This window comes from Flavobacterium sp. S87F.05.LMB.W.Kidney.N (assembly GCF_004366435.1).
Classification (GTDB): Bacteria; Bacteroidota; Bacteroidia; order Flavobacteriales; family Flavobacteriaceae; genus Flavobacterium.
On the sequence record NZ_SODX01000003.1, the window covers coordinates 705,176 to 762,846 of the forward strand.

Annotated in this window: 52 protein-coding genes (1 of these 52 cut by a window edge); 20 read left to right on the forward strand and 32 right to left on the reverse strand. The window is 33.5% G+C overall.

Going from position 1 to position 57,671, the window contains the following annotated elements; translation table 11 throughout:
* Positions 1-374 carry the start of an OstA-like protein gene (locus EDB96_RS12230; protein ID WP_082586835.1) on the reverse strand. The gene continues 1,291 nt to the left of window position 1, outside the view, so only the first 374 of its 1,665 coding nucleotides appear in the window; it begins with the start codon at positions 372-374; its stop codon lies off the left edge, out of view.
* 294 nt (positions 375-668) lie between these two features.
* On the opposite strand from EDB96_RS12230, the gene EDB96_RS12235 reads away from it, so the two are divergent.
* Positions 669-2,540 carry an alpha-amylase family protein gene (locus tag EDB96_RS12235; protein ID WP_134141069.1) on the forward strand — a complete coding sequence of 624 codons (1,872 nt, stop codon included), beginning with the start codon at positions 669-671 and terminating at the stop codon, positions 2,538-2,540.
* A gap of 70 nt (positions 2,541-2,610) precedes the next feature.
* On the opposite strand, the gene EDB96_RS12240 is transcribed toward EDB96_RS12235, so the two are convergent.
* From EDB96_RS12240 to rsfS, 8 genes are all read right to left on the reverse strand, one after another.
* Positions 2,611-3,669: a glycoside hydrolase family 130 protein gene (locus EDB96_RS12240; protein ID WP_134141071.1), complete on the reverse strand. Its 1,059-nt coding sequence runs from the start codon at positions 3,667-3,669 to the stop codon at positions 2,611-2,613.
* A 66-nt stretch (positions 3,670-3,735) separates the two neighbouring features.
* Complete coding sequence (locus EDB96_RS12245) at positions 3,736-4,515, reverse strand: superoxide dismutase (protein ID WP_057118565.1); 780 nt, start codon at positions 4,513-4,515, stop codon at positions 3,736-3,738.
* 8 nt (positions 4,516-4,523) lie between these two features.
* Positions 4,524-4,793 carry an acyl-CoA-binding protein gene (locus tag EDB96_RS12250; RefSeq protein ID WP_057118564.1) on the reverse strand — a complete coding sequence of 90 codons (270 nt, stop codon included), beginning with the start codon at positions 4,791-4,793 and terminating at the stop codon, positions 4,524-4,526.
* A complete protein-coding gene (locus tag EDB96_RS12255; RefSeq protein ID WP_134141073.1) occupies positions 4,794-5,447 on the reverse strand; it encodes a phosphatidylserine decarboxylase family protein in 654 nt (217 codons plus the stop codon).
* The gene (locus EDB96_RS12260) at positions 5,437-6,327 is read right to left on the reverse strand and encodes a phosphatidate cytidylyltransferase (RefSeq protein WP_134141075.1); all 891 of its coding nucleotides are present in this window, start codon (positions 6,325-6,327) and stop codon (positions 5,437-5,439) included. The genes EDB96_RS12255 and EDB96_RS12260 overlap by 11 nt, the downstream gene beginning before the upstream one ends.
* A 1-nt stretch (position 6,328) precedes the next feature.
* Positions 6,329-6,934 (reverse strand): lactate utilization protein B/C, encoded by a 606-nt coding sequence (locus EDB96_RS12265; protein WP_134141077.1) that lies wholly within the window; start codon positions 6,932-6,934, stop codon positions 6,329-6,331.
* A gap of 117 nt (positions 6,935-7,051) precedes the next feature.
* Positions 7,052-8,977, reverse strand: a complete 1,926-nt coding sequence (ftsH, locus tag EDB96_RS12270) for an ATP-dependent zinc metalloprotease FtsH (RefSeq protein WP_057118560.1) — start codon at positions 8,975-8,977, stop codon at positions 7,052-7,054.
* A gap of 15 nt (positions 8,978-8,992) precedes the next feature.
* Positions 8,993-9,364, reverse strand: coding sequence for a ribosome silencing factor (rsfS, locus tag EDB96_RS12275; RefSeq protein WP_007809313.1), 372 nt, complete (start codon positions 9,362-9,364; stop codon positions 8,993-8,995).
* Positions 9,365-9,458: 94 nt separating this feature from the next.
* Here rsfS and EDB96_RS12280 point away from each other — a divergent pair, with 94 nt between their 5' ends.
* Positions 9,459-10,187 carry a biotin--[acetyl-CoA-carboxylase] ligase gene (locus EDB96_RS12280; protein ID WP_134141079.1) on the forward strand — a complete coding sequence of 243 codons (729 nt, stop codon included), beginning with the start codon at positions 9,459-9,461 and terminating at the stop codon, positions 10,185-10,187.
* Between the two features lie 209 nt (positions 10,188-10,396).
* On the opposite strand, the gene EDB96_RS12285 is transcribed toward EDB96_RS12280, so the two are convergent.
* Both EDB96_RS12285 and pyrE read right to left on the reverse strand, forming a co-directional pair.
* Complete coding sequence (locus tag EDB96_RS12285) at positions 10,397-10,789, reverse strand: orotate phosphoribosyltransferase (RefSeq protein ID WP_095954711.1); 393 nt, start codon at positions 10,787-10,789, stop codon at positions 10,397-10,399.
* 134 nt (positions 10,790-10,923) lie between these two features.
* On the reverse strand, positions 10,924-11,571 hold the full coding sequence (pyrE, locus tag EDB96_RS12290; RefSeq protein WP_057118557.1) for an orotate phosphoribosyltransferase: 648 nt from the start codon (positions 11,569-11,571) through the stop codon (positions 10,924-10,926).
* A gap of 7 nt (positions 11,572-11,578) precedes the next feature.
* Between pyrE and EDB96_RS12295 the strand changes: the two genes are divergently transcribed.
* Positions 11,579-12,232, forward strand: coding sequence for an NUDIX hydrolase (locus tag EDB96_RS12295; RefSeq protein ID WP_057118556.1), 654 nt, complete (start codon positions 11,579-11,581; stop codon positions 12,230-12,232).
* Positions 12,233-12,368: 136 nt separating this feature from the next.
* Here EDB96_RS12295 and EDB96_RS12300 read toward each other — a convergent pair whose 3' ends face one another.
* Both EDB96_RS12300 and EDB96_RS12305 read right to left on the reverse strand, forming a co-directional pair.
* Positions 12,369-13,109: a DUF6882 domain-containing protein gene (locus tag EDB96_RS12300; protein ID WP_134141081.1), complete on the reverse strand. Its 741-nt coding sequence runs from the start codon at positions 13,107-13,109 to the stop codon at positions 12,369-12,371.
* Positions 13,110-13,472: 363 nt separating this feature from the next.
* Complete coding sequence (locus tag EDB96_RS12305) at positions 13,473-15,200, reverse strand: M14 family metallopeptidase (protein ID WP_134141082.1); 1,728 nt, start codon at positions 15,198-15,200, stop codon at positions 13,473-13,475.
* 228 nt (positions 15,201-15,428) lie between these two features.
* Between EDB96_RS12305 and EDB96_RS12310 the strand changes: the two genes are divergently transcribed.
* Together EDB96_RS12310 and EDB96_RS12315 are read left to right on the forward strand one after the other, a co-directional pair.
* Positions 15,429-16,793: a DEAD/DEAH box helicase gene (locus tag EDB96_RS12310; RefSeq protein WP_134141084.1), complete on the forward strand. Its 1,365-nt coding sequence runs from the start codon at positions 15,429-15,431 to the stop codon at positions 16,791-16,793.
* Positions 16,794-16,984: 191 nt separating this feature from the next.
* Entirely contained in the window at positions 16,985-17,428 is a 444-nt protein-coding gene (locus EDB96_RS12315) for a hypothetical protein (protein WP_057118553.1), read from the forward strand.
* Positions 17,429-17,690: 262 nt separating this feature from the next.
* On the opposite strand, the gene EDB96_RS12320 is transcribed toward EDB96_RS12315, so the two are convergent.
* The 4 genes from EDB96_RS12320 to EDB96_RS12335 all read right to left on the reverse strand — a co-directional run bounded on the left by EDB96_RS12320 (position 17,691) and on the right by EDB96_RS12335 (position 20,765).
* Complete coding sequence (locus tag EDB96_RS12320) at positions 17,691-18,269, reverse strand: PhnA domain-containing protein (RefSeq protein WP_134141085.1); 579 nt, start codon at positions 18,267-18,269, stop codon at positions 17,691-17,693.
* A 162-nt stretch (positions 18,270-18,431) separates the two neighbouring features.
* A complete protein-coding gene (gene coaD / locus EDB96_RS12325; protein ID WP_057118550.1) occupies positions 18,432-18,890 on the reverse strand; it encodes a pantetheine-phosphate adenylyltransferase in 459 nt (152 codons plus the stop codon).
* Between the two features lie 53 nt (positions 18,891-18,943).
* On the reverse strand, positions 18,944-19,636 hold the full coding sequence (locus tag EDB96_RS12330) for a DUF421 domain-containing protein (RefSeq protein ID WP_134141087.1): 693 nt from the start codon (positions 19,634-19,636) through the stop codon (positions 18,944-18,946).
* Between the two features lie 157 nt (positions 19,637-19,793).
* Complete coding sequence (locus EDB96_RS12335; RefSeq protein ID WP_134141089.1) at positions 19,794-20,765, reverse strand: D-alanine--D-alanine ligase; 972 nt, start codon at positions 20,763-20,765, stop codon at positions 19,794-19,796.
* 258 nt (positions 20,766-21,023) lie between these two features.
* Between EDB96_RS12335 and EDB96_RS12340 the strand changes: the two genes are divergently transcribed.
* Both EDB96_RS12340 and EDB96_RS12345 read left to right on the forward strand, forming a co-directional pair.
* Positions 21,024-21,644, forward strand: a complete 621-nt coding sequence (locus tag EDB96_RS12340; protein WP_057118547.1) for a PASTA domain-containing protein — start codon at positions 21,024-21,026, stop codon at positions 21,642-21,644.
* Positions 21,634-22,680 (forward strand): RluA family pseudouridine synthase, encoded by a 1,047-nt coding sequence (locus EDB96_RS12345; protein ID WP_134141091.1) that lies wholly within the window; start codon positions 21,634-21,636, stop codon positions 22,678-22,680. The genes EDB96_RS12340 and EDB96_RS12345 overlap by 11 nt, the downstream gene beginning before the upstream one ends.
* Positions 22,681-22,895: 215 nt before the next feature.
* On the opposite strand, the gene EDB96_RS12350 is transcribed toward EDB96_RS12345, so the two are convergent.
* The 12 genes from EDB96_RS12350 to EDB96_RS12405 all read right to left on the reverse strand — a co-directional run bounded on the left by EDB96_RS12350 (position 22,896) and on the right by EDB96_RS12405 (position 32,557).
* Positions 22,896-23,507, reverse strand: coding sequence for a family 16 glycoside hydrolase (locus EDB96_RS12350; RefSeq protein WP_134141093.1), 612 nt, complete (start codon positions 23,505-23,507; stop codon positions 22,896-22,898).
* Complete coding sequence (locus EDB96_RS12355; RefSeq protein ID WP_134141095.1) at positions 23,508-24,749, reverse strand: ATP-binding cassette domain-containing protein; 1,242 nt, start codon at positions 24,747-24,749, stop codon at positions 23,508-23,510.
* Positions 24,750-24,764: 15 nt separating this feature from the next.
* Positions 24,765-25,616 carry a sulfurtransferase gene (locus EDB96_RS12360; protein WP_134141097.1) on the reverse strand — a complete coding sequence of 284 codons (852 nt, stop codon included), beginning with the start codon at positions 25,614-25,616 and terminating at the stop codon, positions 24,765-24,767.
* 6 nt (positions 25,617-25,622) lie between these two features.
* Entirely contained in the window at positions 25,623-26,453 is an 831-nt protein-coding gene (locus EDB96_RS12365; RefSeq protein WP_166669298.1) for a ThuA domain-containing protein, read from the reverse strand.
* 29 nt (positions 26,454-26,482) lie between these two features.
* Positions 26,483-26,872, reverse strand: a complete 390-nt coding sequence (locus tag EDB96_RS12370) for a DUF1398 domain-containing protein (protein WP_057118542.1) — start codon at positions 26,870-26,872, stop codon at positions 26,483-26,485.
* Between the two features lie 120 nt (positions 26,873-26,992).
* Positions 26,993-27,985, reverse strand: a complete 993-nt coding sequence (locus EDB96_RS12375) for an alpha/beta fold hydrolase (RefSeq protein WP_134141100.1) — start codon at positions 27,983-27,985, stop codon at positions 26,993-26,995.
* Between the two features lie 156 nt (positions 27,986-28,141).
* Positions 28,142-29,005, reverse strand: coding sequence for a mechanosensitive ion channel family protein (locus EDB96_RS12380; protein ID WP_134141102.1), 864 nt, complete (start codon positions 29,003-29,005; stop codon positions 28,142-28,144).
* 89 nt (positions 29,006-29,094) lie between these two features.
* Positions 29,095-29,532 carry an acyl-CoA thioesterase gene (locus tag EDB96_RS12385; RefSeq protein WP_134141103.1) on the reverse strand — a complete coding sequence of 146 codons (438 nt, stop codon included), beginning with the start codon at positions 29,530-29,532 and terminating at the stop codon, positions 29,095-29,097.
* Between the two features lie 127 nt (positions 29,533-29,659).
* Positions 29,660-30,133 carry a DUF1203 domain-containing protein gene (locus EDB96_RS12390; protein WP_134141104.1) on the reverse strand — a complete coding sequence of 158 codons (474 nt, stop codon included), beginning with the start codon at positions 30,131-30,133 and terminating at the stop codon, positions 29,660-29,662.
* Between the two features lie 78 nt (positions 30,134-30,211).
* Positions 30,212-30,673 (reverse strand): SRPBCC family protein, encoded by a 462-nt coding sequence (locus tag EDB96_RS12395; protein WP_134141105.1) that lies wholly within the window; start codon positions 30,671-30,673, stop codon positions 30,212-30,214.
* An 85-nt stretch (positions 30,674-30,758) separates the two neighbouring features.
* The gene (locus EDB96_RS12400) at positions 30,759-31,226 is read right to left on the reverse strand and encodes a hypothetical protein (protein ID WP_134141107.1); all 468 of its coding nucleotides are present in this window, start codon (positions 31,224-31,226) and stop codon (positions 30,759-30,761) included.
* Positions 31,227-31,285: 59 nt separating this feature from the next.
* A complete protein-coding gene (locus EDB96_RS12405; RefSeq protein ID WP_057118535.1) occupies positions 31,286-32,557 on the reverse strand; it encodes a Na+/H+ antiporter in 1,272 nt (423 codons plus the stop codon).
* Between the two features lie 381 nt (positions 32,558-32,938).
* Between EDB96_RS12405 and dnaK the strand changes: the two genes are divergently transcribed.
* The 13 genes from dnaK to EDB96_RS12470 all read left to right on the forward strand — a co-directional run bounded on the left by dnaK (position 32,939) and on the right by EDB96_RS12470 (position 55,980).
* On the forward strand, positions 32,939-34,825 hold the full coding sequence (gene dnaK, locus EDB96_RS12410) for a molecular chaperone DnaK (protein ID WP_057118534.1): 1,887 nt from the start codon (positions 32,939-32,941) through the stop codon (positions 34,823-34,825).
* A gap of 198 nt (positions 34,826-35,023) precedes the next feature.
* A complete protein-coding gene (gene corA / locus EDB96_RS12415; protein WP_057118508.1) occupies positions 35,024-36,097 on the forward strand; it encodes a magnesium/cobalt transporter CorA in 1,074 nt (357 codons plus the stop codon).
* A 67-nt stretch (positions 36,098-36,164) separates the two neighbouring features.
* On the forward strand, positions 36,165-38,258 hold the full coding sequence (gene pta / locus EDB96_RS12420) for a phosphate acetyltransferase (protein ID WP_057118507.1): 2,094 nt from the start codon (positions 36,165-36,167) through the stop codon (positions 38,256-38,258).
* A gap of 102 nt (positions 38,259-38,360) precedes the next feature.
* Positions 38,361-39,545, forward strand: coding sequence for an acetate/propionate family kinase (locus tag EDB96_RS12425; protein ID WP_134141108.1), 1,185 nt, complete (start codon positions 38,361-38,363; stop codon positions 39,543-39,545).
* A gap of 100 nt (positions 39,546-39,645) precedes the next feature.
* The gene (locus EDB96_RS12430; RefSeq protein ID WP_134141109.1) at positions 39,646-42,390 is read left to right on the forward strand and encodes a LuxR C-terminal-related transcriptional regulator; all 2,745 of its coding nucleotides are present in this window, start codon (positions 39,646-39,648) and stop codon (positions 42,388-42,390) included.
* 244 nt (positions 42,391-42,634) lie between these two features.
* Positions 42,635-45,643 carry a SusC/RagA family TonB-linked outer membrane protein gene (locus tag EDB96_RS12435; RefSeq protein WP_134141110.1) on the forward strand — a complete coding sequence of 1,003 codons (3,009 nt, stop codon included), beginning with the start codon at positions 42,635-42,637 and terminating at the stop codon, positions 45,641-45,643.
* A gap of 4 nt (positions 45,644-45,647) precedes the next feature.
* Positions 45,648-47,111 carry a RagB/SusD family nutrient uptake outer membrane protein gene (locus EDB96_RS12440; RefSeq protein ID WP_134141112.1) on the forward strand — a complete coding sequence of 488 codons (1,464 nt, stop codon included), beginning with the start codon at positions 45,648-45,650 and terminating at the stop codon, positions 47,109-47,111.
* A gap of 80 nt (positions 47,112-47,191) precedes the next feature.
* The gene (locus tag EDB96_RS12445; protein ID WP_134141113.1) at positions 47,192-48,565 is read left to right on the forward strand and encodes a glucoamylase family protein; all 1,374 of its coding nucleotides are present in this window, start codon (positions 47,192-47,194) and stop codon (positions 48,563-48,565) included.
* Positions 48,566-48,574: 9 nt separating this feature from the next.
* Positions 48,575-49,288 carry a prolyl oligopeptidase family serine peptidase gene (locus EDB96_RS12450; protein WP_134141114.1) on the forward strand — a complete coding sequence of 238 codons (714 nt, stop codon included), beginning with the start codon at positions 48,575-48,577 and terminating at the stop codon, positions 49,286-49,288.
* A 10-nt stretch (positions 49,289-49,298) separates the two neighbouring features.
* On the forward strand, positions 49,299-51,599 hold the full coding sequence (gene bglX / locus EDB96_RS12455) for a beta-glucosidase BglX (protein WP_134141115.1): 2,301 nt from the start codon (positions 49,299-49,301) through the stop codon (positions 51,597-51,599).
* A gap of 87 nt (positions 51,600-51,686) precedes the next feature.
* Positions 51,687-52,475, forward strand: coding sequence for a glycerophosphodiester phosphodiesterase family protein (locus EDB96_RS12460; protein WP_243839340.1), 789 nt, complete (start codon positions 51,687-51,689; stop codon positions 52,473-52,475).
* Between the two features lie 28 nt (positions 52,476-52,503).
* Positions 52,504-54,423: a discoidin domain-containing protein gene (locus EDB96_RS12465; protein ID WP_134141117.1), complete on the forward strand. Its 1,920-nt coding sequence runs from the start codon at positions 52,504-52,506 to the stop codon at positions 54,421-54,423.
* Positions 54,424-54,588: 165 nt separating this feature from the next.
* Positions 54,589-55,980, forward strand: coding sequence for a M20/M25/M40 family metallo-hydrolase (locus EDB96_RS12470; protein ID WP_134141118.1), 1,392 nt, complete (start codon positions 54,589-54,591; stop codon positions 55,978-55,980).
* 76 nt (positions 55,981-56,056) lie between these two features.
* On the opposite strand, the gene EDB96_RS12475 is transcribed toward EDB96_RS12470, so the two are convergent.
* The 3 genes from EDB96_RS12475 to EDB96_RS12485 form a co-directional block, all read right to left on the reverse strand.
* Positions 56,057-56,362, reverse strand: coding sequence for a hypothetical protein (locus EDB96_RS12475; RefSeq protein WP_134141120.1), 306 nt, complete (start codon positions 56,360-56,362; stop codon positions 56,057-56,059).
* Between the two features lie 4 nt (positions 56,363-56,366).
* The gene (locus EDB96_RS12480; RefSeq protein ID WP_134141121.1) at positions 56,367-56,819 is read right to left on the reverse strand and encodes a hypothetical protein; all 453 of its coding nucleotides are present in this window, start codon (positions 56,817-56,819) and stop codon (positions 56,367-56,369) included.
* Between the two features lie 89 nt (positions 56,820-56,908).
* Positions 56,909-57,583: a YiiX family permuted papain-like enzyme gene (locus tag EDB96_RS12485; RefSeq protein ID WP_134141123.1), complete on the reverse strand. Its 675-nt coding sequence runs from the start codon at positions 57,581-57,583 to the stop codon at positions 56,909-56,911.
* Between the last annotated feature and the right edge of the window lie 88 nt (positions 57,584-57,671).

The following is a 57,671-nucleotide window of genomic DNA, read 5'->3' on the forward strand; positions in this document are numbered from 1 at the left end:
GCATCTGGTGAAGTCAAAACAGCATTTCCTGTTGCGAAAGCTTTTTTTTCATTACCGCTGTATTCTGCATATTTACTGTTTAAGAACAAAGTATCACCCTGCACTAATTGTACATTTCCAAAAGCTTTTAAATAATTCTCTTTTTGAAAAAAATAGGCTTTATTACAAGTTAATACAACGCCGTCATGATTTACTTTTACATTTCCTGTTAGTAAAAGCGCATCTGGAACATTGACCTGATCGACATCAGAAAAATCAGCGTTCTCAATAACGATAGTTTTTGGAGCCTTAGCAGTTTTTTTTGCTTGCGCGAAAGTAAATTGAACGCTTAAAAAAGACAGACAAATAAATATGAAAAAGAGTGATTTCTTCAACTGATTAAATTTTTGTCAAATTTATAAAAAAGGTTACAACCTATGACTGTTATTAGGATTAATTTATAATAAGTCATCAACACTTCAAATGACAAATTCTGCTTCATTTATTTTTTCAACAAAACATACAACTCTCACGTTGTAGTTGCGCTATTCCAACTTCAAAATGATGCAAATTAAAAAGAGTTGGTTCTGAATTTTAAAAAATGAGTTACATTTAGAAAATAGTTTTTAATGCGTTCTATTTAGGAGCTTTAAAATTTAAAGACTATATTTAGTTAGCACAGCAATTATATGATAAGTAAAAGATTAATTACAGCAGGAATTACGTTAACTGTACTATTTTCGGCTTGTAAAACACAAGAATTAAAAATGAGTACAGCAAAAGAAGAAACGGCAGCCGAAAAAAAGGTTGTAGTCTATCAAGTTTTTACACGCCTATTTGGGAATAAAAATAAAACAAATAAACCTTGGGGAACCATAGAAGAAAATGGTGTTGGAAAGTTTAATGACTTTACAGATAAAGTGCTACACGAAATAAAAGATTTAGGAGTTACTTATATTTGGTATACCGGCGTTCCTCATCATGCTCTGGTACGTGATTATACAGCTTACGGAATATCAAATGATGATCCAGAAGTAGTTAAGGGACGTGCAGGATCTCCATATGCCGTTAAGGATTATTATAATGTAAATCCAGATTTGGCCGAAAACCCAGCGAAGCGTTTAGAAGAATTTGAAGCCTTGGTTAAGCGGACACATAATGCAGGTTTGAAAGTAATTATCGATATTGTTCCCAATCATATTGCTCGTAAATACGAAGGAAAATCGAATCCAGCAGGAGTAAAAGATTTTGGTGCCGATGATGATGTGAATGTTGAATACAAACGAGATAATAATTTCTACTATATTCCAAAAGAACATTTTGAAATTCCAGATGGAGATATTCCATTAAATGGAGAAAAACATCCGCTTATTGATGGAAAGTTTGATGAAAATCCGGCTAAATGGACAGGAAACGGATCTCGTAAAATTAAACCAGATCAAAATGACTGGTATGAAACCGTGAAGGTAAATTACGGCGTGCGCCCTGACGGAACTAAAGATTTTCCTGAGCTTCCAGCTGGTTTTGATCAGAAATCGTATAAAGAGCATTTTGCTTTTTGGCAGGATAAAGATGTGCCTGATTCTTGGAAGAAATTCAGAGATATTGCCTTGTATTGGACAGCAAAAGGAGTTGATGGTTTCCGTTATGATATGGCAGAAATGGTTCCGTATGAATTTTGGAGTTATATGAACTCTTCCATTAAAATGAAAAATCCAAATGCATTTTTGCTGGCAGAAGTTTATAACCCTAATGAATACCGCAATTACATCCGTTTAGGAAAAATGGATTATTTATATGATAAAGTAGAGACTTACGATAAATTGAAAGATGTTATTCGAGGAAAATCTTCACCAGATGAATTGACCGAGATTCAAAACAGAATGTCGGATATCGAACATCATATGCTTCATTTCTTGGATAATCATGATGAACAGCGTTTGGCAAGTCCTGATTTTGCAGGAACTCCAGAAAGAGGAAAGCCATTAATGGTTGTTTCGGCAACTATAAGCACTTCGCCGACAATGATTTATTTTGGACAAGAAGTAGGAGAGGCAGGAAATGAAGATGCTGGTTTTGGAAAACCTTCTAGAACGTCTATTTTTGATTATATCGGAGTTCCGAATCATCAGCGTTGGATGAACGACGGAAAATTTGACGGCGGACAGCTTTCTGATTCTGAAAAAAAGCTTCGTGATTTTTACAAACGGTTATTGAATTTTACCATTAACAGCAGCGCTTTGATGGGAAGTTTTGAAGAGATTCAATTTGCAAATCGCCAAAATAATGAAGGTTATGATGCTTTGTTGTATTCTTATGTTCGCTGGTCTGAAAAACAAAAATTGGTTGTAATTACTAATTTCTCTTCTGAGAAAGAAAGTGAATTTGACTTAAAAATTCCTTCAACAGTTATCTCAAAATGGCATCTAAAAGATGGTTCTTATGTGCTTGTAGATAAATTATATTCCGAAAGCAAAACTTACCTTACAGTCAAAAATGGTGAAGGTTCGGCACGAGTTAAAATAAAGCCTTCTGAATCATTTATTTATGAAGTAAACTAAGAAGTAATTAAAAAAAGTGTTTAAAATAAGACCTGCTTAGAACTTATTGAATCTAAGCAGGTTTATTTTTTTAAAGTTCTATTAGAAGTGAAAGGATTTCTTTAATTGAAAACTTAGCTCCGCAGACAAATTCATCTGAAGCGCCATAGTAAACAGTAAGAGTGTCACCATCAGGTTCTACGATATGACCATTTGTAAAAACCACATTGCCAAAAAAGCCGCTTAATTCATAATCTGTTTTAGGAAACATAATAGGAGTTTCTGTTCTCGAAATTACTTTTGAAGGATTTTCTAAATCCATTAAAAAAGCGCCTAGACAGTATTGGTGAAATTCGTTAGCACCATGATAAATTTCCAGCCATCCAAATTCTGTCTTTATTGGTGCTGCGCCAGCGCCGACCCTTTTACTGTCCCAATTGCCTTTTCTGGTTTTAATAATACATTTATGATTTCCCCAATGAAGACCATCGGGAGAAGAAGCAATCCAAATATAATTTCCACCAATATCTACACTGCTCGGACGATGTAAGGCATAGAATAAACCGTTTATTTTTTCTTCGAAAATTGCACAATCTTTATTATGAGGAGGGAATATCATTCCGTGTTTTTGAAAGCTCTTCCAATCTGTTGTAGTCCGTAAACCAACTCCAACACCATTAGAAGATACCGAAGTAAATGTCAGGTAATATTTTCCTTCAATTAAAGAAACGCGGCAATCTTCAATTCCGAAAGTTTCCAGAATTCCTTCACCAACTAAATAGGGATAGTTTTCAGGTTCGTAAAATTGTTTTCCATCATCACTGCATAGCAAGCGTATATGTGATAAAGTAGTTAGGTAATCAATTCCCTGATAATTAATTACACGGGCATCTGTGGCAATAAGTTCGGGGTGATCTTTAAGAATTTCTATAATTTCTATTAAACCTGTTTCTGTAAGTATAGGAAATGAGATAATGTTTTCTGCTTGCGTTGGTCTTTCGGCAACCCTTACTGCAAGCCAGATTTTATTTTGAAATTGAAATACGCCAGGATTAAGTAAACAAGTTATTTCTAATCCTTCTCTGCTTGGTGGTAAATCTGATGGTGAAATTATAGGATTTTCTGCAAAACGCTTGGCAATATCTTTCATAATTTTCGTATAAGTACATAAAAGGTATAAAAAAAAGCTGATACTTAATTCGTACCAGCTTTTTTTCTATACTTTTTTAACCTTTTTGAGTGCTTCAACATAATATTCGTTTACTTTTTCCCAATTAATATGTTCATAAAAAGCATCAATATAACTTCCTTTTCGGTTTTGATAATCTAGATAATAGGCATGTTCCCAAAGATCAATGCCTAAAATAGGCGTTCCTGGAATCAAAGCATTTTTCATTAACGGATTATCTTGATCCTGAGTTGTTGTAATTTGAAGTTTTCCATATCGGTCAACTACTAACCAAACCCATCCAGAACCAAATTGCTTTTCTGACTGCGCTTTAAATTGATTCGTTAGATTGTTGAAAGAACCAAATTCTTTATTAATAGAACCGGCAAGAGTATCTTTCGGAGTTTGCTCTTTTGGAGTTAAAACATTAAAATAAAGCGTATGGTTGTAATATCCTCCAGCATTTTGACGAAGTTTGGCATTATTTAAATCCATCTTTTTCAAAATATCCTCAATAGGCATATTCTCAAATTCTGTAGAAACAATTTCTTTATTAAAATTGTTTGTGTAAGATAAATAATGTTTAGAATAATGAGTTTCTAAAGTCAAAGTTCGAATTGCAGGTGCAAGACCGTCATAATTAAAGGACAGTTTTGTCATTTCAAAAGAACCGGGATCAGCTTTAACATCATTTGGCGAACCAATAGTTATTTTTTCTTCTTTAGTCGGAAGAGGAACCTCAACAACTTCGGTCAGCTTATCTTCTTTGCAGGAAAATAATAGTAAAAATGAAGCTAAAGTGCTAAATAGAACAACGTTTTTCTTCATAATGTTATTTATTTTGATGATAATGAGTTAATGATCTCGATATAATTTTCTTTCGCCTCATCAATTGACATATGACTAATCTGCATCCAGGCATTAGTTTTGAACGCATCTCTCAAATCAAAATTTTCAGATTGATTGTAAACTGCTGTACCAAAAGTTGCCTGTTTGTAAAAAGCGTAAAGTCTTAACTGCACATCTTGCGGCAGTGAAGCCTGAGTCATTGTCATTGCAATTTCTACAGCTTCCGCAAAGCGAATATCTAAATCTTTCTCAGCCATTTATGCTTTCGTAGCAATAATTGTTTTTCCACCAATCGCTTTTTGATTCAATTCAACGTTGATAGGTGTACCTAAAGGTAAAAATAAATCTACTCTTGATCCAAATTTAATGAAACCAGCATCTGTTCCTTGAACAACCTGCATTCCTTCTTTGGCGTAATTTACAATTCTACGAGCCAATGCTCCAGCGATTTGTCTGTATAGAATAGCGCCAAATGTTTCATTTTCGATAACTACAGTAGTTCTTTCGTTTTCTTCACTCGCTTTTGGATGCCATGCAACAAGAAATTTTCCAGGGTGGTATTTGCTAAATTTAATGATACCATCCATCGCGTAACGAGTTACGTGAACATTGATAGGAGACATAAAAATAGAAACCTGTAAACGTTTATCCTTAAAATATTCTCCTTCATAAACTTCTTCGATAACCACAACTTTTCCATCAACAGGAGCAAGGATATGATCGCTGTTCTTAATTGCAATTCTTTTAGGATTTCTAAAAAATTGCAAGATAATGATCAAAACTACAAGCGCTGCAATTTGAACTAGAGTTCTAAGCCAATTGATATCAATAAATTTTTCGGCTAATAAAACCACAACGACTGTAAAAACTACACCTAATAAAATGGACGGGCCTCCTTCTTTATGAAACATAATATAAAATTTGATAAAATAAAAATATAATTGGTGCTACAAATATAACACTATCTAATCGATCTAAAATACCTCCGTGTCCCGGCATTATCGAACCACTGTCTTTTACGCCTGCAATTCTTTTAAATTTGGATTCAATCAAATCTCCAATAGTCCCAAAAATGCTTACAATTAAAGCAATTATCGTCCAGATTAAAATTGATTTATTGCTAAATTCAGGATTGGGCTGAATGTACAGTTTTGAGATTAAAAAACCTGCAAAAGCTGCAAAAACAACACCGCCAAGAAAACCTTCAATAGTTTTTTTTGGGGAAACACGTTCGAACAATTTATGCTTACCGATTGATTTTCCAACTAAATACGCAAAAGTATCATTAGTCCAGATCAAAACAAATAATCCAAGAATAATTTTCGGATTATAGTCATTAGTTCCGAATGAGATTTTAACGATAAAAATAAAAGGAAGTGTAATATACCCAAGCAGATACAAATATTTTGAAGAAGTGCTTATTTTTTGAACTGAATCATAAAATAAGAATATAATACATTTTATAGAAACGACTAATGTAACTGCCAAAAGAATTAAATCCAGCTGTTTGATGTTGGTTTCTAAAGTTATATTAGAATTAAAAGTATCGTTTATAAATTTACTAGTCTGTTTGTTGTAATGACTTATGAGAATTGTTGCCGCATAAATTGACATTCCAAAAAGTATAGAAAATACTTTGTTTAAATTAACGAGATTAGAAAATTCGTAAAGAGTGATAATTAAGAAAATACCAAAAAGTGTAATGAAGCTTTCGGTAGAAAACAATATCGAAGTTAGTAATAAAGCGATATAAACAGCACCAGAAATGGTTCTCTTCAGTGTTTCATTCATCTTAAAGATCTTCTAAAAGCAATAAATAAAGATTCTTGGCAACACTTCCGTATTGCGTAAAGTCTTCTTCTTTGGCTTTTTCGAAATATTTTATGGTAGTGATATTAGTAGGGTAGTCTCTTTCGTATTTACGTTTTATAGCGCTCAATCCGTCGCTTTTCATTGGAAGGATCTGGCTGGTTGTAGCTATAATAACAATATTTGCAGGTAATTCGTTTGGTTTATTTTGTCTAATTTGTTTTGATGAAAATAAAATTGAACCTTCATCAGCAATAAGGTTTTCACAGCTTGCCAATAAAAATTTTGGTTTAGAAGGAGCAATGTAAAATAATTTATTTTCTTCTAATAAACTAAACAAAGCTGGCTCATAACACAAAACTTCACTTTCAAACCAATCATTTTCTTCTAATATGTTTTCAAACTGTTCAGCAACTTCTTCAGTGTTTTCGCAGTACAAGAACTTACCTCCATTTTTTTTGAAATTGAAAATAAATTGCTCGTCTAAAGATAAATGACTGTTCTGTGCAGATGTACCTGCATATTCGCTTTCATTCTCTTCGTCAGAAGCGGCTTCGCTTGAGCCAAATATTTTTTTGAAAAAATTCATTTTTTATATGAAATACTTTACATGTTAATTGAAAACGTTCAAAGATAAAAAAATCTTAATTCAAAAGGGTATTTTGAATTAAGATTTTAAAAAATTATTACGTATTTCGTAAATTATTTATGAAACTACTTCTTCCAAATTTTTGTCAAAAGTTCGTTTTCCAAAAATATTTTCTAGATCATCTTTAAAGATAACTTCTTTTTCAATCAGAATATCAGCTAGTTGATTTAGTTTGTCTTTGTTTTCTTCTAAGATTTGAATCGCTCTCTGGTATTGACCTTCGATTAACTCTGAAATTTCAGCATCAATAATTTTTGCTGTTTCATCAGAATATGGTTTCGAGAAGTTATATTCACTTTGTCCAGTTGAATCATAATAAGTAACATTTCCGATTTTATCGTTCAATCCGTAGATCGTTACCATAGCACGAGCTTGACGCGTTACTTTTTCTAAATCGCTCAAAGCACCAGTTGAAATTCTGTCGAAAGTTACTTTCTCTGCAGCTCTACCACCCATAGTAGCACACATTTCATCTAACATTTGATCTGTTCTAACGATTTGTCTCTCTTCTGGTAAATACCAAGCAGCTCCTAAACTTTGTCCACGAGGTACAATAGTTACCTTAATAAGCGGCGCAGCATGCTCTAGCATCCAGCTTACAGTTGCATGTCCAGCTTCATGAATAGCAATTGCTCTTTTCTCTTCTGGAGTTATAATTTTGTTTTTCTTTTCTAAACCACCGATAATTCTATCAACTGCGTCAAGGAAATCTTGTCTGTCAACAGCAGCTTTGTTGTTACGTGCAGCAATTAAGGCAGCTTCGTTACAAACGTTTGCAATATCTGCACCCGAAAAACCTGGAGTTTGTTTAGCTAAGAAATCTAAATCTAGACCTTCAACTTTTTTGATAGGAGCTAAGTGTACTTTAAAGATTTCAGCTCTTTCGCGAATATCTGGTAAGTCTACAAAAATCTGTCTGTCAAAACGTCCTGCACGCATTAAAGCTTTGTCAAGGACATCAGCTCTATTGGTTGCAGCTAATACAATTACGTTAGAGTTTGTCCCAAAACCATCCATTTCTGTTAGTAATTGGTTCAAAGTGTTTTCTCTTTCGTCATTTCCGCCAGACATATTGCTTTTTCCTCTTGCTCTACCAACAGCATCAATCTCATCGATGAAAATGATAGCAGGAGATTTTTCTTTTGCTTGTTTGAATAAATCACGTACACGTGAAGCTCCAACTCCTACAAACATCTCGACGAAATCAGAACCTGATAAAGAGAAGAAAGGTACCTGAGCCTCACCGGCAACAGCTTTTGCCAATAAAGTTTTACCAGTTCCTGGAGGTCCTACAAGTAGAGCACCTTTTGGAATTTTACCTCCCAGATTGGTATATTTTTCAGGGTTTTTAAGGAATTCAACAATTTCTTGAATTTCTTCTTTAGCACCTTCTAAACCAGCAACATCTTTAAATGTAGTTTTGATATCTGTTTTTTCATCGAATAGTTTGGCTTTAGATTTTCCGATATTGAAAATCTGTCCGCCGCCTCCAGCACCTCCGCCAGACATTTTACGCATGATGAAAATCCATACACCAACAATGATGATGATAGGAAGTAAGCTGATTAAAATATCGCTCCAATTGTTTTTTTGAAGGAAATTAAAATCTTTCAGTTTGCCCTCGCTAACCGCTTTTTCAAGTTTTGTTTGAAATATTTGATCATTACCAATTTCCAGCGTATAGTGCGGACCTTTGTTTGGCTGTTTGAAAATATCTTCAGCAACTTTTTTATTTGACGGGTCTTTAAGAGCCGCAGCATTTAAATATACTTCAGCCTCAGCTTTGTTGTACACAATAACTTTTTCAATCTGGCCTTTTTCTAAAAGCGTGTTGAATTTAGAAGAAGTTAATTGAGCAGGTTCGCTTAAGCTAGATCCTCCGGTAGCAAAACTTATAAATAAAAAAACTAAAAGTATTGCGGTATATATTAACCAAGGACTTATTTTAAATTTATTCGGATTTGGATTATTATCTTTAGCCATTTAATGAAAGTTTCTTTAGTATTTATTTTCGATTGTAGTTATTTTGGCATCACCCCAAAGGCTCTCGATATTGTAATATTCGCGAATATGTTTCTGGAAAACATGTACTACAATGTGTACATAATCCATTAAAACCCATTCTGCATTATCGGTTCCTTCTACGTGCCAAGGTTTATCTTTTAAGTCTTTTGATACTGTTTTTTGAATTGAGTTTACGATGGCGTTAACTTGGGTATTTGAGCTACCGTTGCAAATTACAAAATAGTCGCATACAGCTGTATCTATTTCTCTTAAGTCAAGAATATCGATATCATTTCCTTTTACTTCCTCAATCCCTTTGATTATGTTCGCCAGTAGAACATCATTATTAATCGTCTTTTTCGCCATGAATTATTTTATATGTGAATTTGTAAAGTTACCAAATTTTGTGATTATTTTTGAACCTTAACAAAATATTAAATTAAGTTATCTAAATTATTTAATGAAACTAATCAAACTCGATGCCATAGATTCAACAAATGATTTCCTGAAGGCATTGTCAAGTCAGGATCAACTAGAGAATTTTACGGTGGTAACAGCTGAAAATCAGACAAAAGGCAAAGGACAAATGGGAGGAAAGTGGGAGTCTGAAGCTGGTAAAAACTTAATTATGAGTGTATTGGTAAAGGATTTTCTATTTAATAACGAACAAGTCTTTAATTTAAGTGTCGTTGTTTCATTAGCAGTTACAGAAGTGCTGAAATCGTTAAATATTCCTGATATATGCATAAAATGGCCAAACGACATTCTGTCATACAATAAGAAATTGGTTGGCATACTAATCGAAAACACCATAAAAAGCGATGGCAGGATCGTGTCAGTTGTCGGAATAGGGATGAACGTAAACCAAACTGATTATGCAGATTTGCCAAATGCATCTTCTCTAGCAGTAATTTCAGGTAAATCTTTTGATAAAGAAGAATTAGCAATTTTAATAGTAGAAAAAATAAAGGAGAAAATACAGTCATGGCAGACTTCTGCAAAAGATTTATGGACCGATTATTTTAATTCTTTATTCAAAAAAGGAGTTCCAATGCCTTTCAAAAACCTCAACGATCAAAATTTCATGGGAATCATTCAAGGCGTTTCTTCAATTGGAAAATTGCAGGTTTTATTAGAAGATGATTCTGTTGTAGAATTTGATATAAAGGAGGTTAAAATGCTTTACTAAGTTGCTAAGGTTCTGAGATGCTAAGATTCTAAGTTTTTTTTTGAAAGCGAAGACGCTAAGTTTTATGACTTAAAGAAATATGTTTGAATGAGTAGAATCTGCATGAAATAAAAAACTTTGTGCCTTAGCGCCTTCGTGGCATTCAAAAAAAAGCCCGATAATAAAATCAGGCCTTTCATTTATAATTCACAATTAATAATTAACCATTATTAAAGCTTATTCATATTATTTGCTAGAGTTTCGATGAATTTGCTGATTGGTCCTTTAACCATCATTGCCATCATAGCATTAAACTCTCCTTCAAAAAACAATTGAACTGCACTTTCAGAATCAGAAATGCTGTCAATGTTTGAAGTCAAAGTAAACGGAAGTTTGTCACTTGCTGCACCCAAAACAATTTTGTTTGGAGCCACTTTGTCTTTCATTTTCAATTTGATTTCAGGCATCCCTTTCAATCCAAAAATAAAAGCGTCTTCGCCAGTCACTTCAAATTTAGCGATATTATCCGGCATTAATTTTTCAAAATTCTTAACATCAGTCAATTGATCGAATAAATCTTGAGCTGATTTCTGAACAGTAACTTTTGGACTTTCTAAGTTCATATATTTTTTATTTTTTTGTTTTTACCGCAAAGTGCGCTAAGGTTTTTTTATATGCTTGGTTTATAAGACACTAAGATCGCAAAGTGAGATTAAATTCCCAAAAAAGAGCGAAGCGATTTTTTAGAAAATCTAAATTACTCCTCTTGTCCCCAAGTTGACGGGCTTTCATTCCACTCCAGCAGAGTCGATTGCTGATCTTCAGTGATATATTGCTTTTGAACCGCCAAGTCTAATAAATTTTCGTAGTTGCTCAAAGTGAATAAATCAATATTAGCTTCTTTAAAATTTTCTTCAGCAATGCCAAAACCATATGTAAAAATCGCCGCCATACCTTTAATGTTCGCACCTTCGCTTCTTAAAGCTTCCACAGCCATCAAACTGCTTTTTCCAGTACTAATTAAATCTTCGACAACTACAACATTTTGTCCTTTTTGTAAAAAACCTTCAACTTGGTTTTGTCTTCCGTGTTTTTTAGGTTCCGGACGCACGTATACGAATGGAAGTCCTAAACTTTCGGCAACCAAAATTCCAACTCCAATGGCTCCAGTGGCAACACCAGCGATCACATCGGGTTTTCCAAATTGTTTTTCGATGTTCTTAGCAAACTCATCACGAACATAGTTTCTGATGCTCGGAAATGAAAGAATTAACCTATTATCACAATAAATAGGAGATTTCCAACCAGAAGCCCATGTAAAAGGATTTTCGGGATTCAATTTAATTGCATTTATTTGCAAAAGCAATTCGGCTGTTTTTTCGGCAGTATCTTTATTAAAAATCATAGTACAAATGTATAAAGTTTTTGTAAACGACAAACCACTTTTTTTGACAAATGAAATCTCGAAAGAAACAGATTTCCAATTGTTCTTGTTGGAGAGCATTGATATCGAACAGCTTATCATAAAAATTTTTCAAAATAAAATTCAAAAAGCTATTTTATATCATCCCGACGAAAGTGAAATAATGAAAACCCTTAAAGCCAAAATTCCAGTAAATAAAGCTGGCGGAGGCTTTGTGTACAACAAGAAAGGCGAGGTTCTATTCATTTTTAGAAACGGAAAATGGGATTTACCAAAGGGCGGAATCGAGAAAGGCGAGGACATTGAAGCAACCGCCATGCGCGAAGTAGAGGAAGAAACTGGAGTAAATAAACTTCGTATAATCAATAAACTGCAAAAAACCTATCATATTTTCAAACGCAACGGAAAATACAAATTAAAAATCACGCATTGGTTCGAAATGCATTCAGATTTTGAGGGAACTCCTCACGGACAAATAGAAGAAGGCATCGAAAAAGTGGCTTGGCTAAACCCAGAGCAAATCAAAGAAGCACTTAAAAACTCATACGAAAACATCAAATTGTTGTTTGAAGAAGAGGAAGTTCGAGTAGAAAAAATTGCACCGCCTGTTCCATATCGATCAGGTCCAAATTCAGATATTTAAGTATTGGGGCGTGCCACCAATTAAAAAAAATACCCAATCAACTTTGCGTTCATTGGGTATTTTTTTTATTGCTGTCGGGCTTTCGCCGCTACTACGGTAGCTTGGCTCTATCCCTCACGCGAACTTCACTTTCGTATTAAGAATTACCATTTAATTTTATCAAAAGATTATCATCATTAAAAACCGCATTTATTACATTTCCATTCTTTTCGGCTTTAATTTCATTTCCATTAGATGTCAGTTCATAACCTTTTTGAGAAAGATAATTGGTAAAAGCATTTTTGTGGTTTTGAATTTCAAATGTTGAAATAAGTTCTGGAAAAACAGTTAGAATTCGAGCTAATTCTTCGCTCTCAACATTATCTACTGCATCAGATTTAATGGTAACAACCATCGTCCCTTGACCGTAATTTCCAAGATAATAACCACTTGCATTAAACATCTCAACAGCAATCATTCCTATTAGATGTAAATCGTTCTGAGTAGCATCAAATTTTCCAACTGTTAATAAATCAATATTATTTTCTTCGCCGTATTTCTTTAACAAAAGAGCTTGCTTCATAACAGATTCTGCATAACCTCCCGCTTTGTTGTCCCAAATCCAAAGCCATGTTTCTGAAGAATGTGAAAAAGAACCCAAAACCTGCATCGGAAATGTAAGATCATCTCCAAAAGTTATTTCTTCTTTATTCATATCGACATTCCAAGAAAGACCACCAGTTATCTCAAATAGATTTCTTTGTTTTTCCAAAGCAATTGCTCCAAATTTTTCTAAAAAATCATTTTCAGATGCGAAGTGTATAGTATTGTTTGGCTGATTAGTAGTTGATTCTGTATTTTCTTCTTTCTTTTTAAAAAGATTATTGAATAGACCCATTTTATGACTTTTAGAATTATAAAATTTATGTATTCAAATATATAACTTTTAAGATAAGTCAGAAAAACGTTAATTAAATTTATACTTGCTTTGTGAATTTTGAACTTTGCAATTAAAAAACTCATTCCGTAGGAATGTCTCGTAGGTAGAAAGAAAATGAATTCCGAATATACGTTCCATCGGAACGTTTGATTAACTAGGTAATAATGCCGTAAACAGGTGTCCTTACAGGACACAATGCATAACCATTATTTTTTTTCTACCTACGAGATATTCCTAACGGAATATATTTACCATGCTGTCACAAACGTCTCTCTCTTTGCGATATGGGACTTTTTAAACCACATCAAATCAAAAAAAAATCTACAAAACACGATAAACAGGATACTGCATATGTGCCTTTTCATAATAAACAGAATGCTTGTAAATCCAATTTAACTGTTCTTCAGAATTTTTTGCAAATTCGCGGTCGTTTTGTTTTTTGGTTTCTAATGCTGCTTTTAGAGTTGGATTATCTTTTAAAAGCTGCGCCGCGGTATCTTCAAAAATATATTCTGAGTAATGTTCTTTTTGCTGTAAAATAGGATCGAAGAAATTCCAGTTAAAGAACGAATCAACACCTTCTGGTTCAAAAGCTTCTAGAAGATATTTTACACCTTTTTGAGTGGTTGGAACAATGTAATCTCCTTTAGCGAAATTCATTTTAACGAGCTTAGAAGTTACGGTCGTGTTTCTGTGTAAATAATGCCCTTCGTAAGCAGACGGAACAGTTTTAAAATTGGCAATTCTATAACTTTCGACTTCTATAATCGTATCGTTTTTAATTTGCTTAAACGAGATATTATTGTTTTTCAAAAGTTCAATAATATTCCAATAACCACGTGGAATGATATAAGCAGACGGAATAACAACATCTTTTACCGATTTGAATTCTTTGATATACGGAACATCTTTTTTGTATGGTTTGCTTCTGTCATAATACAAACGATTTCCTGTTGTAGCTTCGCTTTTTTTGTAGCCTGCTTCATATCCCAAAAACGAAAAAGTAGTTGCTTTTGTACTGTCCAATTCCCATTTTAAAGTATACGATTTTTTAGGCTGATATTGTTCTAAATTCTTTACTCTTAAATCTTTTATCTTTTGATAATTCGCATCGGTAAAATCCATAGTAGACTTCATGTACTCGTAAGTCATTTTTACGCGTTCTGCGTATTTTTTCAGCATATGTGTTTCAACCACAAAACCAATTGTATTGAATAGGGAAGTGTAACCCGTTGTATATCGCGGACTATCTACAAATTGTCCAAAACCTTTGTCTGGAGTATCTTTAAATGAATCGACATAAGGCGTAGTTTCAATTTTCTTCTTTTGAAGATCTTTGACCAAAGCCGGCATCATTTCGTTATTCATAAAATCGCCCAAAACAGTTCCGAGTTTATTATGCTGTGTCATAATGTACGTCAATTTGTATTGATAATCAGAACCGTTACTTACGTGATTGTCAATAAAAACATCGGCATTTATTTTTTGGAAAATCTCGACAAAACTTTTAGTGTTTCTCGTGTCAGATTTCATCATATCGCGGTTCAAATCGTAATTTCTCGCATTTCCTCTAAAACCATAAATTTCGGGTCCGTCTTGGTTCGCTCGAGTTGTCGAATTTCGGTTTAAAGCACCACCAATATTATAAACGGGAATAGTCACTAAAACAGTATTTTTAGGTGCTTTCAGTTTGCCAATTGCCAAATCTCTGTAAAATTGCATGGTTGCATCGATTCCGTCAGGTTCGCCCGCATGGATTCCGTTATTCACAAATAAAACGGCTTTGGTTTTCTGTATTTTATCAAAATCAAATTCCTTGTCAGGATTGAAGGTAATCATATGCAAAGGTTCTCCAGAATCTGTCAGTCCCATTTCTTTCATTTGAATAGTTGGAAAATCGGCAGCAAGCATTTTAAAATAAGCGATAGTTTCCTGATAAGATGCCGATTGGTTTCCGTTTCCTTTCTCAAAAAACGTATCGTATTTTTTATTGTTTTGAGCAAAAAGGGTTATGGTGAAAAGTGAAATGAAAAAGGTAAAAAGTTTCATGGTTTTGGTTTTAATCAAAATCAAATATAGTTTTTTATTTGTTTAAAAGTTTCAAATTTCAGGTTTCAAGTTGATTGGCTTTGTGTTTTTTACCGCAAAGCACGCAAGGTTTTTTATGTATGGGTTTTATAAAAACGTAAAGTTGGCAAAGCTTTGAACTAAACTTTGCGAACTTTGTGTAAACCTTTGCGTGCTTTGCGGTTAAAAAACTTTCCCTACTTTTGCAAAATGAATAAAAAACACCATTCCAACAATATACTTTCGAATTTAGGGATTCAGAGTCTGAACGAAATGCAGGAAATGGCGCAAGATGCCATTTTAAACGAAAACAACGTTTTATTACTTTCTCCAACTGGATCTGGAAAAACATTGGCTTTTTTGCTTCCAATTTTAGAATTATTGCAGCCTGAGATTCTTTCTGTTCAATGTCTAATTTTGGTTCCTTCCCGCGAACTTGGACTTCAGATCGAACAGGTTTGGAAAAAAATGGGAACGCAGTATAAAGTAAATATCTGCTACGGTGGACATTCAATCGACACAGAAATCAAAAATTTAAGCAATCCGCCTGCGGTTTTAATTGGAACGCCAGGAAGAATTGCCGATCATATTGACAGAGATACTTTTAGAACCGATAAAATTCAGACTTTAATTTTGGATGAATTTGATAAATCGCTTCAATTAGGCTTTCACGAACAAATGTCTTTCATAATTGGCAGATTATCGAAAGTAAATAAAAGGGTTTTAGTTTCGGCAACTTCCGATATTGAAATTCCGAAATACACACGCGTTGTAAATCCAACAATTTTAGATTTTATTCCAGAGGAAGAAGAAAAAGCTAATCTTTCGATGAAAATGGTGGTTTCGCCAGCTAAAGATAAATTACAGAGTTTGTTCAATTTAATTTGTTCTTTAAATTCAGAATCGGCGATTATTTTTTGTAATCATCGCGATGCTGCAGAACGTATCAGCGATACTTTAAACGAAAAAGGAATTTATTCGGTTTATTATCACGGGGGGATGGATCAGGACGAACGTGAGCGCGCTTTAATTCAGTTTAGAAATGGAAGCGTCAGCTATTTGGTTACAACAGATCTAGCAGCCAGAGGTTTGGATATTCCAGAAATGAAACACGTTATTCATTATCACCTGCCATTAAAAGAAGATGAATTTACACATAGAAATGGACGTACAGCGCGTATGCAGGCAACTGGAACGTCTTATATTATCATTCACGAAAGTGAAAAACAATTAGACTACATTGATTATGAAATGGAGGTTTTAAGTGTTGATGGTAACGTCTCACTGCCAAATCCACCTCAATTTCAAACTATTTATATCAGCGGCGGGAAGAAAACAAAACTAAATAAATTTGATATTGTGGGTTTCTTTTCTCAAAAGGGAAAATTAGAAAAAGAGGATTTAGGTTTAATTGAAGTGAAAGATTTTGTTTCGTTTGCAGCCGTAAGATTCAATAAGGTAAAAGAACTTCTGAAAAATATTAAGGACGAAAAGATGAAAGGCAAAAAGTTCAAAATTGAGGTTGCCCGAAATGTCATCAAGAAAGAAGAAGAGGAGAAAAAAGGGAAATATTAGTTATGCTAAACGAGCGAATAATTTGATTAAAGAGTTTTTTTGACTTTGGATTTATCTCCTTGTATTTCAGATGTTTAGAATTCTTTAACTAAGTTTTACAATTTTATGTTAAAAAAATAATGATTTGATAGGTGTTTTTTCAATATTTCTATGTTTTTTTGCTACAGTAAAATTGTAACCCCAAATACTATATGAAAAAGATTATTACTCTTGCCGCATTGTTTTTTACTTTTGTTTCGTTTGCACAGGTTAAGGTTCTAGAAACGGTTCCTGTAGAAAAATTAGGAAAAGTAAATAACAACTACATTCAGAAAATTGGTGACGAATACACTGTGTATTACACTATTGTTCAAAGTGATGACGATTCTACTTTGAGAAAATTTTCATTCAAGAACATCGATAATGCTTATAACTCTTTATACAACATTATCATGGGCGGATTTACAGCTTCTCCGTTGTACGATATCAAATTAGAGTTACCTAACAACTACATTTGGTTGCACTATACAGGAAATGTGGTTCCAGACAAATCTACAGTTCAGTTTATGGTTTCTGGTAAAGAAAGAGACGCAGCAACAAACAACGTTTCTGAGCCATTCGTAAAAGACCAAATCAATAAATTATTTCAAAAATAGTTTTTCGATATATGTATAAAAAGCCGTTCTATTTGAACGGCTTTTTTGTTTCAAGTTTCAGGTTGATAAACTTTGTCTTTAATTTTAACGCAAAGCTCGCTAAGTTTTTTTATTTAAAGGCTTTTAAAAGCACAAAGTTCGCAAAGCTTTGTGAATAAAACTTTGTGAACTTTGCGTAAATCTTTGTGTGCTTTGCGGTTAAATAGTGAGTATTCTAAAAAAAACTTAGAATCTTAGCATCTCAGAACCTTAGCAACTTTATTTAAATCTTCTTCACATACTGCGTTATAATCACAATCTGCTGTCCATCAACTTTTCCTTCGATGTATTCAGCGTTTTCGTGGTCTAAACGAATATTTCTTACAGCAGTTCCTTGTTTGGCAACCATGCTAGATCCTTTTACTTTAAGATCTTTGATTAAAACAACAGAATCTCCGTGTTGTAGTACTACACCGTTACTGTCACGGTGAATTAATTTATTTTCGTCATCTTCGCCTTCGCCAGTTGCTTGTGCCCATGCGAGAGTATCTTCATCTAAATACATCATGTCCAATAATTCCTGAGGCCATCCTGCAGCACGCAAACGGCTTAACATTCTCCAAGCAACAACTTGCACAGCAACATTTTCATTCCACATGCTGTCGTTAAGGCATCTCCAGTGATTTAAATCGACGTTATCTGGATTTTCAATTTGGTCAATACAAGTATTACAGGCTAATATAGATTCATCTATACCGCCTTTTTGAGTTGGCAGTACTTGATAAACTTTTAGATTTTCTTCGTTTCCGCAAAGTTCACATTTAGATCCGCTTCGTTTGCTTAATTCTCTTTCGATGCTCATTATTTATTGTTTGTTTAAAAATGCGAAATTACTTATAATTTGTTTCGCTTGCAAGTTTATGTTTTTCTGTCATTGCGAGGTACGAAGCAATTTCATACTTAATTTTAACAAAGTAAGCATAGTCCATTTGCTTTGTTCCTTGCTATGGCTTAGTGTCTAGTGTTATTTCTTAACCCTTACCGCATCAGGAACCAGCATTTCATACTCACCTCCATGACGTAATACATCACGAACAATACTCGAACTAATAAATGATGTACTTGCAGCAGTTAATAAAAATACTGTTTCTATTTTAGAAAGTTTTCTATTCGTATGCGCAATAGCTTTTTCAAATTCGAAATCTGCTGGGTTGCGAAGACCTCTTAAAATAAAATTGGCTTTTAGTTTTTTTGCCAGATCAATGGTTAAACCTTCATAAGTGATAACTGATACTTTCGGTTCGTCTTTAAAAGTTTCTTCAATAAAACGCTTTCTTTCTTCTAATGAAAACATGTATTTTTTTTCGGCATTTACACCAATCGCAATTACAATTTCGTCAAACAAAGGAATTCCTCTTTTGATAATGTCTTCATGTCCAAGTGTAATAGGATCAAAGGATCCGGGGAATATTGCTCTTCTCATTTTTTGAGGTTCTAAGGTTCTGAGTTACTAAGATTCTAAGTTTTGATCTTTATTTAGGTAATTCTAAGGGTTTTTATTGCTGGAACCCATTCGTCTTTTTTACAGATTTTACATTTTGCGGTTCCTTTTTTTTGTTCTTCGGTATGACCGCAAAAAGTGCAGGAATAAATTCCGTCACTTAGAATGTTTTTACTTTTTTGATGAAAAAGTAAAGGCAAAATAGGAAGGCCGTGTTTCACTTCTTCATCTTTGTAAAAAAAGACACTGATTTCTCCGCTTGTTTCTATAAAAGCATGTTTTACTTGTCCTAAATGTTCAATAGATTTGATTCTTAATTCAGAGAAAAATTCGTCCTGAGCCAAAGATTCTTTTTTAAAAGTTGAGATAGAAAATTTTCCATCATTAATTAAACATTCGGTTTTGCCTTCTATAAATTCCTCGAATTTTTTACTCTTTCCAGTAAGCCATGTTACACCGCGATATAGGATAATGATAACTAAGAAAACAATCGCTGCCGGTATTATTCCGACATCTTCATAAAACATTGGATCGCCGGCGGCCGAACCAAGCGCAATAACAATTACGGTTTCGAATATAGATAATTGTTTTACTCCTCTTTTACCAGCTAACTTTAATGTAAGCAGTAAAATAGTAAACATAACCGTTGAACGAAATATTACTTCCAGAAGGAAAACCTGGGGTAATTCGTTAAATAACAATCTATTCCATTCAAAGATTTCTTTCATTTTTTTTAAGGTTCTAAGGTTCTGAGGGGCTAAGTTTCTAAGTTTTTTAGGTTTAAGCTTTTGATAACTTAGACTTCACTCAGCCTGACAGTATTGGGTTAAAAAATAAGGTTCTGAGATCTTAGTAACTTAGCATCTCAGAACCTTAGTATCTTTTTTAAGCTAGAGCTAACTCAATCGCATTGGTGAATAAATCTTCTAGTGAAATTCCGGCTGCTTTTGATTGCTGCGGAATCAAACTTTCTGTCGTTAAACCTGGAATAGTATTCATTTCCAGCATGTACGGTTCGTTGTCTACGATGATAAATTCGCTTCGGGAGAAACCTTTCATCTTTAAAACTTCGTAAGCACGTTTTGCTATTTCGCCTACTTTTTGAGTCAACTCATCAGAAATTCTTGCAGGTGTTATTTCTTGCGATTTTCCTTCGTATTTAGCTTCGTAATCAAAGAAATCATTTTCTGAAACGATTTCAGTCATTGGTAAAACTTTAATTTCACCTTTATAATTAATTACGCCCACAGAAACTTCAGTTCCGTCAAGGAAACTTTCTATGATGATTTCATTGTCTTCTTTGTACGCCACTTCGATTGCAATTGGCAGTTCAGCTTCGGTTTTTACTTTAGAAATTCCAAAACTTGAACCTGCTTTGTTTGGTTTAACGAAACATGGAAGTCCAACTTTTTTAACAATTTCAGCTGTATTGATTTCGTCTCCCTTGTTCAAATAATAAGAGATTGCCGTTTTGATTCCGTATGGTTTTAAAACCGATAATAAATCTCTTTTATTGAATGTAAGTGCAGATTGGTAATAATCGCAAGAAGATTGCGGCATGCCGATTAATTCGAAATATGCCTGCATTAATCCGTCTTCGCCTGGAGTTCCGTGAATTGCGTTGAAAACACAATCAAAAGTGATTTTTTCTCCGTTTACTGTTACTGAAAAGTCATTTTTATCGATTGGGAATTCGGCATCATTTTGGTCTACATAAACCCATTTTTCTTTGAAAATGTGAATTCGAAATCCGTTGTATTTTGTTTTATCAAGATATTGGTATACAACGTTTCCGCTGATCAGCGAAATTTTGTATTCGCTTGAATATCCGCCCATGATGATGGCAATGTTTTTCATTTTATTGTTTATTTGTTTAATCGTTTTGTTATTTAATCGATTTTATTGTTTTTGTTTCTAATTGTACTAATTTTTACGAATTATGTTTGTTCGTTATATTTGTCAGACTGAGCGAAGTCGAAGTCCCCGCAAAGTAATTCGGCAAACGGGACTTCGACTTCGCTTAGTCAAACAATTTCTTGCATTCTTGTTTTAAACAAAATTATCATTTTTTTTGAAACGAAATACTTTATCTTTGTCGCTATTAAAAATAAATTTATGAGTTTACGTCAGTATTTAACAAGCCGAGTTTTTTTCTTGCAATTGCTTGCGGCCGCAGCTATCATTGCGGTTATTGGTTATTTATTTATGCATTGGTTGACTTTTACAACTGATCACGGACATGAAATAGCTGTTCCGAATTTGTCTAAACTGACTGAGGAACAAGTAGAAGAGAAATTGGATGAACTGGATTTAGACTACGTACTGCTGGACAGTGTTGATTACAGAAGTGAATTCCCAAAATATAGTGTTGTTGAGCAGGATCCGCTGCCGGGAACTAAAGTAAAAGTGGGAAGAAAAATTTATATTAAGATTAATGCTTCAGGCTTTTCTTCTGTTAAAATTCCTGATTTGATAGAGAAAACGTATCGTGAAGCAGTTCCGACTTTAAAAGCTTTAGGACTTGAGCCAGGAACGATTACTTATATTCCGAATCTTGGAAAAGATATGGTATTGGAAATGCGTTTAAAAGGCAGAAATTTAAAAGTAGGAGACCGCGTATTGAAAGCGTCTAAAATCGATTTGGTTTTAGGCGACGGAAAAGCAAGTTATGTAGATGAAAGTCAGGCAGACAGTACAGCAACTGAGCCTGCAGAAACCCCACAAGATGAACAATAATATTGAAGAAAATTTAGATCTGGAAGACGAATTATTTGAGCATTACAGATTTGAAGTGCCTAAAGGTCAGGCGTTTTTGCGTATTGACAAATATTTAATGAATTTGATTCAGAATGCTACGCGCAACAAGATCCAGAACGCAGCAACTGAAGGAAACATTTTTGTAAATGATATTCCGGTAAAATCAAATTATAAAGTAAAACCTTTTGATGTGATTACGGTTATGTTATCGCATCCGCCGTTTGAAAATCATATTCTTCCTGAAGATATTCCGCTGAATATTGTTTATGAAGATGATGCTCTTTTATTGATCAATAAGGAGCCGGGAATGGTTGTACACCCAGGTCACGGAAATTACACCGGAACTTTGGTAAATGCCTTGGCACATCATTTTGATAATCTGCCAATGAATAGCAGTGAACGTCCAGGTTTGGTGCACCGTATTGATAAAGATACTTCTGGTCTTTTGGTTGTGGCTAAAACAGAAGCTGCAATGACACATTTAGCAAAACAATTTGAAGCTAAAACGACTGAACGTGAATATATTGCCCTTGTATGGGGAAATGTTGTGGCTGAAAGCGGTACCATTGAAGGAAATCTGGCAAGACACTTAAAAGACCGCATGCAAATGGCGGTTTTTGACGATCCAGAAATTGGGAAACCGGCGATTACGCATTATAAAGTTTTGGAGCGTTTTGGTTACGTAACTTTGATTTCTTGTAAACTGGAAACTGGAAGAACGCATCAAATTCGTGCGCACATGAAACACATCGGACATCCGTTGTTTAATGATGAGCGTTATGGAGGGCATTTGATTTTGAAAGGAACGACTTTTACAAAATACAAACAGTTTATCGAAAATTGTTTTAAAGCTTTGCCACGTCAGGCGCTGCATGCCAAAACTCTTGGATTTGTTCATCCTAATACTGGCGAATTAATGCGTTTTGATACAGAATTGCCACAGGATTTTCAAGATTGTATCGAAAAGTGGCGTAATTATGTGAAGTCGCATAATGTTGAGGATGAAGATGCTTAATTAGATAAATTAGGGAATTTGTCAATTAGATAATTAGATAATTTTTCCTTAACTAAATGAAATAGAAAAAGCTCCTTTTCGGAGCTTTTTTCGTTTTACCATTCCAATATTCTGTAGAGGCGCACAGCAGTGCGTCTCCTCAACGAATATTCACAATGTGTTAGACGCACTGCGGTGCTTCTCTACAGTTATGCTTTATGTTATTAATTTAATTCTTAAAGAGATTTAATTTTTAAACCAGTTATTTTTACTTCACCGTTGGTTATAAAACCTAGTTTTCCTTTTTGGTTTAAATTGCTTTTTTCAAGAGAACATTCTAAAGAAGTTTTGTTGTCTACAGAAAAGAATAATTGATTGTTTTTGACTTTAATTTTTACGGAATACCATTTGTTATTTTCTAATTCCATTGGTTTTTTAAACAACGTTTTTCCGCCTCGTTTACCATACGAATCGTCTTTTTTATCATAAATTCCATCGCCAATTACTATGTTTTGATCTATTTGGTACAAGTATGTTCTAATGTATTTTCCTTTATCCAAATTAAGCATTATTTCAAATAAAGATTCTCCTGTCATATTGACTTTTAAATCAATTTCATAATTCTCTGGAAGCTGTTTTTTCGAAACCAAGACTCCCCAAGGAGAAAGAGAACCATTTCCTGTAAGAGTGTCTTTTTTTAGAATCCATTCTTTAGAATTAATCGTCCAATCTGATTTTAGTTCTTTTGAATTGTTTAAAGTATATTCTTTTTTTACTGTTGAAATCGTGCTCGAGCAAGAAATGAATAACAGCTGTAAAATAAGAATTGATGCAATTTTAATTTTCATTTAATTTAATTCTGAGTGGTATTTTATTTTTCCGATTGATCCTGTTTCAGCTGGCAGAAGTTCGAAGACAGAAGTAGGGGCAAGGCCTTTTTCGATTCGGTGAGAAACGTAAATGATGCTTACATTAGTTTCCTGTTTAATAGTGTTGATTAATTGAATTACCAAATCTACATTTTCGTCGTCTAAACCTTCAACTGGTTCGTCTAAAATTAATAAAGGCGGATGTTTTAAAACGGCGCGGACAATTAAAGCCACACGCTGCTGTCCAACAGAAAGATCAATAAAACGTTTTTTACGCAAATGTGACATTTCTATCACTTCAAGCCATTGCGTTACAATTTGCTTTTGATGTGTTGTTGGTTCCGTATAAAGTCCTATCTGGTCAAAGAACCCAGATAAAATCATTTGTTCTAAAGTGTGGCTTTTTTGAAATAAATCGGTCATCGAAGTTGCGAAGATTCCAATTTGTTTTTTAATATCCCAAACACTTTCGCCAGTTCCTTTTTTTCTGCCAAACAAAAATAAATTCTGCCCAAAACCTTTTGGATTATCGCCTGTAATTAAGGATAAAATAGTGCTTTTTCCAGAACCGTTAGGACCAATTAACTGCCAAAATTCGCCTTGTTTTACGGTCCACGAAATGTTATTTATAATTTTACGTTCCTCGTAACTTACAGAAACATCTTCTAGTTTAATTAATACACTTTCGTGAAAGTCATGAGGTTCTAAAGCTTTTGGAATTGCTGCTGTATTTAAAGTTTTAAAGTGGTTTTCGGTTTTTACTAAAGGATGTAATTCGAAAGTATTGTCTTTTATTAACGCTTTATTTGGAACAAAATCTAATACGTCAACAGTACGGTTTAAAATTTGAATAATAGCGATTTCGGTTGTGAGATCTTTTAAAGAATCAGCGAGGATTACTCTTGAAGGCTGATCTAAATGATCAAACGGATTATCAAAAATGATAAAATCGGGTTTTTGTTCAATGCAGTAACGTAAAAACTCTTTTTTGCGTTCTCCGGAAGAAAAGGTTTTTAATTGTCTATTTGATGTTTTTGAAGCTTCAACGCTGTCGTATTGAAACTCTTTTTCTATGAATTTCTCGATTGCAATATCAGAGAACAGAATTCCTTTTTGGTTATTAAAAACCGCTAATTCTCCTTTTGCTTCACCGTTTAAAATATTGTCTATAAATGCTTTTTTATTTACCTGATTTGATAAAAGTATATCCCAATGCTGCATGGTGTATTTTTAGTATTATTTATTCTCTTTTAATGCCATTTCACGATCGTTTCTCGACCATTCGCTCCAAGAACCTACATATAATTTCGGAATGGGAAGTCCAGCGTAGTCCATTGCTAATAAAGTGTGACAGGCTGTAACGCCAGATCCGCAATGTACGATTGTATTTTCGGTTTTTTTATCTCCAATTATAGCTTTGTATTTTTTGGCTAATTCTTCAGGAGATTTGAAAAATCCGTTTTCGTCTAAATTTTCAGTCAGCGGTACATTTATAGCTCCAGGGATATGTCCCGCAATTAGATCTAAAGGTTCTATGAGTCCGTCAAATCTGTTTTTGTCTCGAACATCAATTACAATATTTTGATCGTTTTTACAGGCTTTTTCGACTTCTTCTATATCTGCTAATGGTAATTTCCATTTTTGAACATGATAAGTTGTTTTATCAAAAATCTCAATTCCAGAACTGGTAGGGAAATCAGATTGAATTGCAGACTGAAAACCGCCATTTAAAACCTGAATTTTTTCATGTCCGACAGCGCGCATCATCCACCAGAATCGGGCTGCGAAATTTGAGCCATTCTTATCATCATAAACTATAACATGGTCTGAAGATGAAATTCCGATAGCAGAAAGCGTTTCAGCAAATTCTTTCACAGTTGGAAGAGGATGACGTCCGCCGTTTGCTGGATTTTCAGTCACGGCTGCTAAATCTCGATTTAAGTCTACAAATCGCGCTCCTTTTAAATGTTCTTTTTGATAGATTTCAAAAGCGTTTGCGCCCGTTCGCGCATCAATTAAAATGATTTCTGAAAGATTTAATTGAATTAATTCTTCTGCTGTAATTAACGGAGAAATTGAATTAGACATTTTGTTTTATTTTTTTGAATTTCCGAGCCAAAGCAATGCATTCAATATTAACTGGCTTTGTGTTTTATTTTCAAAAGTATAAGATAAGGTTTTGTTTGTACCGCCTTCATAATCAATATCATTGTGCCCCATATTTACGTACAGCATTTTATATTTTTTATTCGTCCATACAACTGGATAGTAACCGCTGTGCCAAATTTCATGTGCTTTTGGACCAGTTCCTAATGGAAAGCTGGATTCGTCAATTGCGACTAAAATTTCGATGTCTGGATTTTTCGTCAAGTCATTAGACCATCGATACCATTCGTTTGGTGCAGAGGTAAAAGTCTTTGGCAGATTTTTGGTGACAGGATGCTGATTTTCAACTCTAAGAACTGCCGAAGTCGGTTTCCAGGTGTTGCTTCCATATTCGCCGGATCCTAAGAAAGTATTATGATACCAATTCCAATCCTGATTATAACTCGAATCATTTAAAGCAAATGCTGAAAAATGAAATCCGATGAAACCTCCGCCATTTTCCATGTATTTTTGAAAAGCTTCACGTTGTTCTTTCTTTTCTGGTCGCGTGTCTAAAAACAAAACCACTTGATATTTAGCTAAAAACTTAGCATTCAAATTGTCCCAATTGCTGGTGGAATCGTATTGAAAATGATTTTCTGACGCTAATTTTGGAAAATATTTATTGGCTTCATGAACAAAGCTAATATGTGCCTGATCGTTTTTTGCGGTATAAAAAGCAATTACTTTAAATTTTGGATTTTCTTTTTTGCTTTGAGAAAAACCAAAGAAAGAAATTGTTAGAACAAAAAATAAAATAATTCTTTTAAAAATGCCCATCGAATTTTGATTGAAAAATGACATGAGTATTAACTAGGAATTTTTTCGATCAAAATCTCATTCTCAGATTTGTCAAAATAAGTACAAGTCATTTCAATAATGTCTACACGCCATTTTGCAATACCACATTGTGCGCAATGTTTGCAGAATGTCATATAGTCTGTTTCACCGTGCTGATGTTTTACTAAGAATTCGATAAAAAGTTCTTTGTTCGGAAAATCAGCCACTTTTATTTCAGGATATTTTTCCTCAGCTTCGGCTGTATAATTGTTTAAGCCGTAATAGACAACGCTTCCGTCGTGCACGTAAGTGTCGTATCCTTTTACGCCTAAGATGATTAAATCTTGTATATAATTTGGAAAATCAGCTCCAGTTTTCACTTTTGCATGAGCTTCTTTTATTTGTTCAATTGTAAACATAATTTTAGTTTTTAAGTTAGATTTTTTGCCACGAATTACACCAATTCACATGAATTTATTTTTTAGTTTGATGCAAATTAAAATTAGTGCAAATTCGGGTAATTTGTGGCAGACAAAAAGTTATTGTTTCAAAAATACGATTAATGGTTTTATAAATGAATCAAAAGATTCGATATGCGGTAAATGTCCTGTATTTGGGACTTCAACCAATTTTGAGTTCGGAATTGCTTGCTGCGTTTTTTTACCCAATTCAGCATAATTTCCCATTGTTTTTTGGACTTCTGCGGAAACCAAAGGTTTTCCTAAAGCCGTTTTATCTCTCGTTCCAATAATTAAAAGCGTCGGGCTTTTGATGTTTTTAAATTCATACAAAACAGGCTGTGTAAAAATCATATCGTATAAAAGTGCAGAATTCCACGCCACGCGGTCATAATTTGGAGCTGTTGTCCATCCCGCGCCGAGTTCTGCCCATTTCTGGTAATCTGCATTCCACTTTCCATCATAATAATTAGCCATTTGATATTTTTTGATGGCTTCATAATTTTGTTTCAATTCAGACTCGTACCACCAATCTACAGGTTTGTAAGGAACGACTAATTTCCAATCTTCTAAACCAATTGGATTTTCCAAAACTAGTTTTTCTGTAGTTTCAGGATACATTAGCGCAAAACGTGTTGCCAGCATTCCGCCCATAGAATGACCTAAAATGGTTGTTTTTTCAATTCCCAAATGATCTAAAAGTTTCTTGGTATTTTGAGCTAACTGCTGAAAAGTATATTGAAAATTATCAGGTTTTGTCGATTTTCCAAAACCAATCTGGTCGGGTACAATCACTCTAAAACCTTCTTTTGTCAATGCCTTTATGGTAGTTTCCCAATAAGCTCCATTGAAATTTTTTCCGTGAAGCAGTACAATATTTTTATTGTTATAATTATTTGGTTTAATGTCCATATAAGCAATTTTAAGTGCTTGACGCTGATTACTTAATTCTAAAAATTGGACAGGAAACGGATATTCATAATTCGTTAAATTAATGTCTAACTGTTTGATTTTCTGTTCTTGTGCCAAACTAAAAAACGGCAGTAAAAGTATGAGGAGTTTTAAAGTTTTCATGTAAAAATGGTTTTTTATTAAGGATTATAAAATTACCGCTATGCATTTTTAAAACCAAAAAATCTACTCTTAAAGTTATGGGAAAAAACCGATTGAGTTAAAAATTAAGCCATTAAAGCAATAATTTGGTGAATGACTTCTAAAGATTATTTCAGATTATTTTTGATCTAGATTTTTTAGATCATTGTTTTTTAAAGTTACAACACGCTGTGGATACGGAATGTCGATATTGTTTTCATCAAATCTTTTTTTAATGCTCTGCAGTAAATCGCAGTACATTACAAATCCGTCAGTAGAGTTTTTTGCCCAAGCCCACGCTTTTAGGTTTACACTAGAATCGGCCAATGCGACAACACGTGCTATAACAAGGGGAGTTTTTTGCTTTTTGGCTTCTGCTGTTCGGGTATCAATAAAAAGAGGATGTTTGGCGATTTCATCTTTTATGATTTCCAATGCTTTTTCGATATCAGAATCATAACCAATTCCGATTTCGATTATTTTACAGCATTTTGTATCGTGCATATTGGTATTCACAATAATTTGATTGCTGATAACTGAGTTAGGAATAATAATTCTATTGTTTTCGGCATCTTTTAGAACGACTTGTCTCAAATTGATATCTTCAACAGTACCTATAAAATTATTTATGGTGATTTTATCATTGATTTTAAACGGTTTAAAAATGACTAAAAATATGCCGCTGACAATATTACTCAAAGCTTGCTGAGAAGCCAAACCTGCAACTAGAGAAATAACTCCGGCACCTGCTAAAAAAGAATGTCCAATGATTTTAAATTCAGGAATTTGGATTAAGGCAAAGGCAAACCCAAGTATGTAAATTAGCGTTATAATTAAGTGTTTTAAGAATTTAAAGCCAGTGGCATCATATTCTTTATTTGTTTCCTTCTTGTACAAAAGATAACGAAGCACTCGATCTGTAATCGCGCCAAGAATGATTGTGATAATGATTATTATAGTTATAAAAATACCGATTCGGAAGTCCTTAAAATAATCGATCATAAATTTTAATTTTGAGAAAAAAAATCCAAAAAACAGATATTCAAATATCGTTTTTTGGATTATAAAGTTAAGATAAATACACTTTATTTTTAAAGTCCAACAAAATCATCGCTTTTTGGAAAAATACTCAGCGCTTGAACTGCAATTTCTGGAGTTGGAGAAGCTAATTTTCGTAGTTTGGTGTCCATCCAGGCTCCGTCTACAGTAATTGTTGCGCAAAGGGTATCGTCTTCTCTTCTAAATTCGTGAATAATCGACCAGCGAGAAGCATCGGCTTTCATTTTTGAAGTTTTGGTATGAATGAATATTTTGTCAGAAAGTTTTAATTCTTTTCTAAAAACGCATTCTTCTCTAAATAAAACAGGACCAAAACCTTGTGTCTGCATTACTTTTAATGTTAACCCAAGTTCTTCAAGGATTTCAATACGATGCTGCGCGCCAAAATCGTAATAAGCACTGTGACGAACGTGAAAGTTTGGGTCAAGATCTGACCAGCGGAAAGATATTTCTTTTACAAATGAAGCCATTTTATAGTTGTAATTTTGATGAGAAATCGAAATTACGAATAAAAAATAAAAGAATATTATAAAATTACTATGCGTGCATATTTTTTTATTGTTTTCCAATTTCATTAGATATTAGAAAACAAATTTTTTATGCTCTTTCAACTAAACAGTTATAACAGCCTGGTCTTGCATTGTGAATATGTATGTAATCTATTTTTTCGTTTCCGAAAGTTTTAATAATATGCTCTTTTAGAATGTTTCCTTCAATTACAGATGCTTCTTTCATTATGCCATTTTTGTCATAACCACGCAACGAAAGTAATCTATGATTAAACAGTTGTGGAATCTGGTTGATTTCGAATGTTGGTGTAGAGTTTTTATTTCGTATAAAGATCGGTCCGCTTGCTTGATAAGGAGAAGTTGTTTTATGATGGTTGTATGGCAATAAAATAACTTCTTCCCCAATTTGTGCATCTTCTAGACTTATTCTGCAGGGAACCCCCGGGAATTTATCGACTATCATTTTAATTGCCCCGATTTTTTCTAGTTCTAGATTTGTTAATTCGAAGTAGCCTGAAAACTCTACATGATTTAAAGGCTTGATTTTAAAATTTGCTTCCATAATTTTTTTAAGCAAAAATCATGTTTGTTCGAATGAAAAAAAATCCAAATCTTGCTGTGTTTTTTTTACTTGATATATTTACGAGGCCATTCGCCCCAACTCATCTTCTAACTTATCAAAATTCTCTTCATTTTTATCGACAACATACGGTTTGAGTTTTTGGCATTCTTCTTCGGTTTCAAAAAGCATTTTAAACACAACTTTTGTCTGATTTTCGGCAACAGTTTCAAATGTGGTAAGAATCTGAAATAATGGTTTAGAATGACGTTTCCACGCTATAAGATTCGGTTTGTCTATTTTTATAAATTCGCATTCATTGGCATAATTTCCTGCTTCCGGACCGTGCATGATAAAGCTCCATTTGCCACCTTCGCAAAAATTAAATTCATTGAAAGTATTCGTAAAACCTTTTGGTCCCCACCAATTTTTCAAATGTTCGGGAGTACTCCAAGCTTTAAAAACCAGTTCCTGCGGGAAATTTAAAATTCGTGTCGTAACAATTTCGGAATCTGGTGTTGTCGAAAGAATATCTGAAGTCATTTCTGATGAGTTTTAAATTAAACAAAAACGGAGTGGGATAAAATTAGTATTAAATTTTTAATTAGTTGTTAATCTGTGTTCTATGTTAGATAGTTTCGAGATTATCCCATTCATATTCTATCTTGTTAACTTTTATGTAATAAGGAATTAATAATAAAATTTCGAGCCTTAGTGAAAAGTGACCATCTCCCATACTAAAAGGAATTATAAACATAGAAGCAATGCATATTGCGACACCACAAACGGCATCTAATTTTGCAATATTAATCGCATTTGGTTTTTCGAACCAAAGTGAATAGGCTGCAAATCCTTTTAAAAGCATAATCGCAATGATAAAAAGACCAGTTCCAGAGTATGCTGTGTTGCTTGAAAATCCATAAAGAGATAAATTTACATTTGGCACAAAAAGATTTGTAATAAGCGAGCCAACTGCAGCGACAGCTAAAAGCATAAAGATCCAGCAGAAAGTTTTAATCCACCAAGGTAATAATTTACGTCTTATTACCGGAGGTTTGTCAAATTCGTCAAATTGGCTTTGTAATTCTGAATTCATGTTTTGTGGTTTATAGTTATTGGTTAGGGAAAATTATATTATGCGTAAAACGATTAAAATCAAGATGGAGCTTTTTCTGTTTTTTTAGGATTTAGTTTTTTAACAATCAATGGCAAAGTAAGTCCTTGACCAATAAGAGTTAAAAGCACAACTGCTACAGAAATAAAGATAATAGCATTGCGTTCTGGAAACGGAGTTCCGTCTTCAAGAAATTTTGGAAGTCCAATTGCTATGGCAAGCGAAACAATTCCGCGCATTCCAGACCAGCTTAAAATTATACTGTTATTAAAATCGAGAAGTGCATGTTCGCTGATTTTCCTTTTTCCTTTTCCGTTTTGAAATGCTTTTTGAAGATTGATTTTTTGAAGAAATATCCTTGCCATTCTAATTAACAAAGCTACAACTGTTATAATTGCAGCATATCCAATATAAGGCAAAACCATTCCTTCGTCAATATCTTTTAAAATGTAGCGAAAGTTAAGTCCGATTAAGATGAAGATTAATCCGTTTAGAAGAAAAATAATAATGTCCCAAAGACTTTTAGATTGGTTTTTTAGACTTTCGGGGAAAATTTTATTGCTGAAACGAGCAATTGCTAACCCTAAAATTACAACTGCAATTACACCAGAAACATGCAGATGTTCAGCAACTAAATACGCCACAAACGGCATTAAAAGCATGAAACTTATCGTTACGTTTACGTTTTTATGAACTCTGTTTAAAATAAAAGCCAGGATTTTTGCCATGACAAAACCAACTAAAAATCCACCTCCGAGTAAAAATATAAATTCAAGGGTAGCTTTCCAGATTATAAAAGAAGATCCTAAAACTGCGGCAACTGCAAAACGGTACGCTACAAGTGCAGAAGCATCATTTATAAGACTTTCTCCTTCTAAAATTGTTAATGTTTTGTGCGACAATTTTAATCCTTTAGTAATGCTGATAGCGGCAACGGCATCTGTGGCCGAAAGTATTGCTCCTAATACAAAAGCAAGCGGCCAGGTCATTCCTGGAATCATTAAATAAGCAACAACGGCAATTCCCGCAGCGGTCATAAAAACCAATGAAACAGCCAAAGCTCCGATAGTGTTGATGTTGGTTTTGAAATCTTTTGGCGATATGTTAAAAGAAGCATCATATAATAATGGAGGCAGAAATATCAGGAAAATAATCTCGGGATTGATTTCGATTTCGGTCATTGTCGGAATAAAACCAATTGCAATTCCCACTATAACCAATAAAATAGGCTGAGGTAATTTTATTGTGTCGGCAAAGGCAGATAATCCTATGACAATGGCAAGTATGAATATAATGATGCTGTAATTCTCCATTTATATTATTTAGAAAAAAGGCTAATGTAAGTAATTCAGTATTTAATTAAAAATTATTCTGATTTGATAGTAACGAAAAGTAATTATAAAAATGATTGTCCTAGCCCCTATAGCAACGATATCCCTTTATGCCGGTTTCGAAGCTTTGGGAGGCATAAAAGATATAGCGGATAGCGGGAAATAGCTCCTTAATGCCTTAATAATGACATGAAAAAATATATCATGCCATGATTGTCAGGTTTGAAAAATGTCATGTTGTCAGATGATTTTTGTTGTGCCATTATTAAAACTGACAAATTACTTTGGTTTTTTATATTGGCATAAAGATTGACTTATGCCACCTGAGTTATGAAATTAAATCAAAAATTAAATATATAAAAAATGGGTAAAATAATCGGAATTGACTTAGGTACGACGAACTCTTGTGTTTCTGTAATGGAAGGTAACGAAGCAGTTGTTATCCCTAACGCAGAAGGAAAAAGAACTACACCATCTATCATCGCTTTTGTTGAAGGTGGCGAAATTAAAGTAGGTGATCCTGCAAAAAGACAAGCAGTAACGAATCCTACAAAAACGATTGCTTCTATTAAACGTTTTATGGGACACACTTTTGCTGAAACTCAAGATGAGGCAAAAAGAGTTCCTTACAGTGTTGTAAAAGGTGACAACAATACTCCACGTGTGGATATTGACGGTCGTTTATACACTGCTCAAGAATTGTCTGCAATGACACTTCAAAAAATGAAAAAAACTGCTGAAGACTATTTAGGTCAAACAGTAACTGAAGCGGTTATTACTGTTCCTGCTTACTTTAACGATGCGCAACGTCAAGCTACAAAAGAAGCTGGTGAAATCGCTGGTCTTAAAGTTATGCGTATCATCAACGAGCCAACTGCTGCTGCACTTGCTTACGGATTAGATAAAAAAGGAACTGATCAAAAAATTGCTGTTTACGATTTAGGTGGAGGTACTTTTGATATTTCTGTTCTTGAATTAGGAGATGGTGTATTTGAAGTATTATCTACTAATGGAGATACTCACTTAGGTGGTGATGATTTTGACCAAGTTATTATTGATTGGTTAGCTGACGAATTCAAATCTGAAGAAGGTATTGATTTACGTTTAGATCCAATGTCATTACAACGTTTAAAAGAAGCTGCTGAGAAAGCTAAGATTGAATTATCATCTTCTGCTGAAACAGAAATTAACTTACCATACGTAACTGCTACTGCTTCTGGACCAAAACACTTAGTAAAAAAATTATCTAGAGCTAAATTTGAGCAATTATCTGATACTTTAGTAAAACGTTCTATGGAACCAGTTGCTAAAGCATTAAAAGATGCAGGTTTATCTACATCTGATATCGACGAAGTAATCCTTGTAGGAGGTTCTACTCGTATGCCAAGAATCGCTGACGAAGTTGAAAAATTCTTCGGTAAAAAAGCATCTAAAGGTGTTAACCCTGATGAGGTTGTTGCTATTGGAGCTGCTATTCAAGGTGGAGTTTTATCTGGAGATGTAAAAGATGTATTGTTACTTGACGTAACGCCTCTTTCTTTAGGTATCGAAACTATGGGTGGTGTATTGACTAAATTAATCGAGTCTAACACAACTATCCCAACTAAAAAATCTCAAGTATTCTCTACTGCTGCTGATTCTCAACCATCTGTTGAAATCCACGTATTACAAGGAGAAAGAGCAATGGCTGCTGATAACAAAACTATCGGTCGTTTCCACTTAGATGGTATTCCACCAGCACCAAGAGGTGTTCCTCAAATCGAAGTAACTTTCGATATTGATGCTAATGGTATCATTAAAGTTTCTGCAACTGACAAAGGAACAGGAAAATCTCACGATATCCGTATCGAAGCTTCTTCTGGATTAACAGCTGAAGAAATCGAAAAAATGAAAAAAGACGCTGAAGCTAACGCTGATGCTGACAGAATTGCAAAAGAAAGAGCTGAGAAATTGAACGAAGCTGATAGTACTATTTTCCAAACTGAATCTCAATTGAAAGAGTTAGGAGATAAACTTACAGATGAGCACAAAACAGCTATCGAATATGCTTTAACTGAATTGAGAATGGCTCACCAATCTCAAGATCTTGATGCAATCCAAAAAGGATTAGACAATGTAAATGCAGCTTGGAAAACAGCTACAGAAGCAATGTACGCTCAAGGTGGAGAACAAGGTCAACAAGCTGCTCCACAACAAGAGCAGTCTTCTGGAGACAATGTTGAAGACGTTGAATTCGAAGAAGTAAAATAATTCTTCTTTAACAATAATGAAAAACCGAGTCAGAAATGACTCGGTTTTTTTTTAGCTGAATATTGTTGCCTAATTAAAACTAGTAAAAATATTACAATTTAAAATCTAGACAATTTATTAATCTTTATCAGCAAAATGACAAATGTCATTTCTTCTTCGAATTCTTTTTCGTAATATTACTATTGTAAATTTTTTTGAATGAGAAAGATTAAATACAAGAAAGGCCGCAAGCTGCAGCATATTACATTAGAGTATACAGGATCGCATAAAGAGCATGAAACCGAAATGCAACTTTTTGTTTATGATGATATTGACGTTGTAGAATATGATAAATTTACCGTTCAGGCTTTGAACTCTTGTTTTGATTATACCAAAAATAACTGGCTCAATGTTCACGGATTAAATGATATTAATCTCATTAAAACGATTGGAGCACATTTCAAAATCGATGATTTTCTTCTTGCTGATATTTTAAACACTACTAAAAGAACCAAGTTAGAAGAACAGCAGAATGTTTTATTTTTTAATATAAAGTCGCTTCTGCCTTCTGAATATTCAGATAATCTAAGTGTCGAACAAATTAGTTTTATTCTAAAAGATGGAATTCTGATTTCTTTTCAAGAAAAAAGGAGTGATTTCTTTACGCATATCCGCGAACGCCTTCGCACACATGCGGGAATCGTTAGAACTAAAAAAGTAGATTATCTTTTGTATTTGCTTTTAGATGCCGTAATGGAAAACTTTTACATTACAATTGAAGATGAAGAAGAGAAAATTGAGGAATTAATCAATCTAACCAAAAAAGGCGCCGATCCGGTTATTCTGGAAAAAATCGAAAATCATAGAGATAACTTTAATTTTTTAAAGCGGTCAATTGTACCACTTCGAGATTCTTTATATTATCTTAAAACAATTAAAGATGATGATGAAAATAACGGCCTTATTCAGAAAGAAACGTTTAATTTCTTTATCAGGCTTCACCAAAAAAGTTTAGAGCTTTTAGAACAAATTGAATCTGATATGAGCGCATTAGAAAGTGCTTCTAATTTTTATTTCTCAGAACAAAGTCGAAAAATGAACGAAATTATGAAAACTCTGACTATTATTTCGGCCATATTTATTCCGCTTACTTTCATTGTGGGAGTGTATGGAATGAACTTTGAAAACATGCCAGAACTTAAAACTCAAAATGGTTACTTCGTAGTTATGGGAGTCATGTTTTTACTGGTAATAGCCTTAATTTTCTATTTCAAAAAAAGACGCTGGTTTTAACGTTTGTTAGGGCTAAAACAATTTAAATTGTATTAAATTTGTTATTTAGAATAAATATAAATAAATCATGAGTAAAGCAATATATATAGCGACAAGTGATCAGAATAGTGGTAAATCGATCATTACGCTCGGTTTAATGAGTATTTTGATTGGGAAGACAGCTAAAGTAGGTTATTTTAGACCTATAATAGAAGATTTTGTTGATGGAGAAGTAGATAATCATATCGAAACTGTTTTGTCGTATTTTAACCTCGATATTCAGTTTGAAGATGCATTTGCCATCACGAAAAGCAAACTCATCAAAAAGAAGAATAAAGGAAAAATAGGAGAGGTATTAGATTTAATAATCGAAAAATACAAAAAGCTGGAAGAACGATTTGATTTCGTTTTAGTTGAAGGAACAAGCTTTACTGGAGAAGGAACTTCTATCGAATTAGATTTGAATGTTTTAATTGCGAAAAATCTCGGAATTCCAACAATAATTATTGGCTCAGGGGTTGGAAAGACTTTAGAAGAACTGGTTGATAGTTTGTATTTGGTTTATGATTCCTTTAAAATAAAAGAGGTTGAGGTTTTATCAGTTTTTGCTAATAAAGTACAGCCTGAAAATATAGAATTGGTTACCAAAAGTCTGCAGAAGAGTTTACCCTCGAATGTTCTCGTAAATACAATTCCTTTAATTTCAAGTTTGAACAATCCGACAATGCAGGAAATTGTAAACGAACTGCATGCTAAAGTTTTGTTTGGAGAAAATTACCTTAATAATGAAATTGGCCATTTTAGCGTTGGTGCCATGCAGCTTCATAATTATTTGGTTCATCTTAATGATAATGCTCTGGTGATTACTCCTGGAGATCGTTCGGATATTATTTTAGGCGCTTTACAAGCAAACGAATCGGCTAATTATCCAACGATATCAGGAATTATTCTAACTGGAAATATTGTTCCAGAAGAAAGTATTTTAAAACTTATTGAAGGACTTTCGGCAATTGTTCCGATCATTGCTGTCGATGGAGGGACTTATCATATTACCAATAAAATAGGTTCGATTAAATCTGAAATCTATGCCAATAACACGCATAAAATTGAAACTTCAATTACAACCTTCGAGAAATACGTTGATAACGAGGCTTTATCAGAAAGATTAATCACTTTTGAAGCAGAAGGCATGACGCCAAAAATGTTTCAATACAACATGGTTAAAAGAGCCAAGCAGCATCGAAAACATATTGTACTGCCAGAAGGAAATGATGATAGAATTATTACTGCAGCATCAAGATTACTAGATATGGATGTGGTTGATATTTCGATTATTGGTGATAAAAAACAAATTGAAAGTAAGGTAACAGAACTTGGTATTTCTCTGGATTTTTCAAAAGTAAACATTATCAATCCTATAGAATCTGAATTTTACGAAGATTACGCTAATACCTATTACGAGCTTAGAAAAGCTAAAAACGTAAGTATCACAATGGCAAGGGATTTAATGGAAGATGTTTCATATTTCGGAACGATGATGGTGTATAAAGGCCACGCAGACGGAATGGTTTCTGGTGCGGCTCACACAACACAGCATACTATACTTCCAGCACTTCAATTCATTAAAACTAAACCAAATTCATCTGTAGTTTCTTCTGTGTTTTTTATGTGCTTAGAAGACCGAGTTTCGGTGTTTGGAGATTGTGCCATTAATCCGAATCCAACAGCAGAACAATTGGCAGAAATAGCGATTTCATCAGCAGAATCAAGTGCCGCTTTCGGAATTGAACCAAAAATTGCAATGCTTTCGTATTCTTCTGGATCTTCAGGAAAAGGAGATGAAGTAGAAAAAGTAAGAACTGCAACTGAAATTGTAAAACAAAAACGCCCTGATTTAAAAATTGAAGGACCAATTCAATATGACGCAGCAGTTGATTTAAGTGTTGGGAAAAGCAAAATGCCAGACTCAGAAGTAGCAGGGCAGGCAAGTGTGCTTATTTTCCCAGATTTAAATACAGGAAATAATACTTATAAAGCTGTTCAAAGAGAAACCGGAGCTTTAGCAATTGGTCCAATGTTACAAGGTTTAAATAAACCTGTAAATGACTTGAGCCGTGGCTGTACGGTAGATGATATTATCAATACAGTTGTAATTACGGCTATTCAAGCGCAGGGAATGTAAATCAATTAAAAATTAAAAATTGAGAATTAAAAATTAAATAATATACTTAAAACTAAAAACCTTAGAAACTTAGCTTCTTAGAAACTTAGCAACTTAAAAAGAATGAAAATACTAATTATAAATTCAGGTAGTTCTTCAATTAAATATCAATTAATGGTCATGCCGACAAATGAAGTAATTTGCAGTGGTATGATTGATCGAATTGGTTTAGAAACTTCAAATATTACCTTTAAAACGGCTTCAAATTCGTATGAAGAAATATTGCCGATTCCAACGCATAAAGTAGGATTACAAAAGGTTGCAGATTTACTTTTGGATTCTGAAACCGGCGTAATCAAAACGACATCCGAAATTGCGGCAGTTGGACATAGAGTAGTTCACGGCGGAAGTTATTTCTCTGACACAACAATTATAACAGATGAAGTTAAAGAGAAAATTAAAGAACTTTCTGAATTAGCTCCGCTTCACAATCCTGCACATTTAGTTGGAATTAATGTTGCAGAAGAAATTTTTGCAGATGCTAAACAAGTGGCAGTTTTTGATACCGCTTTCCATCAGACAATTCCAGTTGAGGCACACAAATATGCTATTCCAAATTTCCTTTTGACAGAACATAAAGTCCGTGTGTATGGCTTTCATGGAACAAGTCATAAATATGTTTCAGAAAAGGCGATAAGTTATTTAGATAAGAATTCTAAGATAATTACCATTCACTTAGGAAATGGCTGTAGTATGACCGCTGTAAAAGACGGAAAAAGTATCGATACCACGATGGGATTTTCGCCATCAAATGGTTTAATTATGGGAACGCGCGCTGGTGATATAGATCAGTCCGTTATTTTTTATATGGTTAAAAGTTTGGGTTATACACTAGATGAGGTAAATTCGATTCTGTTGAAACAAAGCGGAATGCTGGGTTTAACGGGCTACAGCGATTTAAGGGATATTGAATCAAAAGCAGAGGAAGGAAATAAAGACTGTGAATTGGCTTTATTAATGAATGCCTACAGAATTAGAAAAACAATTGGTGCTTACTCCGCAGCTTTAAACGGATTGGATGCTATTGTTTTTACTGCCGGAATTGGAGAAAATTCTTCATTTATGCGCCAGCTAATCTGTACAGATATGGATTATTTCGGGATTCAAATTGACGCAGCAAAAAATCAAATTCGTTCTAAAGAATTGAGAGAAATCAATACAGCAGATTCAACTGTAAAAGTTTTGGTTGTTCCAACAGATGAAGAATATGAAATTGCAAATCAGGTTTATCAGTTACTAGAGAATTAAAAAACAAGATCAAATAATAAAAGAGCTTCTCAATAAGAGAAGCTTTTTGCATTTATAAATTAAATTTTTGTCAGTATCTTTGAAATAAAATCTGAATATCTTGAAATCGATACTTTTTAAATCAGTTTTCTTCTTTTTCATCGCTTTACAACTTCAAGCCCAAGAATTACTTCCTTTCGTCGAAAATTACAGTAAATCCGATTATCAGGGTGATAATCAAATCTGGAATGTAGCGCAGGGAAATGATGATGCTATGTATTTTGCAAACAACCATTATTTACTTCGTTACGATGGAGTGAAATGGGAAAAATATACACTTCCAAACAAAACCATTATTCGATCTATTTTGATTGAAGGAGATAAAATTTATTCGGGTTCTTATAAAGAATTTGGTTATTGGTATAGAAAAGACGGAACAATGCATTATGTTTCGATCACTAAAAATCTGAGATTATTTGATGAAAAAGATAACGAAGAAATTTGGAAAATCTTTAGATTCAATGGTTCGCTTTATTTTCAATCCTTCAATGATGTTTTTATTTATGATGGAAAAACGATTAAGAAAATTAAATTTCCTTTTCTTATCTCGTATTGTTTTGCTGTAGATAAAAATTTGTACGTAGCTTCTGTTAAGGATGGAATTTTTAGAATGAACGATAAGTATATTTCCAATCCAAAAGGCTGGAATGTTTTAAAGAAAACCGTTGTTCATGCCATAGAAAAGTATCAAAATAAAACCTACATATTTACGCAGAAAAGAGGTGTTTTTGTGGCGGATGATAATGGATTAAGAAGCTGGGATAATCCGATTAATGAAACTTTAAAATCAGCTACGATTAATGTGGCAAAATTTATAAAAGGAGAAAAATTAGTTATTGGAACGGGAAATCGAGGAATTATTATTTTGGATTTAAAAACCAATACGTATAAAAATATTGAGCGTGATAATGTTTTAATGAACAACTCGGTTTTAAGTCTAGGTTTTGATAAAGAAAATGACTTATGGCTGGGTTTAGACAATGGAATTGCTCATGTTGAAGTTAACTCGCCGATCTCTTTCTTTTATGATAATTCAGGAATCTTAGGATCTGTTTATGCTGTGGCAACAATTAATAAAGGTTATCTAATTGCTTCAAATCACGGTATTTTCGAATATAGTTCTGGAAAATTCAATATGATGCCCAACACGCAGGGGCAGGGATGGAATATTTCTCTTATAGACGGAAAATACATTATTGGACATAACGATGGAACTTTTTCATATGAAAATAATGTTTTAAAAAAAATAAACGGAGTTAGCGGCGGTTGGAATATGTCCAAAAGCAGTATTAACAATACTTATTTTCAATCGACTTACAGCGGTATTTTAGTTTATGATAATCCTGCGGATCTTTCACAATATAAAATTATAAAAGACCTTGCCAAACCAATAAAATATGTAGCGCAGAATAAAAAAAATGAAATCTGGGCAGCTGATAATTATCGAGGTTTGTATCGTGTTTTATTAGATGACAATTATAAAACGCTGAAAGTCGAAAATGTTACGCAGCAAAGCAAAATAAAAAATGATTTCGGAATCAAGATTTTTGAATTTAGAAAAGAAATACTTTTTCTCATTAATAACTCTTGGTATACTTACAATTCTATTTCCAATAAATTAGAAGAAAACGAATTATTCAATGCTAGTTTTAAAAATGTTACAGATGTTGTTTCTATAGATGAAGATCATTTTATGGTTTTGCAAAATGGAATTTTATATCACATTTACGCGGAAGGAAATAAATTTATCTGGAATATTATTCAGGAGAAATATTATAAAGGAAAACTGATAAATGAAAATTTAAGAATATTTAAGAATGACAATTATTATCTATTCAATCTTGATGACGGATTTATTTCTCTTAAACTCGAATATGAAAACAAACAAAATTCAAAAGTAGAAATTGAAGCTTTTAGTGATGATGCTTTAATTCCGAACGAATCAAAAATTAAATTCAATACAGAATTAAAAATTAATGTAATCTCTGGAATTTATGGAGCAAGCAAACCAAACCTGTTTTACAAACTCGATAAAGAAAAAGAATATATACCTATTTCTGATGGATCGATTGTTTTAAACAATTTAAACAGCGGTTATCATGCGGTAGAAATTTTTAAGCACGATGGATCAACTTATGATAAGGTTTCGTTTTATAAGTTTAAAGTAGCAGAACCCTGGTATTTTTCTTTTTGGATGATTCTTCTTTACTTGCTTGTTGTTAGTGCGGTTTTGTTTTTTTATTATAAATGGAATAAGCTTCGCTACATGCAAAAGTTAAAATTGCAGGCCGAAGAACTAAAACATCAACGAGAAATTCTCGAGATGGAATTGAAGAAAGAAAACGAACTCAACTTGCAGGAATACGAAAAGCATATTTTAGAACTTGAACTTCAAACAAAATCTTCTGAAGTGGCTGGTAAATCTTTGTCAATTGCCAAACAAACGGAAATGATTGATAAAATTCAAGAAATTCTAGACAAAGAAAAAGATTTTAGCAAACTCAAAAGTGAAATCAAAAAAGCTATTAAAATTAATGAGGTTAATAAGCACGAATGGGAAACATTTGAAACGAATTTAAATCAAATCCATAACGAGTTTATTATAAATCTTTCTAAAAAATATCCACACTTAACTCCAAAAGATATTAAGCTTTGTGTTTATCTCAAAATGAACCTCTCATCCAAGGAAATTGCACCAATGATGAATATCTCTTTTAGAGGTGTAGAATTGCATAGATATCGTCTAAGAAAGAAATTAAATCTGACTCAAGAAGAAAACCTGTCAAAGTTTTTATTAAGTCTGTAAGATTTGATTTTATTTTTTACAGAATTTATATTTTTACATACCTATTTTTACAGAATTCCAATACATCATTACTACATCATAACGTTATGTTAATGAATTTTATTTAACATTTAGTATGTTGATTATCATTATTATATGCTAATATTTTAACATAATGATGTAGCTGTGTTGTAGTGCTATTTGATGTACTACAACGTTGTAATTGTTTAATTTGGCTCTACTAACTTAAACGATTACGTACTGTATGAAAAATTTTATTTTTAGCTTTTTAGCTCTCTTGTTACTGCCATCATATATGATGGTACAGGCACAAGCAATTAAAGGAAAAGTAGTAGACAGTAGTGGAATGGGAATTCCTGGTGCAATTATTAGTGCTCCAGAATCTAGAACTTCTGCTGATGCTGACTTTGACGGTAATTTTACCATTAATGCTAAGGTTGGAGAAACTCTCAAGATCTCTATGCTTGGTTTCGACTCAGTTTCTGTACCTGCAGCTGCTGGCGTTATGTCAATTACTTTAAAAGAAGCAGGTGATACTGCATTAAAAGAAGTAGTTGTTATTGGTTACGGTACCAGAAAAAAAATTGATAATACTTCTGCTGTAAGCTCAATTAAATCTGAAGAAATTACTAAGATGAAAGTACTGAATGCTTCACAAGCTATACAAGGTAAAGCTGCAGGGGTTCAGGTATCTACTTCAGATGCACCAGGAAGTACACCATCAGTTATAATTAGAGGAGCTGGTAGTGCATTAGGAGGAAAAAATCCTTTATATGTTGTTGATGGTATGCCTACAGAAAATATCAATAACATTAATACTAATGACATTACTTCATATGAAGTTTTAAAAGATGCTTCTTCATTAGCTATCTACGGAACTAGAGGTGCTAACGGTGTAATTATGATTACAACTAAAGCAGGTAAAGGAAAACTTACTGTTGATGTGGAAAGTTTTGCAGGATTTAGAACACCTTTAAAGAAGGTGAAAATGGCAAATGCTGCGGAATATGTTAACTACAGTAATGTTGCTTATAGTGGTGATTTTCCACAAGGAAGATTTTCTGCAAATCAGCCATATAATACTAATTGGTTTGACGAAATCACAAGAACAGGATCGTATACTCAAAACAATATTGCAATCTCTGGATCTTCAGAAAATGTAAAATATTTCTTTAGTGTTGGAAATTACGAAGAAAAAGGAATATTAAATGGATCTGATTACGGACGTACTACAATCAGAAACAACAATGAGTTTAAGCTTTCAGAAAAAGTAAGAATTACTCAAAATCTTAGTGTAAGTACTATTAAGAACACACCGATGCCTTTAAGTGCATTTACAAATGCTTACAGGCAATCTCCATTAGTTCCTGTTCGTTATCCTGATGGGAAATACGGCGTTCCATTTATATCAAATGGAGTTGTTGCAGAAACTGGCGCATCATTTAATAACGTTGGAAATCCAGTAGCTCAATTAGATTATACTAATGAGCAGCAACAAAGTGTTATTTTACAAGGAGGTTTAAAATTGGATTATGATATCATTAAATCTTTAAAATTTACATCGCAGTTTAATGGTGAATTTTACACATACAAGCAGTACAACTATGTAGACAACGTGGCACTTTGGCTAGCGGCAGATCCTACTCGTGTAGAAACAGGTTATCCATCAAGTTTGAATATCAATACTTTAACTAGAGGAAGAGATCAGTATTTCAATTGGAATCTATCAAATTACTTAACTTATAATAAAGTTTTTGCAGACATTCATGATATCGAAGTTACTGCTGGTATTGAAGCGAATGTTCAAGGTACTAGAGAGAAATTAACGATTGATAGAAAAAATGTTAATCCTAATTCTGACTATTGGTCTTTGAAAGATATAAATGTTGCTAGTTCAGTTACAGGTTATAAAGATGAGGCTCTTAATCAAAGAAGATTAGCATCTTATTTTGCACGTTTCCAATATAAATTAATGGATAGATATTTACTTACAGGAACTGTAAGACGTGACGGATCATCTCAGTTTTCTGATGACAATCGTTGGGGAACATTTCCTTCTGTTGGTTTAGGATGGATAATATCGAAAGAAAGTTTTTTAAGCAATGTAGAGATCATCAATTTATTAAAATTAAGAGGATCATGGGGTAGATTAGGAAATCAAAATGTCCCATTAAACACTCAGGTGTTTACTTCAGGAGTTGACGTGCCAGGTCTTGGTTCAGGTACAACAATTAATTCTCAGATAGACCCAAGCTTATCTTGGGAGATCGTAGAAGAACTTTCAGGTGGTTTTGATTTTGAATTATTGAAGAATAGATTAAAAGGATCTTTTGATTTATATGATAAGAAAACAACCAATACAATTCTTAATGTAAAGCCTTATGCAACTTCAGGATATAATGTACCGACATATTCACATATTGGAGAAGTATCTAATAAAGGTTATGAAGTTGCATTACGTTGGGATGATAAAATAAATGATAATTTAAGCTACTGGGTAGGAGGTAATTATTCTCATAATAAAAATGAACTTTCAAGTCTTAAAAATGCACAAATTGCTCCGACTGTTGGTGGAAGTTTAGGGAATGGTCAAAACACCAAGATACTAGATAATACTTCATTAGGACAGCCTTTGGGAAGTTTTTACATGTACGAATTTGCAGGAATCGATCCAACAAATGGCAATATGTTGTACTATACAGCAAATGGAGATAAAGTAGTTCAAACTGCATTAAATGAAAGAACAGATAAAAAATATGTAGGAACAGTTTTACCAACATCTACTTATGGGGTTACTTTAGGTTTGACGTATAAAAATATTGATTTTTCTGTTGACGGTTACGGAACAGGTGGAGCAAAAGTTTATAATGGAAAAAAAGCGCAGCGTTTTGGTGGTGAAAACATAGAGGCTTCTGTAGCTCGTGATTTCTGGTCACCAACTAATACAACATCTGCTAATCCTAGACCTTCTAACGAGACACCTTACGCTTCAACCTTCTTCTTAGAGTCTGCAGATTATTTTAGAATTAACAATATTACTTTAGGATATAAACTTCCTATAGGTGAAAATAATTTTATTAGTTATTGCAGATTATATGTAAATGCAATTAACCCATTTATCTCTCAAAAATTCTCAGGATTTTCACCTGATGTAGTGAGCGATGGTAAATTGGTTGAAGGTACTCAAGGGGTAGAGCTAGATGCTTATCCTGCATTGAGATCATTCGTTATAGGTGCTAACTTAAAATTTTAATATTATGAAAAGAATATATATATCAGTATTTGTGCTGTCTGGATTGCTTTTTTCAGCATGTGCAGATGATTTTTTAGATGTAAGTCCAACAGAATCAATTCCTGTTGATTTAGAGGTAATAAATAGTGATTCAGGTGCTTCTGGTTTAGTAACTGCAGTTTACAATCAATTTTTAGGCTGGGATATGTCTTCTTTTGGATGGAATGCCGTTACCAGTATAATTTCAGATGATGCAGATAAGGGGTCTGATCCAGGAGATGCAGGTACTGATAAAGATATTATTGATGCTTTAACTTATAATGCTTCAACTCCTTCATTTCAGTCAACTTGGGATGCGAATTATGCTGGAATTAACAGATGTAATCAAGCTTTAGATCTTCTTCCTAAGTTGGATAAAGTAACACCAGCTATAAAAACAAGATTAATTGGCGAGGCAAAATTCATGCGAGCTTTCATGTATTTTACTTTAGTAAAGGGATATGGCGGTGTTCCAATTATAGATCATTTATCTGGAGTTCCACTTTCAGATGAAGATAGAGAAATGCAGTTAACACGTAAACCAGCGGCAGATGTTTATGCTTTTATAGAAAAAGACTTAAATGACGCAATAGCTAGTTTACCTGAAAAATCAGCTTATTCTGGAGCAGATAAATCTAGAGCTTCTAAAGGTGCAGCTTATGCATTATTAGCAAAAGTAAGTTTATACCAGAAAAAATGGCAGGCAGTTATTGACAATTGTGATAAAGTAACAGGATATACTTTAGTGACAGATTATGCTGCACAATATAAAAAAGAAGGAGAATTTGGTCCTGAATCTATTTTTGAAATTAACGGGGTTGGTTCAACTTCTAGTCCAGGATTCGGAATTGGTAACTATTCAGTTTCTCAAGCACCACGTGGTGCTGGAGGATGGGGCTGGGGTTTTAATACACCATCTCAAAATTTAGCTGATGCTTATGAGTCAGGTGACGTAAGAAGAGCGGCAACGATTATATTTAGAGGTTCAGTTTTGTATGATGGAAGGGAAGTACCTTCAACTGTAGCAAATCCAATGTATAACTATAAAGCCTATTCTTCCGATTTTTACAATCAGGAATTTACAGATACAAATCTTAGATACTTAAGATATGCTGAGGTAATATTAATGAAAGCTGAAGCTTTAAATGAACTTGGACAAACTTCTGAAGCTATTCCTTTAGTAAATATGATTCGTAAAAGAGCAGGTTTAAGTGATACACCTTTTACTTCTCAAACTGATATTAGAAAAGCAATTTATAAAGAAAGAAGATTGGAATTTGCTTTTGAACATGACAGATGGTTTGATATTGTTAGAACTGGTCAAGCACAAGCAGCTATGGCAGCTGACGGAAAAACTTTTATTGTTGGAAAACATGAGCTATGGCCTATTCCAACTACATTCTTAAGAGAAGCAGCGGGCTATTCTGAACAAAATCCAGGTGGATATTAAATAAAAATTTTTAAAGTCACTTCCCCCTCAGAATTATTCGGGGGAAGTGATTATTTATTACAATCTCAAAAATCTCTATAATGATTAGAATTTCAGTTTTATTTTTAGCTTTTACTCTTTTTGGTTGTGGATCGAATGCGGATAAGGCAAAAGAAAATGCAGCAGAAAATACTTCTGTTACTACATTAACAGACGAACAGCTTTTAGATGCTGTTCAAAAACAAACTTTTAAATATTTCTGGGATTACGCAGAACCAAACTCTGGATTAGCCAGAGAGCGTTACCATCCAGACGGAAATTATCCTGAAAACGATTCCAATATTGTAACAACAGGTGGTTCTGGTTTTGGTTTAATGGCTCTTGTTTCAGGAATGTCTCAAGGTTATATTACAAAAGAGCAAGGAGTTGAAAGACTGAACAAAATTGCAGATTTTTTAGGCAAAGCAGATCGTTTTCACGGAGCATGGTCTCATTGGATCGATGGAAATACGGGAAAAGTAAAGCCTTTTGGAACCAAGGATAATGGCGGCGACTTAGTCGAAACTTCATTTTTGGTTGCAGGAATGATTACTGTTCGTGAATATCTTAAAGATGGTTCTGAAAAAGAAAAAGCAGTTGCTCAAAAATATGATGCACTTTGGAAAGGTGTTGACTGGCAATGGTATACAAACAATAAAAATGTACTATACTGGCATTGGTCGCCTAATTACGCATGGCAAATGGATTTTCCATTAAAAGGATATAATGAATGTTTAATTACTTATGTAATGGCAGCATCTTCGCCAACACATTCAATTGATGCGAAAGCGTATCATGAAGGATGGGCGAGAAGCGGAGACATCGTTTCTCCTAAAACAAAATATAATATTCCTTTAATTTTAAAACATAATGGTGCAGAAGAATTCGGCGGTCCTTTATTCTGGGCACACTATTCTTATGTAGGTCTAGATCCAAATCAATTGAGCGATAAATATGCAAATTACTGGGATTTAAACGTAAATCAGACTAAAATAAATTATCAATACTGTATTGAAAATCCAAAAAAGGTTGAGGGATATGGTGCTGATTATTGGGGACTAACAGCGTCATATTCCAGAAACCCTGATGGTTCTATTGGATACAATGCACATATGCCAAGCAATGATCAAGGTGTGATTTCGCCAACCGCAGCAATCAGTTCAATTGTATATACGCCGAAAGAATCAATGGCTTTAATACGCAATCTTTACGAAAATCATAAAGAAGAAACATGGGGCAATGCCGGGTTTTATGATGCTCTAAGTTTAGGAAATAAATGGGTTGCAAAACGTTATTTAGCAATCGATCAAGGACCAGAAGTAGTTATGATCGAGAACTACAGAACAGGTCTATTATGGAAATTATTTATGAATGCACCTGAAGTAAAACAAGGTTTGACAAAACTTGGATTTAAATCAGGAAAATACGGGATTTAAAAAATTAGTATGAAGCATAAATTAATTTTTTTATCCCTGTTGATTTCGACATTTGGTTTTAGCCAAAGTGAAACAACTGGAAAAATTAATACAGTAGTAATGGCAAAGTATGAGCTGGGCTATGTATTACATAAACCCGCAAATACAAAAGAAAAAAAGCCTTTAATAGTTTTTATTTCTGGTGATGGAGAAAAAGGAAATGATCTTGAAAAAGTAAAAATTAATGGTCCTTTAAAATATCTAAAAACACATCAATTAGATGCTTACGTTCTGGCTCCTCAATGTAAAGAAGATGAAAATTGGGATATAGAATCGATTTATCAGCTGATTTTAAAAATCCAGAAAGAAAACAAAATTGATTCAGAAAGAATATATGTTACTGGTTTGAGCTCAGGAGGCTGGGCTTCATGGAATTTGGCTTTTGCACATCCGGATCTATTTGCAGCAAACGTACCTGTCGCTGGTTTTGTAGATTTAATTCAGTTAGAGCACGCTTGTGAAATAGCCAATATTCCAACCAGAATTTTTCACGGATTACTGGATGATGTTGTAAACGTGAATTATGCGTTCACAATTTACAAAGAATTGAAAAAATGTAATGCAAAAGATGTAAAGCTGACCATTTTTGATGATGCCAATCATGACAGCTGGACAAGAGTTTATGATAATGCAGCTATTTACGACTGGATGTTACAGCAGAGAAAAACGAATACAAACAAATAAATAAAATAGAATGAAAAACAAATTAGTCTTACTTTTTTTAGGATGTGCTGTTTTGGGTTACGCTCAAAAAAAGAACACTAAAAATACAGTGAAAATTAAACCAAAGTCTGAATTTGTGGCGGAATTAATGTCAAAAATGACTTTAGACGAGAAATTGGGTCAATTAAACTTGCCAACATCTGGTGACATCACTACAGGGCAGGCAAACAGCTCAAATGTGGCAAAAAATATTGCTGAGGGTAAAGTGGGAGGTTTGTTTAACATTAAATCAGTTCAAAAAATTAAAGAAGTACAGAAAATTGCGGTTGAACAAAGCCGTTTGAAAATTCCGTTGCTTTTTGGTATGGATGTTATTCATGGTTACGAAACAACATTCCCAATTCCGTTAGGACTTTCTTGTACTTGGGATATGGGATTAATTGAAAGAAGTGCTCAGATTGCTGCAAAAGAAGCTAGTGCAGACGGAATAAACTGGACATTCTCTCCAATGGTTGACGTTTCTCGCGATCCTCGCTGGGGAAGAGTTTCTGAAGGTTCAGGAGAAGATCCATATTTAGGAAGCCAGATTGCAAAAGCAATGGTAAACGGTTATCAGCAGCATGATCTTTCAAAAAATAACTCAATTTTAGCTTGTGTGAAACACTTCGCTTTATACGGTGCGCCAGAAGCAGGACGTGATTATAATACTGTAGACATGAGCCATATCAGAATGTTTAATGATTATTTTCCTCCTTACAAAGCGGCAGTTGATGCAGGTGTAGGTTCGGTTATGGCATCTTTCAACGAAATTGATGGAATTCCAGCAACTGGAAATAAATGGTTAATGACAGATGTTCTTAGAAAACAATGGGGTTTCAAAGGTTTTGTGGTAACAGACTTTACAGGAATTCCTGAAATGATCGAACACGGAATGGGAGATTTACAACAAGTTTCTGCTTTAGCTTTAAACGCTGGAGTTGAAATGGATATGGTTGGAGAAGGTTTCTTAGGTACTTTGAAAAAATCTTTAGACGAAGGAAAAGTAAAAATCGAAACAATCGATAATGCTGTAAAACTTATTTTAGAAGCAAAATATGATTTAGGATTGTTCCAAGATCCGTATAAATATTGTGATGAAAAAAGAGCTAAAACTGAAATCTTTACAATGGATAGCAGAAAAGAAGCACGTCAAATTGCCTCTCAATCATTGGTTTTATTGAAAAATCAAAACCAATTATTACCTCTTAAAAAATCAGGAACTATCGCCCTTATCGGACCATTAGCAGATGCTAAAGAAAATATGCCCGGAACTTGGAGTGTAGCTACTAAAATGGAAAATGCTGTCTCATTACTAGCAGGTATTAAAGAAGTTGCAGGAGCAGGAACTAAAGTTTTATATGCTAAAGGAAGTAATTTAGATTATGATGAAACTTTTGAAACAAACGCTACAATGTTTGGAAAAACATTACACCGTGATGCACGTTCAAAAGAAGATTTGTTAGCAGAAGCTTTAAAAGTTGCTCAACAATCAGATGTAATTGTTGCTGCTCTTGGAGAATCTGCAGAAATGAGCGGGGAATCTAGCAGCCGTACAAACTTGGAAATTCCACAAGCACAAAAAGATTTATTAAACGCTTTATTAAAAACAGGAAAACCAGTTGTTTTAGTTTTATTTGACGGACGTCCACTAGTGATTACTGAAGAAGAAAAAACAGTTCCAGCGATTTTAAATGCTTGGTTTGCGGGTACAGAAGCAGGTTACGCTATTGCTGATGTTTTATTTGGAGATGTAAATCCATCAGGAAAATTAACTTCAACTTTTCCAAGAAGTGTTGGACAATTGCCAATTTACTACGCTCATAAAAATACTGGAAGACCTCTTTCTAACACAGAAGGAAAATTCGAGAAATTCAGATCAAACTATATTGACGAAAGAAACGAGCCATTATTCCCGTTCGGATTTGGTTTAAGCTACACTACTTTTGATTATTCAAACCTTAAAATTTCTTCTGATAAAATGAATTTCAGCGGAAAATTAAAAGTAACAGTTGATGTAACAAACACTGGAAATTTTGACGGAAAAGAAACAGTTCAATTATACATTAGAGATTTAGTTGGTTCAGTAACAAGACCAGTTAGAGAACTAAAAGGTTTCCAAAAAATAACACTTAAAAAAGGTGAAAAACAAACAGTAAGTTTCGACATTACTGTTGAAGATTTAAAATTTTATAATTCTGATTTACAATTCGTAGCAGAACCTGGACAGTTTGATATTTTCGTTGGAGGAAATTCAAATGCCGATAAGAAAGTTAGTTTTGAGTTAACTAAATAGTTGGTTTATTGATTAGTGAGAAGCCCTTCATTTGGAGGGCTTTTTTTTAAACTGAAAAACCTTTTTTGTAATTTTTTAACTACGTTTATGGTGAATACTTTTAAAATATCCCGCTCTATTTTTCTATTTTCAATGCTAATTGCTTTTTCTTGTTGCAATGCACAAAAAAATGCAATTGTAGCACATCGCGGTGCATGGAAAAAAAATAACCTGCCAGAAAATTCTATTGCATCATTGAGACATGCAATTGATTTAAAATTACCAGGTTCAGAATTCGATGTTTGGAGAACTGCAGATGACTCTCTTGTTATCAATCATGATGCACATTACAACAAAATGCTGATTGAAGAAACCAATTATGCAGATTTGATCAAATTTAAACTTTCCAATGGAGAGAAACTTCCAACATTGCATGAATATATTTCAGAGGGTAAAAGAAACAACAAACAAACTCTTTTGGTCTGCGAAATAAAACCTTCAGAAATAAGTAAGGAAAGAGGAAAAAAGACCGCATTAATGGCAGTTGAAACTATTAAAAAACTTAAAGCAGATAAAAATACCTGCTACATAAGTTTTGATTATGATATTCTAAAACAAATTAGAATGGTTGATGCCAAAACTTCTTTACAATATTTAGAAGGGAATAAATCACCAAAAGAAGTACAAGCAGATAAGATTAATGGTGTAGATTATCATTATTCAGTTTTTCAAAAACATCCAGAATGGATAAAAGAAGCAAAAGACAACAAAATTATCCTAAATGCTTGGACAGTGAATGAAGCTGCAGATATGGATTGGATTATTGAGCATAAATTCAATTATATAACGACGAATGAACCTGAACTTTTAAAGGAAAGATTAAATCTTAAAAAATAATCTTCGAACCTACCAAAAAAATCTAACAATGAAAAAGATATATAAACTGATGACCTTGTCAATTTTATTTGTGATACTTTTTAGTCACAATTTATTGGCGCAAAATTTAGGTAAAACAGAATGGTTTGATCCTAACAAACCAGCAACAACCTATTGTAATCCAATTAATATTGGGTACAATTACACAACTCATAATCACAACGGAATTCCAGAATCACGCCGTTCCAGTGCAGATCCTGTAATTATTACGTATAAAGGCGAATACTATTTATTTGCGACAAATCAGGCAGGTTTCTTTTGGAGTAAAGATATGTCTGATTGGAATTTTGTTTATGGAAGTTTCCAAAGACAGCCAGGCGATGATGACCAATGCGCTCCTGCAGCTTGGGTTGTAAACGACACTTTATTTTATGTAGGTTCAACTTGGAAAAGAGATCATCCAATCTGGAAAACTGCCGATCCAAAATCAGGAAGATGGATACGTCACGTAGACAAAGCAATGCTGCCGACTTGGGATCCTGCAATTTTTCAGGATGATGATAAAAAAGTCTATATGTATTATGGTTCTAGCGGAAAACTGCCTCTTGTAGGTGTTGAGGTTGATTATAAAACTTGGCTTCCAAAAGGGAATCAGGCTGATTATGCTACATTATACAAAGCAACAGAAGTAGAAGATATTCAGCGTCCGTATGGGCAAATAAAAGAAGTTGCAGTTTTGGAACCTTCAGCTCACGGCTGGGAACGTTTCGGACCAAATAATGATATGGAACCAGCACCTTGGGGAAATTTTATTGAAGGAGCTTGGATGACCAAACACAACGGAAAGTATTACATGCAGTATGGCGCGCCTGCAACAGAATTTAAAGGTTATGCAAACGGAGTTCACGTAGGTGATAGTCCACTTGGGCCTTTTACATACCAAAAGCACAATCCGATGTCTTATAAACCAGGCGGATTTGTAATTGGAGCTGGGCATGGAAATACTTTTGCAGATAATTATGGTAATTATTGGAATACTGGAACTTGTAAAATCTCTATTAAAGATCGTTTTGAGCGTCGTATAGATATGTTTCCTGCCGGATTCGATAAAGATGATGTTATGTATTCTATTACATCTTACGGCGATTTTCCTATTGTCTTACCAACAAGTCAGCGTGATCAGACAAAAGGAGCTTCATCAGGCTGGATGTTGCTTTCGTATAAGAAACCAGTAACAGTTTCTTCTTCAGAAGAATGTATGGAAGTAGAAACACACAGAATGGATAACGGAGGCAAAAAAGTATACGAGAAGTTCTGTTACGGACCTGATAACCTTACAGATGAAAACATTCAAACCTATTGGTCTTCTAAAACTAGTAATCCAGGAGAATGGCTTCAAATGGATTTAGGAAGACAAATGGAAATTAATGCTTTGCAGATTAATTATGCAGATCATAAAGCAACTCAATTCAATAAAGCAATGGATATTTATTATCAATATAAGATATTCATGTCTGATGATGCTGTTAATTGGACTCTGGTTGTAGATAAATCTAAAAACGATAAAGATGTACCACATGATTATGTAGAGCTTACAAAAGCGATTAAAGCGCGTTATATCAAAATGGAAAACATTCATAACGCTTCTGGATTATTCGCAATTTCTGATTTCAGGGTTTTTGGAAATGGATTAGCGGCAAAACCAAAAGCAGTTGCTTCTTTTAAAGTGGATAGGAACAAAGCAGATTCTAGAAACGCAATGATTTCTTGGAAAAAGCAAAATGATGCAATTGGATATAATATTTATTACGGAATTTCTCCAGATAAATTATACAACAGTATCATGGTTTATGGAGATAGTTCATACGATTTTAGAGGTCTAGATAAAGACACAAAATATTACTTTACCATAGAGCCTTTTAATGAAAACGGTATTGGAACAAAAAATAAGATTATGGAAGTAAAATAATCTTTATTTATTAAATATTTAAAAGCTCCGATTGCAAATTGAAGAATTTGTAATTGGAGCTTTTTTTTGAGAAAAGGTTGAAAAAATAGCTTCTTAACTCTTAAGAATTTTGTTCCTTTGTGAACATGCCAAAGGCAGAATAAACTCCAAATTACTATAGAAACTATGAAAAAAACGATTCTTTTAACTGCTTTAGTTTTAAACGGATTGCTGTCGTCTGCTCAGTCAAATGACGAAAAAAACATCAAATTATTTTATAAGAAAGCTTTAACCGAAGCAAAATGTTACACTTGGCTGGAATATCTTTCTAATGATATTGGAGCTCGATTATCGGGTTCTAAAGGAGCAGAACTAGCTGTCGATTACACAAAAAGACAATTAGAATCACTTGGATTAGATAAAATATATCTTCAGGAAGTTATGGTGCCGCATTGGGTTAGAGGTGAAAAAGAAACAGCCTACATCTTAGACGGAAAAATAAAAACTGTAGTGCCAATTTGTGCTTTAGGAGGTTCTGTAGCAACTCCAAAAACTGGGATTACTGCAGAGATAATCGAAGTGCAGGGAATTAAAGAATTAGCTGAATTAGGAGCAGATAAAGTAAAAGGGAAAATTGTTTTTTACAACAGACCAATGAACCCTGAAAATATTGAAACTTTTACTTCTTATGGAGCATGTGTTGACCAAAGATATGCAGGAGCAAAAGAAGCTGCAAAACTAGGAGCGGTAGGAACGATCGTTCGTTCAATGAATTTAAGATTAGACGATTTTCCTCATACAGGTGCACAAAGTTATGGTGACTTACCAAAAGAACAATATATTCCAACCGCAGCAATAAGTACAAACGGAGCAGAGCTGTTGAGTAAATCTTTAAGAGTAAATCCAGCTTTAAAGTTCTATTTCAAACAATCTTGTGAAACTTTACCAGACGCATTATCTTATAATGTGATTGGAGAATTGACTGGAACGGTTAGTCCAGAAAATATTATGGTAGTTGGTGGTCACTTAGATTCTTGGGATTTGGCCGATGGTTCTCATGACGATGGAGCAGGAGTAGTGCAAAGTATGGAAGTTATCAGAATTTTAAAAAACTTAAACTACAAACCGAAGAATACGATTCGTGTGGTATTGTTTATGAACGAAGAAAATGGCGGAAAAGGTGGTGCTGAATATGAAAAAGTATCAAAACAAAAGAATGAAAACCACATTTTTGCTTTAGAAAGTGATTCTGGCGGATTTTCACCAAGAGGGTTTTCAATTGAAGCAGATGATGCTAATTTGAAAAAAATTCAAGGATACAAAGATCTTTTTGAGCCCTATTTAGTACATAGTTTTACAATTGGCCACGCAGGTTCAGATATTAGTCATTTAACTTCGCAGGCAATTGTTAAAGCAGGTTTAAAACCAGATTCACAACGTTATTTCGATTATCATCATGCGGCAAATGACAAGTTTGATGCTATCAATAAAAGAGAGCTAGAGCTTGGAGCGGCAACAATGACTTCGCTAATCTATTTGTTAGACCAAAACGGAATTGACATTAAAAAAGCAAATTAAGATTTTAAAAATACATTAATAAAAAAAAGCTATGAGGTTATACTTATAGCTTTTTTTTTATATAAAGCTTTTAGAATCAGGATTTCATCACAATCAAATAGTAAAAGAATGTTATTGGAATATTAGAAAGCAGTAGCAAGATTTTAAAACCTATCTCTTTTCGCTGTTGCGGTAAATGAAGAAATTTTTCTGCCAGATGAATAAACATAATTGCATTAACAATTATTGCCGCTAAAGCAAATGGCCAGGCAATAACTAAAACAGTTGGATCCTCGTTGGAAATAATATATAATGCAAACAAGAATGTAGTAATTACAAATGAACCAATCGTTAATTCTAGAGATTGTTTTTCCTTGAAAGGTTGTTCGTTAATTGTTTTCATTTTACTAAATATTAAAAGTTTGTTGAATAGATTTTATGGGCATAAACAGCATCTTTGAAAAATCCAAATAATGAAATGACAGCGCTTTTCTACCCCTTTTATATTGCTGAAAGAAGTAGTTTATTCGCTTTGGATAAAAGATAGTTCCAGTTAGAATTACCATATACAGATACAAGCTTCTCTTTCCATTTCCAAATAAATAATACTGCATTCCGATTTCTTCATAGACAGAAACTCCTGTATTAGTCAAAACATGAATAATGTCGTGATCTTCCAATTTTTCTTGAATATCAAAATGATTGTTATGAAGAAAACCGCCCAATCCATATCCTAAGCTTTCTTCGGGAAAATCCATTAATTTGGTTTTATCAATTTTCCAAGGTTCATTTTTCTTGAAATATTTTTGATAAGGCTTTTTAGAACATTCATACAATTTTTCTATTAAATAATCTCTCATAAAATGAATTTTAAAAGTTCTTTGAATTTCAAAGTAAATAATGAAATAAAAAAGCTAGAAAGAATATCGACTAGCTTTTTTTATATTTTTTAATAAGTGTCTACTACAGTTTTCAGTAAATTAGAATCAGCAAGATCAGAAGGAGCAACGACTTTTTCTTCTAACGGAATCTCATTGCCATAACGTTCTTTCAATATTTTTTGAACTCTGGGATCGGTTAAGTTAAAGTCTTTCAATTCTCTAAGTTTGGACAATTGAATTCCAGCTGCGTTTTTATAGATTTTCCAGATTAATTCAGAACAATAAATTCGATTGTCTTTCCATTCAAAATAAGCATCATATTCTTTACCATCAAACTGCTGACTGTAGTCTTTCATTTTTTGTAAAACCTGAGGCTTCAAAATATTTTCATTTTTTAATCTTTTCACAACATATTTACTGTCTCTTCCATGCTTAATCCAATCTTCAAGTGGTGTAAGTTTCACGGGTTGAACAGCTTCAAAAACAAACCATTTTCCGTGTATGTCATAAATAATGCCGCAGTGCGAAAACTTCGAATTAGTTGCTATACGAACCGCTTCACATTGTTTTGATTCTGAAGTTTGAAAAATAACATCACCATCTTTAAACTTACTAGTTGTAGTTTTTTCGGGTGCATTTCCCGTAAACGGATTGTTAGGAAAAACTTTTATAGCCACAAATAGGGCACAACCAAAGCTTAAGAAGAAAGTAATAATCGGGAATAGATATTTTTTATTTTTCATAAAGTAAATTTAAAGTACTTTGAAGTACAAAGTAAATAATAAAAAAAATAGCCGCCAAATAAATTGACAGCTATTTTCTAAATATATT

Coding starts and splice junctions, on each gene's coding strand:
- EDB96_RS12235 (WP_134141069.1), top strand. CDS start 669: ATGATAAGTAAAAGATTAATTACAGCAGGAATTACGTTAACTGTACTA.
- EDB96_RS12240 (WP_134141071.1), bottom strand. CDS start 3,669: ATGAAAGATATTGCCAAGCGTTTTGCAGAAAATCCTATAATTTCACCA.
- EDB96_RS12245 (WP_057118565.1), bottom strand. CDS start 4,515: ATGAAGAAAAACGTTGTTCTATTTAGCACTTTAGCTTCATTTTTACTA.
- EDB96_RS12250 (WP_057118564.1), bottom strand. CDS start 4,793: ATGGCTGAGAAAGATTTAGATATTCGCTTTGCGGAAGCTGTAGAAATT.
- EDB96_RS12255 (WP_134141073.1), bottom strand. CDS start 5,447: ATGTTTCATAAAGAAGGAGGCCCGTCCATTTTATTAGGTGTAGTTTTT.
- EDB96_RS12260 (WP_134141075.1), bottom strand. CDS start 6,327: ATGAATGAAACACTGAAGAGAACCATTTCTGGTGCTGTTTATATCGCT.
- EDB96_RS12265 (WP_134141077.1), bottom strand. CDS start 6,934: ATGAATTTTTTCAAAAAAATATTTGGCTCAAGCGAAGCCGCTTCTGAC.
- ftsH (WP_057118560.1), bottom strand. CDS start 8,977: ATGGCTAAAGATAATAATCCAAATCCGAATAAATTTAAAATAAGTCCT.
- rsfS (WP_007809313.1), bottom strand. CDS start 9,364: ATGGCGAAAAAGACGATTAATAATGATGTTCTACTGGCGAACATAATC.
- EDB96_RS12280 (WP_134141079.1), top strand. CDS start 9,459: ATGAAACTAATCAAACTCGATGCCATAGATTCAACAAATGATTTCCTG.
- EDB96_RS12285 (WP_095954711.1), bottom strand. CDS start 10,789: ATGAACTTAGAAAGTCCAAAAGTTACTGTTCAGAAATCAGCTCAAGAT.
- pyrE (WP_057118557.1), bottom strand. CDS start 11,571: ATGATTTTTAATAAAGATACTGCCGAAAAAACAGCCGAATTGCTTTTG.
- EDB96_RS12295 (WP_057118556.1), top strand. CDS start 11,579: ATGTATAAAGTTTTTGTAAACGACAAACCACTTTTTTTGACAAATGAA.
- EDB96_RS12300 (WP_134141081.1), bottom strand. CDS start 13,109: ATGGGTCTATTCAATAATCTTTTTAAAAAGAAAGAAGAAAATACAGAA.
- EDB96_RS12305 (WP_134141082.1), bottom strand. CDS start 15,200: ATGAAACTTTTTACCTTTTTCATTTCACTTTTCACCATAACCCTTTTT.
- EDB96_RS12310 (WP_134141084.1), top strand. CDS start 15,429: ATGAATAAAAAACACCATTCCAACAATATACTTTCGAATTTAGGGATT.
- EDB96_RS12315 (WP_057118553.1), top strand. CDS start 16,985: ATGAAAAAGATTATTACTCTTGCCGCATTGTTTTTTACTTTTGTTTCG.
- EDB96_RS12320 (WP_134141085.1), bottom strand. CDS start 18,269: ATGAGCATCGAAAGAGAATTAAGCAAACGAAGCGGATCTAAATGTGAA.
- coaD (WP_057118550.1), bottom strand. CDS start 18,890: ATGAGAAGAGCAATATTCCCCGGATCCTTTGATCCTATTACACTTGGA.
- EDB96_RS12330 (WP_134141087.1), bottom strand. CDS start 19,636: ATGAAAGAAATCTTTGAATGGAATAGATTGTTATTTAACGAATTACCC.
- EDB96_RS12335 (WP_134141089.1), bottom strand. CDS start 20,765: ATGAAAAACATTGCCATCATCATGGGCGGATATTCAAGCGAATACAAA.
- EDB96_RS12340 (WP_057118547.1), top strand. CDS start 21,024: ATGAGTTTACGTCAGTATTTAACAAGCCGAGTTTTTTTCTTGCAATTG.
- EDB96_RS12345 (WP_134141091.1), top strand. CDS start 21,634: ATGAACAATAATATTGAAGAAAATTTAGATCTGGAAGACGAATTATTT.
- EDB96_RS12350 (WP_134141093.1), bottom strand. CDS start 23,507: ATGAAAATTAAAATTGCATCAATTCTTATTTTACAGCTGTTATTCATT.
- EDB96_RS12355 (WP_134141095.1), bottom strand. CDS start 24,749: ATGCAGCATTGGGATATACTTTTATCAAATCAGGTAAATAAAAAAGCA.
- EDB96_RS12360 (WP_134141097.1), bottom strand. CDS start 25,616: ATGTCTAATTCAATTTCTCCGTTAATTACAGCAGAAGAATTAATTCAA.
- EDB96_RS12365 (WP_166669298.1), bottom strand. CDS start 26,453: ATGGGCATTTTTAAAAGAATTATTTTATTTTTTGTTCTAACAATTTCT.
- EDB96_RS12370 (WP_057118542.1), bottom strand. CDS start 26,872: ATGTTTACAATTGAACAAATAAAAGAAGCTCATGCAAAAGTGAAAACT.
- EDB96_RS12375 (WP_134141100.1), bottom strand. CDS start 27,985: ATGAAAACTTTAAAACTCCTCATACTTTTACTGCCGTTTTTTAGTTTG.
- EDB96_RS12380 (WP_134141102.1), bottom strand. CDS start 29,005: ATGATCGATTATTTTAAGGACTTCCGAATCGGTATTTTTATAACTATA.
- EDB96_RS12385 (WP_134141103.1), bottom strand. CDS start 29,532: ATGGCTTCATTTGTAAAAGAAATATCTTTCCGCTGGTCAGATCTTGAC.
- EDB96_RS12390 (WP_134141104.1), bottom strand. CDS start 30,133: ATGGAAGCAAATTTTAAAATCAAGCCTTTAAATCATGTAGAGTTTTCA.
- EDB96_RS12395 (WP_134141105.1), bottom strand. CDS start 30,673: ATGACTTCAGATATTCTTTCGACAACACCAGATTCCGAAATTGTTACG.
- EDB96_RS12400 (WP_134141107.1), bottom strand. CDS start 31,226: ATGAATTCAGAATTACAAAGCCAATTTGACGAATTTGACAAACCTCCG.
- EDB96_RS12405 (WP_057118535.1), bottom strand. CDS start 32,557: ATGGAGAATTACAGCATCATTATATTCATACTTGCCATTGTCATAGGA.
- dnaK (WP_057118534.1), top strand. CDS start 32,939: ATGGGTAAAATAATCGGAATTGACTTAGGTACGACGAACTCTTGTGTT.
- corA (WP_057118508.1), top strand. CDS start 35,024: ATGAGAAAGATTAAATACAAGAAAGGCCGCAAGCTGCAGCATATTACA.
- pta (WP_057118507.1), top strand. CDS start 36,165: ATGAGTAAAGCAATATATATAGCGACAAGTGATCAGAATAGTGGTAAA.
- EDB96_RS12425 (WP_134141108.1), top strand. CDS start 38,361: ATGAAAATACTAATTATAAATTCAGGTAGTTCTTCAATTAAATATCAA.
- EDB96_RS12435 (WP_134141110.1), top strand. CDS start 42,635: ATGAAAAATTTTATTTTTAGCTTTTTAGCTCTCTTGTTACTGCCATCA.
- EDB96_RS12440 (WP_134141112.1), top strand. CDS start 45,648: ATGAAAAGAATATATATATCAGTATTTGTGCTGTCTGGATTGCTTTTT.
- EDB96_RS12445 (WP_134141113.1), top strand. CDS start 47,192: ATGATTAGAATTTCAGTTTTATTTTTAGCTTTTACTCTTTTTGGTTGT.
- EDB96_RS12450 (WP_134141114.1), top strand. CDS start 48,575: ATGAAGCATAAATTAATTTTTTTATCCCTGTTGATTTCGACATTTGGT.
- bglX (WP_134141115.1), top strand. CDS start 49,299: ATGAAAAACAAATTAGTCTTACTTTTTTTAGGATGTGCTGTTTTGGGT.
- EDB96_RS12460 (WP_243839340.1), top strand. CDS start 51,687: ATGGTGAATACTTTTAAAATATCCCGCTCTATTTTTCTATTTTCAATG.
- EDB96_RS12465 (WP_134141117.1), top strand. CDS start 52,504: ATGAAAAAGATATATAAACTGATGACCTTGTCAATTTTATTTGTGATA.
- EDB96_RS12470 (WP_134141118.1), top strand. CDS start 54,589: ATGAAAAAAACGATTCTTTTAACTGCTTTAGTTTTAAACGGATTGCTG.
- EDB96_RS12475 (WP_134141120.1), bottom strand. CDS start 56,362: ATGAAAACAATTAACGAACAACCTTTCAAGGAAAAACAATCTCTAGAA.
- EDB96_RS12480 (WP_134141121.1), bottom strand. CDS start 56,819: ATGAGAGATTATTTAATAGAAAAATTGTATGAATGTTCTAAAAAGCCT.
- EDB96_RS12485 (WP_134141123.1), bottom strand. CDS start 57,583: ATGAAAAATAAAAAATATCTATTCCCGATTATTACTTTCTTCTTAAGC.